55 protein-coding genes (2 of these 55 running past the window's edge) are annotated in these 55,226 nt (G+C 65.3%); 29 read left to right on the forward strand and 26 right to left on the reverse strand.

Features of this window, described 5'->3' with window-relative positions; all coding sequences use genetic code 11:
* On the reverse strand, positions 1-734 hold the 5' portion of the coding sequence (phaZ, locus tag I6N89_RS09285; RefSeq protein ID WP_207018079.1) for a polyhydroxyalkanoate depolymerase. The gene continues 529 nt to the left of window position 1, outside the view; the window shows 734 of its 1,263 coding nt (coding positions 1-734); it begins with the start codon at positions 732-734; its stop codon lies off the left edge, out of view.
* Between the two features lie 165 nt (positions 735-899).
* Here phaZ and I6N89_RS09290 point away from each other — a divergent pair, with 165 nt between their 5' ends.
* The 3 genes from I6N89_RS09290 to I6N89_RS09300 all read left to right on the forward strand — a co-directional run bounded on the left by I6N89_RS09290 (position 900) and on the right by I6N89_RS09300 (position 4,108).
* Positions 900-2,693 carry a PHA/PHB synthase family protein gene (locus I6N89_RS09290; protein ID WP_207018081.1) on the forward strand — a complete coding sequence of 598 codons (1,794 nt, stop codon included), beginning with the start codon at positions 900-902 and terminating at the stop codon, positions 2,691-2,693.
* A 131-nt stretch (positions 2,694-2,824) separates the two neighbouring features.
* A complete protein-coding gene (locus I6N89_RS09295) occupies positions 2,825-3,271 on the forward strand; it encodes a phasin family protein (RefSeq protein ID WP_207018083.1) in 447 nt (148 codons plus the stop codon).
* Positions 3,272-3,571: 300 nt separating this feature from the next.
* Positions 3,572-4,108 carry a phasin family protein gene (locus tag I6N89_RS09300; RefSeq protein ID WP_207018085.1) on the forward strand — a complete coding sequence of 179 codons (537 nt, stop codon included), beginning with the start codon at positions 3,572-3,574 and terminating at the stop codon, positions 4,106-4,108.
* A gap of 72 nt (positions 4,109-4,180) precedes the next feature.
* Here the strand turns inward: I6N89_RS09300 and I6N89_RS09305 are convergent, their stop codons facing one another.
* The 7 genes from I6N89_RS09305 to tldD all read right to left on the reverse strand — a co-directional run bounded on the left by I6N89_RS09305 (position 4,181) and on the right by tldD (position 12,361).
* Complete coding sequence (locus I6N89_RS09305) at positions 4,181-4,807, reverse strand: 3-oxoacid CoA-transferase subunit B (protein ID WP_207018087.1); 627 nt, start codon at positions 4,805-4,807, stop codon at positions 4,181-4,183.
* Positions 4,807-5,511: a CoA transferase subunit A gene (locus I6N89_RS09310; protein ID WP_207018089.1), complete on the reverse strand. Its 705-nt coding sequence runs from the start codon at positions 5,509-5,511 to the stop codon at positions 4,807-4,809. Before I6N89_RS09310 ends, I6N89_RS09305 begins: the two co-directional genes overlap by 1 nt.
* Positions 5,512-5,625: 114 nt before the next feature.
* Positions 5,626-6,135 (reverse strand): L,D-transpeptidase, encoded by a 510-nt coding sequence (locus I6N89_RS09315; RefSeq protein ID WP_236016524.1) that lies wholly within the window; start codon positions 6,133-6,135, stop codon positions 5,626-5,628.
* Positions 6,136-6,362: 227 nt separating this feature from the next.
* On the reverse strand, positions 6,363-9,056 hold the full coding sequence (topA, locus tag I6N89_RS09320) for a type I DNA topoisomerase (RefSeq protein ID WP_207018093.1): 2,694 nt from the start codon (positions 9,054-9,056) through the stop codon (positions 6,363-6,365).
* Between the two features lie 137 nt (positions 9,057-9,193).
* The gene (gene dprA, locus I6N89_RS09325) at positions 9,194-10,372 is read right to left on the reverse strand and encodes a DNA-processing protein DprA (protein WP_207018095.1); all 1,179 of its coding nucleotides are present in this window, start codon (positions 10,370-10,372) and stop codon (positions 9,194-9,196) included.
* 146 nt (positions 10,373-10,518) lie between these two features.
* Positions 10,519-10,959, reverse strand: coding sequence for a hypothetical protein (locus I6N89_RS09330; protein ID WP_207018097.1), 441 nt, complete (start codon positions 10,957-10,959; stop codon positions 10,519-10,521).
* Positions 10,940-12,361 carry a metalloprotease TldD gene (tldD, locus tag I6N89_RS09335; protein WP_207018099.1) on the reverse strand — a complete coding sequence of 474 codons (1,422 nt, stop codon included), beginning with the start codon at positions 12,359-12,361 and terminating at the stop codon, positions 10,940-10,942. The genes I6N89_RS09330 and tldD overlap by 20 nt, the downstream gene beginning before the upstream one ends.
* A 190-nt stretch (positions 12,362-12,551) precedes the next feature.
* Here tldD and coxB point away from each other — a divergent pair, with 190 nt between their 5' ends.
* The 5 genes from coxB (at position 12,552) to I6N89_RS09360 (ending at position 16,046) form a co-directional block, all read left to right on the forward strand.
* Positions 12,552-13,457: a cytochrome c oxidase subunit II gene (gene coxB, locus I6N89_RS09340; RefSeq protein ID WP_207018101.1), complete on the forward strand. Its 906-nt coding sequence runs from the start codon at positions 12,552-12,554 to the stop codon at positions 13,455-13,457.
* 65 nt (positions 13,458-13,522) lie between these two features.
* Positions 13,523-14,473: a heme o synthase gene (cyoE, locus tag I6N89_RS09345; RefSeq protein WP_207018103.1), complete on the forward strand. Its 951-nt coding sequence runs from the start codon at positions 13,523-13,525 to the stop codon at positions 14,471-14,473.
* Positions 14,470-14,646, forward strand: coding sequence for a hypothetical protein (locus I6N89_RS09350; protein ID WP_207018104.1), 177 nt, complete (start codon positions 14,470-14,472; stop codon positions 14,644-14,646). The genes cyoE and I6N89_RS09350 overlap by 4 nt, the downstream gene beginning before the upstream one ends.
* A complete protein-coding gene (locus I6N89_RS09355; protein WP_207018106.1) occupies positions 14,636-15,220 on the forward strand; it encodes a cytochrome c oxidase assembly protein in 585 nt (194 codons plus the stop codon). Before I6N89_RS09350 ends, I6N89_RS09355 begins: the two co-directional genes overlap by 11 nt.
* Positions 15,221-15,245: 25 nt before the next feature.
* The gene (locus tag I6N89_RS09360) at positions 15,246-16,046 is read left to right on the forward strand and encodes a cytochrome c oxidase subunit 3 (protein WP_207018108.1); all 801 of its coding nucleotides are present in this window, start codon (positions 15,246-15,248) and stop codon (positions 16,044-16,046) included.
* Positions 16,047-16,233: 187 nt separating this feature from the next.
* Here I6N89_RS09360 and I6N89_RS09365 read toward each other — a convergent pair whose 3' ends face one another.
* From I6N89_RS09365 to ubiA, 6 genes are all read right to left on the reverse strand, one after another.
* Positions 16,234-17,358 (reverse strand): saccharopine dehydrogenase C-terminal domain-containing protein, encoded by a 1,125-nt coding sequence (locus I6N89_RS09365; protein ID WP_207018109.1) that lies wholly within the window; start codon positions 17,356-17,358, stop codon positions 16,234-16,236.
* Positions 17,355-18,419: a saccharopine dehydrogenase gene (locus I6N89_RS09370; RefSeq protein ID WP_207018110.1), complete on the reverse strand. Its 1,065-nt coding sequence runs from the start codon at positions 18,417-18,419 to the stop codon at positions 17,355-17,357. The genes I6N89_RS09365 and I6N89_RS09370 overlap by 4 nt, the downstream gene beginning before the upstream one ends.
* A gap of 62 nt (positions 18,420-18,481) precedes the next feature.
* A complete protein-coding gene (locus I6N89_RS09375; RefSeq protein WP_207018112.1) occupies positions 18,482-19,135 on the reverse strand; it encodes a histidine phosphatase family protein in 654 nt (217 codons plus the stop codon).
* Between the two features lie 215 nt (positions 19,136-19,350).
* Positions 19,351-19,683 (reverse strand): hypothetical protein, encoded by a 333-nt coding sequence (locus tag I6N89_RS09380; RefSeq protein ID WP_076696187.1) that lies wholly within the window; start codon positions 19,681-19,683, stop codon positions 19,351-19,353.
* Positions 19,680-21,593 (reverse strand): OmpA family protein, encoded by a 1,914-nt coding sequence (locus I6N89_RS09385; protein ID WP_207018114.1) that lies wholly within the window; start codon positions 21,591-21,593, stop codon positions 19,680-19,682. The genes I6N89_RS09380 and I6N89_RS09385 overlap by 4 nt, the downstream gene beginning before the upstream one ends.
* Before the next feature lie 64 nt (positions 21,594-21,657).
* Positions 21,658-22,626, reverse strand: a complete 969-nt coding sequence (ubiA, locus tag I6N89_RS09390; RefSeq protein WP_207018116.1) for a 4-hydroxybenzoate octaprenyltransferase — start codon at positions 22,624-22,626, stop codon at positions 21,658-21,660.
* A gap of 12 nt (positions 22,627-22,638) precedes the next feature.
* Between ubiA and I6N89_RS09395 the strand changes: the two genes are divergently transcribed.
* The 3 genes from I6N89_RS09395 (at position 22,639) to I6N89_RS09405 (ending at position 25,325) form a co-directional block, all read left to right on the forward strand.
* On the forward strand, positions 22,639-23,361 hold the full coding sequence (locus I6N89_RS09395) for a 16S rRNA (uracil(1498)-N(3))-methyltransferase (RefSeq protein ID WP_207018118.1): 723 nt from the start codon (positions 22,639-22,641) through the stop codon (positions 23,359-23,361).
* Positions 23,358-23,888, forward strand: a complete 531-nt coding sequence (locus tag I6N89_RS09400) for a hypothetical protein (RefSeq protein WP_207018120.1) — start codon at positions 23,358-23,360, stop codon at positions 23,886-23,888. Before I6N89_RS09395 ends, I6N89_RS09400 begins: the two co-directional genes overlap by 4 nt.
* A 66-nt stretch (positions 23,889-23,954) precedes the next feature.
* Positions 23,955-25,325 (forward strand): glutamate--cysteine ligase, encoded by a 1,371-nt coding sequence (locus tag I6N89_RS09405; protein ID WP_207018123.1) that lies wholly within the window; start codon positions 23,955-23,957, stop codon positions 25,323-25,325.
* Between the two features lie 60 nt (positions 25,326-25,385).
* On the opposite strand, the gene I6N89_RS09410 is transcribed toward I6N89_RS09405, so the two are convergent.
* The 3 genes from I6N89_RS09410 to I6N89_RS09420 all read right to left on the reverse strand — a co-directional run bounded on the left by I6N89_RS09410 (position 25,386) and on the right by I6N89_RS09420 (position 27,386).
* Positions 25,386-25,982 (reverse strand): DUF805 domain-containing protein, encoded by a 597-nt coding sequence (locus tag I6N89_RS09410; protein ID WP_207018125.1) that lies wholly within the window; start codon positions 25,980-25,982, stop codon positions 25,386-25,388.
* Between the two features lie 561 nt (positions 25,983-26,543).
* Positions 26,544-27,020, reverse strand: a complete 477-nt coding sequence (locus I6N89_RS09415) for an ATP-binding protein (RefSeq protein ID WP_207018126.1) — start codon at positions 27,018-27,020, stop codon at positions 26,544-26,546.
* A gap of 27 nt (positions 27,021-27,047) precedes the next feature.
* A complete protein-coding gene (locus tag I6N89_RS09420) occupies positions 27,048-27,386 on the reverse strand; it encodes an STAS domain-containing protein (protein ID WP_076696200.1) in 339 nt (112 codons plus the stop codon).
* Between the two features lie 93 nt (positions 27,387-27,479).
* On the opposite strand from I6N89_RS09420, the gene I6N89_RS09425 reads away from it, so the two are divergent.
* The 4 genes from I6N89_RS09425 to I6N89_RS09440 all read left to right on the forward strand — a co-directional run bounded on the left by I6N89_RS09425 (position 27,480) and on the right by I6N89_RS09440 (position 30,492).
* On the forward strand, positions 27,480-28,652 hold the full coding sequence (locus I6N89_RS09425) for an acetyl-CoA C-acyltransferase (RefSeq protein ID WP_207018127.1): 1,173 nt from the start codon (positions 27,480-27,482) through the stop codon (positions 28,650-28,652).
* Between the two features lie 96 nt (positions 28,653-28,748).
* A complete protein-coding gene (locus I6N89_RS09430; RefSeq protein WP_207018128.1) occupies positions 28,749-29,198 on the forward strand; it encodes a GAF domain-containing protein in 450 nt (149 codons plus the stop codon).
* Complete coding sequence (locus I6N89_RS09435; protein WP_207018129.1) at positions 29,195-29,806, forward strand: LysE family translocator; 612 nt, start codon at positions 29,195-29,197, stop codon at positions 29,804-29,806. The genes I6N89_RS09430 and I6N89_RS09435 overlap by 4 nt, the downstream gene beginning before the upstream one ends.
* Before the next feature lie 38 nt (positions 29,807-29,844).
* Positions 29,845-30,492 (forward strand): RluA family pseudouridine synthase, encoded by a 648-nt coding sequence (locus I6N89_RS09440; RefSeq protein ID WP_207018130.1) that lies wholly within the window; start codon positions 29,845-29,847, stop codon positions 30,490-30,492.
* A gap of 152 nt (positions 30,493-30,644) precedes the next feature.
* Here I6N89_RS09440 and I6N89_RS09445 read toward each other — a convergent pair whose 3' ends face one another.
* Positions 30,645-32,084, reverse strand: a complete 1,440-nt coding sequence (locus tag I6N89_RS09445) for an aldehyde dehydrogenase family protein (protein WP_207018131.1) — start codon at positions 32,082-32,084, stop codon at positions 30,645-30,647.
* A 161-nt stretch (positions 32,085-32,245) separates the two neighbouring features.
* On the opposite strand from I6N89_RS09445, the gene I6N89_RS09450 reads away from it, so the two are divergent.
* The 3 genes from I6N89_RS09450 to I6N89_RS09460 all read left to right on the forward strand — a co-directional run bounded on the left by I6N89_RS09450 (position 32,246) and on the right by I6N89_RS09460 (position 34,295).
* Complete coding sequence (locus I6N89_RS09450; RefSeq protein WP_207018132.1) at positions 32,246-32,899, forward strand: peroxiredoxin; 654 nt, start codon at positions 32,246-32,248, stop codon at positions 32,897-32,899.
* Positions 32,900-33,032: 133 nt separating this feature from the next.
* On the forward strand, positions 33,033-33,905 hold the full coding sequence (locus I6N89_RS09455) for a sulfotransferase (RefSeq protein ID WP_207018134.1): 873 nt from the start codon (positions 33,033-33,035) through the stop codon (positions 33,903-33,905).
* A 123-nt stretch (positions 33,906-34,028) separates the two neighbouring features.
* Complete coding sequence (locus I6N89_RS09460) at positions 34,029-34,295, forward strand: hypothetical protein (protein WP_207018136.1); 267 nt, start codon at positions 34,029-34,031, stop codon at positions 34,293-34,295.
* Positions 34,296-34,350: 55 nt separating this feature from the next.
* Here the strand turns inward: I6N89_RS09460 and I6N89_RS09465 are convergent, their stop codons facing one another.
* A complete protein-coding gene (locus I6N89_RS09465; protein ID WP_207018137.1) occupies positions 34,351-35,973 on the reverse strand; it encodes an MFS transporter in 1,623 nt (540 codons plus the stop codon).
* Positions 35,974-36,255: 282 nt separating this feature from the next.
* Between I6N89_RS09465 and I6N89_RS09470 the strand changes: the two genes are divergently transcribed.
* Positions 36,256-38,136: a PhoX family protein gene (locus I6N89_RS09470; RefSeq protein WP_207018138.1), complete on the forward strand. Its 1,881-nt coding sequence runs from the start codon at positions 36,256-36,258 to the stop codon at positions 38,134-38,136.
* A gap of 356 nt (positions 38,137-38,492) precedes the next feature.
* Here the strand turns inward: I6N89_RS09470 and I6N89_RS09475 are convergent, their stop codons facing one another.
* Both I6N89_RS09475 and glyA read right to left on the reverse strand, forming a co-directional pair.
* Positions 38,493-39,194, reverse strand: a complete 702-nt coding sequence (locus I6N89_RS09475) for a hypothetical protein (protein ID WP_207018139.1) — start codon at positions 39,192-39,194, stop codon at positions 38,493-38,495.
* A gap of 584 nt (positions 39,195-39,778) precedes the next feature.
* Positions 39,779-41,074, reverse strand: coding sequence for a serine hydroxymethyltransferase (gene glyA, locus I6N89_RS09480; RefSeq protein WP_207018140.1), 1,296 nt, complete (start codon positions 41,072-41,074; stop codon positions 39,779-39,781).
* A 179-nt stretch (positions 41,075-41,253) separates the two neighbouring features.
* Between glyA and I6N89_RS09485 the strand changes: the two genes are divergently transcribed.
* The 5 genes from I6N89_RS09485 to I6N89_RS09505 all read left to right on the forward strand — a co-directional run bounded on the left by I6N89_RS09485 (position 41,254) and on the right by I6N89_RS09505 (position 44,499).
* Positions 41,254-42,015, forward strand: coding sequence for an NAD kinase (locus I6N89_RS09485; protein ID WP_207018141.1), 762 nt, complete (start codon positions 41,254-41,256; stop codon positions 42,013-42,015).
* 88 nt (positions 42,016-42,103) lie between these two features.
* Entirely contained in the window at positions 42,104-42,307 is a 204-nt protein-coding gene (locus I6N89_RS09490; protein ID WP_207018142.1) for a CsbD family protein, read from the forward strand.
* A 153-nt stretch (positions 42,308-42,460) separates the two neighbouring features.
* A complete protein-coding gene (locus tag I6N89_RS09495) occupies positions 42,461-42,847 on the forward strand; it encodes a VOC family protein (RefSeq protein ID WP_207018143.1) in 387 nt (128 codons plus the stop codon).
* 63 nt (positions 42,848-42,910) lie between these two features.
* Positions 42,911-43,759: a 2-keto-4-pentenoate hydratase gene (locus tag I6N89_RS09500; protein ID WP_207018146.1), complete on the forward strand. Its 849-nt coding sequence runs from the start codon at positions 42,911-42,913 to the stop codon at positions 43,757-43,759.
* A gap of 50 nt (positions 43,760-43,809) precedes the next feature.
* Positions 43,810-44,499: a DUF4396 domain-containing protein gene (locus tag I6N89_RS09505; RefSeq protein ID WP_207018148.1), complete on the forward strand. Its 690-nt coding sequence runs from the start codon at positions 43,810-43,812 to the stop codon at positions 44,497-44,499.
* Between the two features lie 86 nt (positions 44,500-44,585).
* On the opposite strand, the gene I6N89_RS09510 is transcribed toward I6N89_RS09505, so the two are convergent.
* From I6N89_RS09510 to I6N89_RS09520, 3 genes are all read right to left on the reverse strand, one after another.
* The gene (locus I6N89_RS09510) at positions 44,586-46,487 is read right to left on the reverse strand and encodes a propionyl-CoA synthetase (protein WP_207018149.1); all 1,902 of its coding nucleotides are present in this window, start codon (positions 46,485-46,487) and stop codon (positions 44,586-44,588) included.
* A 330-nt stretch (positions 46,488-46,817) separates the two neighbouring features.
* Positions 46,818-49,097: an NADP-dependent malic enzyme gene (locus I6N89_RS09515; protein WP_207018151.1), complete on the reverse strand. Its 2,280-nt coding sequence runs from the start codon at positions 49,095-49,097 to the stop codon at positions 46,818-46,820.
* Positions 49,098-49,262: 165 nt separating this feature from the next.
* Entirely contained in the window at positions 49,263-49,457 is a 195-nt protein-coding gene (locus tag I6N89_RS09520; RefSeq protein ID WP_207018152.1) for a DUF3072 domain-containing protein, read from the reverse strand.
* 173 nt (positions 49,458-49,630) lie between these two features.
* On the opposite strand from I6N89_RS09520, the gene I6N89_RS09525 reads away from it, so the two are divergent.
* The gene (locus tag I6N89_RS09525) at positions 49,631-50,551 is read left to right on the forward strand and encodes a manganese-dependent inorganic pyrophosphatase (protein WP_207018154.1); all 921 of its coding nucleotides are present in this window, start codon (positions 49,631-49,633) and stop codon (positions 50,549-50,551) included.
* A gap of 72 nt (positions 50,552-50,623) precedes the next feature.
* Here the strand turns inward: I6N89_RS09525 and I6N89_RS09530 are convergent, their stop codons facing one another.
* A complete protein-coding gene (locus I6N89_RS09530) occupies positions 50,624-50,980 on the reverse strand; it encodes an antibiotic biosynthesis monooxygenase family protein (RefSeq protein ID WP_207018157.1) in 357 nt (118 codons plus the stop codon).
* A gap of 137 nt (positions 50,981-51,117) precedes the next feature.
* Between I6N89_RS09530 and I6N89_RS09535 the strand changes: the two genes are divergently transcribed.
* The 4 genes from I6N89_RS09535 (at position 51,118) to I6N89_RS09550 (ending at position 54,943) form a co-directional block, all read left to right on the forward strand.
* Positions 51,118-52,380 (forward strand): SulP family inorganic anion transporter, encoded by a 1,263-nt coding sequence (locus I6N89_RS09535; RefSeq protein ID WP_207018158.1) that lies wholly within the window; start codon positions 51,118-51,120, stop codon positions 52,378-52,380.
* 166 nt (positions 52,381-52,546) lie between these two features.
* Entirely contained in the window at positions 52,547-53,419 is an 873-nt protein-coding gene (locus I6N89_RS09540; protein WP_207018159.1) for an aldose 1-epimerase family protein, read from the forward strand.
* A 67-nt stretch (positions 53,420-53,486) separates the two neighbouring features.
* Complete coding sequence (locus tag I6N89_RS09545; RefSeq protein WP_207018160.1) at positions 53,487-54,359, forward strand: TIGR01459 family HAD-type hydrolase; 873 nt, start codon at positions 53,487-53,489, stop codon at positions 54,357-54,359.
* A 140-nt stretch (positions 54,360-54,499) separates the two neighbouring features.
* Positions 54,500-54,943, forward strand: a complete 444-nt coding sequence (locus I6N89_RS09550) for a MaoC family dehydratase (protein WP_076706040.1) — start codon at positions 54,500-54,502, stop codon at positions 54,941-54,943.
* 137 nt (positions 54,944-55,080) lie between these two features.
* Here I6N89_RS09550 and I6N89_RS09555 read toward each other — a convergent pair whose 3' ends face one another.
* Positions 55,081-55,226, reverse strand: partial view of an NAD(P)/FAD-dependent oxidoreductase gene (locus I6N89_RS09555; protein WP_207018161.1) — the 3' portion only. The gene runs 895 nt beyond the window's last position; the window shows 146 of its 1,041 coding nt (coding positions 896-1,041); its start codon lies beyond the right edge, outside the window — the gene reads right to left on this strand; its stop codon occupies positions 55,081-55,083.

The following is a 55,226-nucleotide window of genomic DNA, read 5'->3' on the forward strand; positions in this document are numbered from 1 at the left end:
CCCTTGTACTTGAAGCCCACCCGCTGGATCATCGATTCCTCGAGCTGGCCCATGGTCACGCGGTTGCCGAAATCGGTCACTTCGGTGGGCGTGGCATCGGGGTCGATCGGGCCGCCGATCAGCGTCAGCGTGCGCGGCTGCGCGTCCGGATCGAGCTCTGCCAGATAGGCGGTGGCCGCCAGCGTCAGCGGCGCCGGCTGGCAGACCGCGATCACGTTGGTGTCGGGCCCCAGCGCGCGCATGAAATCCATCAGGTAGAGCGTGTAATCCTCGATATCGAACTTGCCGCAGCTCACCGGAATGTCGCGGGCGTTCTTCCAGTCGGTCACATAGACCTCTGCATCGGGGATGAGCGAGATCACCGTCGAGCGCAGCAGCGTCGCGTAGTGCCCCGACATCGGCGCCACCAGCAGCACCTTGCGCGGCTTCTCGTCGCGGCCCTGCACGTTGAAATGAATGAGATCGCCGAAATCCTTTTCGACCACCGTCTCGATCTGCACCAGGTGGTCCTTGCCATCGTCGCAGGTGATGCTGCGGACGCCCCAGCTGGGCTTGACTACCATGCGCTTGAAGCTGCGCTCGGTCACCTCGCCCCACGCCGCCATCCACGCAATGCCCGGATTGGGCAGCGCGGCGAGCGCAGGATAAGAGGCCATGGCCTTGGCTGTCGCGCCAAGCCACTGGTTGGTGTTGCGAAGGGATTCCATCAGGTCGTAGGTCGCCATGTAACGCATGTGCGATGTCTCCTGTATCACGTCAGACGCGGGCTCTCTTCAGCCATGGACTGCACCCCTCCGCTGCACCCAAGACCCGCCCGATGTCAAACCAATTCGCCGCTTTGACCGCGGCACCGGCATCGTTATTCTAAGTCTGGGAGAAGATAGGGGGGATTCGCGCTCATGACAACAAAAGCCGCCACCGTCAGCCCGGAACGCGAGAAACTGGAAGACAATCTCGCGAAAGTCGAGGAATTGACCCAGCGCCTGATGGATGCGCTGGCGCATCGCAAACCGATGCCCAGCGGCCTGAGTGGCCCCGAGCCCACGCTCTATGCCAAGGCCGCGCAGGCCTATTGGCAGGAATGGCTCAACAACCCCACCAAGGTGTTCGAGCAGCAGGTCGGGTTCTGGGGCAAGTCGCTGTCGCATTTCATCGAGGCGCAGAAGGCGCTGTCGGAGGGCAAGCTCGCCCCGCCCGAGGATCCCGGCCCGCGCGATCGCCGGTTCAAGAACCCGCTCTGGGACAGCCACCCCTATTTCAACTTCATCAAGCAGCAATATCTCATCAATGCAGACGCGATCCGCGGCGCGGTGGACGAGATCGAAGAGCTCGACGACACCGAAAAACGCCGGCTGCGTTACTTCGCGCAGCAGATCACCGACATGATGGCGCCGACCAATTTCTTCGCCACCAACCCCGATGCGCTGCAAAAGGCGCTGGAGACCGAGGGCGCGAGCCTGGTGAAGGGGCTGGAAAACCTCGTCGCCGATCTAGAAGCCAATCGCGGCGAACTGGTGGTGCGGCTGGCGGATGAAGACGCGTTCTCGATCGGCGAGAACATCGCCACCGCCGAGGGCAAGGTGGTCTGGCGCAACCGCATGATGGAGCTGATCCAGTACTCTCCCACCACCGATCAGGTGCGCGAGACGCCGCTGCTGCTCTTCCCGCCCTGGATCAACAAGTTCTACATTCTCGATCTGAAGCCCGAGAACAGCCTGATCCGCTGGATCGTCGATCAGGGCTATACGCTCTTTGTGGTGAGCTGGATCAATGCCGACGAGAGCTATCGCGACGTCGGCATGGAGGATTACATCGAGGACGGGTTCCTCACCGCCATGCGGCTGGTGCGCGAGATCTGCGGCGTCGAGCGCATCAATGTGGTGGGCTACTGCATCGCCGGCACCACGCTGGCGCTCACCCTGTCGCTGCTGAAGAAACGCGGCGACAAGCAGATAAAATCCGCCACCTTCTTTACCGCGCTCACCGATTTCAGCGATCAGGGCGAGTTCACCCCTTTCCTCCAGAACGATTTCATCGACGCCATCGAGGAGGAGGTGAAGGCGAGCGGCATCCTCAAGAGCTTCATCATGGCGCGGACCTTCTCGTTCCTGCGCTCCAACGATCTCATCTACACACCGGCGATCCGCTCATACATGATGGGCGAGACGCCGCCGGCCTTCGATCTGCTCTACTGGAACGGCGACGGCGCCAACCTGCCCGGTCGCATGGCGATGCAGTATCTGCGCGGGCTCTGCCAGGACAACCAGTTCTCCGAGGGCCGTTTCGAGCTGATGGGCGAGACGCTCGACATTCACGACGTGGATGTACCGCTGATTTCGATCACCGCCGAGACCGACCATATCGCCGCCTGGAAAGACTGCTATCGCGGCGTGCAGAAGATGGGCTCGCGCTCGAAGACCTTCATCCTGTCGGAATCCGGCCATATCGCCGGCATCGTCAATCCGCCCAGCAAAAAGAAATACGGCCACTACCTGAACCCCGACCTCAAGCTCGATGCCGAGGCCTGGCAGAAGGCGGCGGAGTATCATCAGGGCAGCTGGTGGCCGGAATGGGAAGCCTGGCTGCGCAAGCGTTCGGGCAAGCTGGTGCCGGCGCGTCAGCCCGGTGATTCGGAGCATCCCGCACTTGAGCCGGCCCCGGGAACTTACGTGCGCGTAAAGGCCAATCAGTAAAATCAACCAGTTGCACAATTGTGCTGCATCGCAGAAGTTTCCCTTGAAATGCTGCGGTGCAGCATTCATATTCTAAGGAGCTGATGAATTCGCGGGGTGGGCCCGCGAGGCAGACAGACAGGAATATGACAATGGCCGCTAAGACCCAAGACTTCACCACCGTTATGAAAGACATGATGGGCGCATTCCCCGTGGACACCAAAGCCATGGACGAAGCCTTCAAGACCACCGCGACGCTGAACGAGAAGCTCTCCGCCGTGGCTCTGGAAGCCGCCGAAAAATCCACCGAGATTTCCGCCAAATGGACCAAGGACACGCTGTCCAAGCTGACCGACATGTCCAAAGTCAAGAAAGAGCCGGCCGATTACGCCAAGGCGATGTCCGACTTCACGTCGGCCCAGGCCGAAGTTGCCGCCGAGAACATGGCCGCCTTCGCCGAGATCGCCAAAAAGGTCCAGATGGACACCGTGGAACTGATGATGGCGGCCGGCAAGGACTTCACCGAAGACGCCACCGCCGCCGTCAAGAAAGCCACCGACGACATGACCTCGGCCGCCAAGAAAGCGACCGCGAAGTAATCGGTTTCCGGGTCTCCCCTCCCGGGGCCCGGACTAGAAATTGCGCCCCTCTCCTCCCAATCCGGCGCAATGACGTGGGGGCGGGTTCACATTGCGAGCTCGCCCCTTTTTTCTTTTTTTACAAAAGCTTGCGGGGATGCAGCGCTATCCTTCACCGGTGACGGCGGAGTCCCGCGCATTTCGTGACGCTTTTCTGAAATCGCGGCTGGCAGCCTTGCGTTGCCGCGCCGCAGAATGCCACACTCAAGGCAGCGTAAGCCTAGGCGGGGTATCCGCCGCAATTCCGCAAGGAGAGACACAATGGCACTGACGCAAGATTTCACGAAACCTTTCAAGGATATGATGGGCAACTGGCCGATGGATTCCGACGCGATGGAGGGCGCCTGGGCGACCTCCGCGGGATTCGGCGAGAAGCTGTCGAACATCGCGTTCGGCGCGGCTGGTAAGACCACCGATATCTCGATGCAGTGGACGATGGAGACGCTCGGCCGCATGGGCGATATGACCAAGGCCAAATCCGACCCGGCGGATTACGCCAAGGCGATGAGCGATTTCGCCACAGCCCAGATGGAAAGCGCCACTAGCCACATGACCGCGCTCGGCGAAGTCGCCAAGCAGATGCAGAGCGAGACGCTCGAGCTGATGATGTCGACCGGCAAGGACATGGCAGAGGACGCATCGGCAGCCGCAGCGACCACCGCCAAGGCCACCGAAGACGCGGCCGAAAAGGCGACCGCCGCGGCCAAGACCGCCGCCCCGGCGGCCCCGGCCAAGCGCACCACCTCGACCTCGACCACACGCAAGACCGGCACGACTGCGGCAAGCGGCACGAGCTGAGCGCGCAGTCAGCGCTGTAACGCAAAACGCGGCCCTTCTGGGCCGCGTTTTTTTCCCGCTAAGGGTCCGCGATCAGTTGACGATGGTCGCCTCGGTCGCGGCGCGCAGCTCGTCCTCGGTCACGCCATCGGCCAGCTCGACGATCTTCAGTCCGCCCTCGACCACATCCAGGACGCCCAGATTGGTGATGATGCGGTCGACCACCCCGGTGCCGGTCAGCGGCAGCGTGCAGGCCTTCAGCACCTTGCTTTCACCGTGCTTGTTGGTGTGATCCATCACCACCACCACGCGGCCCACGCCGGCGACAAGATCCATGGCGCCGCCCATGCCCTTGACCAGCTTGCCCGGGATCATCCAGTTCGCCAGATCGCCGTTCTCGGCCACTTCCATGGCGCCCAGGATCGCCGCCGCGATCTTGCCGCCCCGGATCATGCCGAAAGACATGGCGCTGTCGAAATAGGCCGTCTTGGGCAGCTCTGTGATGGTCTGCTTGCCGGCATTGATCAGGTCGGGATCCTCCTCCCCCTCATAGGGGAAGGGGCCCATGCCCAGCATGCCGTTTTCCGATTGCAGCGTGATCTCCTTGTCGCCCACATAGTTGGCGACCAGCGTCGGGATACCGATGCCGAGATTCACATACATGCCGTCTTCGAGTTCCTCGGCCGCCCGTGCGGCCATCTGATTGCGATCCCAGGGCATCAAGCTTCCTCCCGGCTGCGCGTGGTGACTTTCTCGATCCGCTTCTCGTGCTCGCCCTTGATGATGCGGTGCACAAAAATGCCGGGCAGGTGAATGTGATCGGGATCCAGTTCGCCGGGCTCGACGATCTCCTCGACCTCCATCACGCAGATCTTGCCGCACATCGCCGCCGGCGGGTTGAAGTTCCGCGCGGTCTTGCGGAAGACGCAGTTGCCGGTGGTGTCGGCCTTCCACGCCTTGACGATGGAGAGATCGGCAAAGATCCCCTCTTCGAGAATATAGTCCTCGCCGCCGAACTGCTTGACCTCCTTGCCCTCGGCGATCTGCGTGCCGACGCCGGTCTTGGTGTAAAAGCCCGGGATGCCGCAGCCGCCGGCGCGCATGCGTTCGGCCAGCGTGCCCTGCGGGTTGAACTCCAGCTCCAGCTCGCCGCTCAGGTACTGGCGCATGAACTCCGCATTCTCACCCACATAGGAGGACATCATCTTCTTGATCTGCTTGGTATCGAGCAGCTTGCCGAGGCCGAACCCGTCCACACCGCAATTGTTCGAGGCGATGGTCAGATCCTTGACGCCGCTCTCGACGATGGCGTCGATCAGCAATTCGGGAATGCCGCAGAGGCCGAAACCGCCGGCGGCGATCAGCATCTTGTCCTCGAGCAGGCCGTCCAGCGCTTCTGCTGCCGAGCCATAGACCTTCTTCATGGAAATCTCCCCTCCTGAAGCTATCGGGGCAGTTTGTGCCGTGCGGCAGGTCCAGAGTCAACGAAGGCGGCGCCATTGCGGCACCGCCCTTGCGTTCCCGTCCTCACCGGCGCCTCAGATCACCCGCACCTGCGTGCCGATGGGGCAGAGCTGATACAGCTCGGCGATTTTCTCGTTGTAAAGCCCGATGCATCCGTCGGAGCTCCGGCGCCCGATCTTGCGGGTGTCGTGCGTGCCGTGGATGATATAGGCGGGCCAGCCCAGATACATTGCATGAGTGCCCAGCGGGTTGTCCGGTCCGGGTGGGATCGGCTTCCAGTCGGGAAAGCGTTCGAGCTGCGACGCCGTCGGCGTCCAGGACGGCCCGACCACCTTGCGCACGATTTCCGTATAGCCGCGCTTGGTCAGCTCGTCGGTCTTGGGCACCGAAGTGGGATAGACCCGGTAGTCGGTGCCGGTGCCATTCCAGAAATGCAGCGCGCGCGAATTGGTGTCGGCCACGATGCTGGCGACGCCCAGCGTCTCAAAATGGTCACGCCAATCCTGCATGGTGAAGCTGGAGATATTGTGGCGCACAAGCCCCTTCGCCTGGGCCGGAACCGGCAGCGCCGGGGCCAGAGCCATTGCACCTGCTGCGCCAAGCAGCGTGCGGCGTGAGTATCTTCGAGCGGACATCACGTTGCCCTTTTTGACTATCGTTTGTTGGTACTGCCCTTCAACTGGGGCAAACGTATAACATTTTCCAAACACATTATCTTGCAAATTGTTCCACAGAACGACCAGCAAACCGCCCGGACAGCGCGGCGCCGGGCGGTCTTTCGGTCCAGAACGCCCCGAACGGGGCGCGCCGGTCAGTCTTTTTTCGCGGTTTTCTTGGCAGGGCTTTTCTTGGCAGCGGTTTTCTTAGCCGGCGCCTTTTTCTTGCCGCCTTTCTTGGCCTGCTTCTCGGCCAGAAGCTCCAGCGCCTTCTCCAGGCTCACATCGCCGGGCTCCAGATCCTTCGGCAGGGTCGCGTTGACCTTTTCCCACTTCACATACGGCCCGTAACGCCCTTCGTAGACAGCGATTTTTCCGCCATCCGGGTGGTCGCCCAGCTCCTTCAGCGCCTTGGCCGCAGAGCCCCGCCCGCGCCCGGGATTGGCACGCTTCTCGGCCAGAAGCTCGACCGCGTGGTTCATGCCGATCTCAAAGACCTCCTGGAACTCCTTGAGGTTCACATAGACCGGCTTCTCCTCGTCGGGGGCCTGATGCATGATATAGGGGCCGAAGCGGCCCAGGTTCGCCTTGATCACGCCGCCATCGGGATGCATGCCCACCTCACGAGGAAGTGTCAGCAGCGTCACCGCTTTTTCCAGATTAACGTCATCCGGCGACCAGCCCGGCAGGAACGCCCCGCCCTTTTTCGGCAGCGAGGCGCGCGGCGGTTTCTTGTTCTCGGGCGTCGGCTCGCCGCGCTGCACATAAGGCCCGAAGCGGCCCGCCTTCAGCCAGATCTCGTCCTCCTGGTCGATGCCCAGAAGACGCTCCTCGCCATCGGCCCCCTCGCCCGCGATGGGGCGGGTATAGGTGCATTCGGGGTAGTTGCCGCAGCCGACGAAACCGCCGGTGCGCGAGGTCTTGAGATGCAGCCGCCCCTGCCCGCATTTCGGACAGATGCGCGGATCCGAGCCGTCTTCGCGCGGCGGGTAGAGCTGCGGCGCCAGCGCGTCGTCGAGCACATCCAGCACCTCGGCGATGCGCAGCTCGGAGGTCTCGGCAATGGCTGCCGAGAAATCGCGCCAGAACTTGGCCAGCAGCTGCTTGTAATCGAGATCGCCCGCCGAGACCTCATCGAGCTCGTTTTCCAGCTCGGCGGTGAACTCATAGCCCACATAGGTGCGGAAGAAGTTCAGCAGGAAGATCGTGACGATCCGGCCCTTGTCCTCGGGGATCAGGCGGTTCTGTTCCTTGCGGACATATTCGCGGTCCTGGATCGTGCCGATGACGCTGGCATAGGTCGAGGGGCGGCCGATGCCCAGCTCTTCCATCTTCTTGACCAGCGTCGCCTCGGTGTAGCGCGGCGGCGGCTGGGTGTGGCTCTGCGTGGCCAGCACCGCGCCATTCTCCGACAGCACCGCGGCGCCGTTGCTCTGCATGCCGGGGGCGCTGTCGTCGATCACCGCGTCGGCCTTCTCGCCCGCCTTGTCGAACTGAGCCTGAAGGCTGCTCTTGGCAAAGGCCGCCGGCTCGCCCTGCATGATCTGCGGCAGGCGCTTGTCGTCATCGTCGGCCACATCGTCGCGGCCTTCCTCATAGATCTTCAGGAAGCCGTCGAAGAGCACCACCTGCCCGGTGGCGCGCAGACCGACCTGACCGTCCTCAGAGGCGATCTCGACCGTTGTACGCTCCAGCCGCGCCGCCTCCATCTGGCAGGCAAGCGTGCGCTTCCAGATCAGATCGTAGAGCTTGCGCTGATCGTCCTCGCGCAGCTTCAGGCTCGCCGCATCCTTGGTCATGTCGGTGGGGCGAATACATTCATGCGCTTCCTGCGCGTTCTTCGCCTTGTTCTTGTAGATGCGCGGGCTGCCGGGCACGTAATCCTTGCCGAACCGGTCGGCGATGGCGTCACGGCAGGCGCTGACCGCCTCGGGCGCCATGTCGATCCCGTCGGTCCGCATATAGGTGATGTGGCCGGCCTCATAGAGCCGCTGCGCCGCGCTCATGCAGGCGCGCGCGCCCATGCCGAACTTGCGGCTCGCCTCCTGCTGGAGCGTCGATGTCATGAAGGGGGCGGCGGGGTTGCGGGTGGAGGGCTTGGCCTCTACCCCGGCGATCTTGAGTGCGCGCGACGTGATCGCCTGCACCGCCAGTTCGGCCTGTGTGGAATTCTCGATATCGAAACGGTCGAGCTTCTTGCCGCCCAGCACGGTGAGCCGCGCCTCGTATTCCTGCCCGCGCGGCGTGGTGAGCAGCGCCTTGACCTGCCAGTATTCACGCGGCTTGAAGGCCTCGATTTCCATCTCGCGCTCGACGATGAGCCGCAGACAGACCGATTGCACCCGCCCCGCCGAGCGCGCGCCCGGCAGCTTGCGCCAGAGCACCGGGCTCAGGTTGAACCCCACGAGGTAATCCAGCGCGCGGCGGGCCAGATAGGCCTCGACCAGCGGCGCGTCGATCTCGCGCGGGTTTGCCATGGCCTCGGTGACCGCCGCCTTGGTGATCGCGTTGAATGTCACCCGGCTGACCGGCGTATCCTTCTTGATAGAGCGGCGCTTGGTCAGCGCCTCTTTCAGGTGCCAGGAAATCGCCTCGCCTTCGCGATCGGGGTCGGTCGCGAGGATCAGGGCGTTGTCGGATTTCAGCGCCTCGGCGATGGCGGCGACATGTTTGCGCGAGTCGTTGGCGATTTCCCAGGTCATGGCGAAATCATGCTCGGTATCGACGGATCCGTCCTTCGGAGGCAGGTCGCGGACATGGCCGTAGGAGGCGAGAACGGTGTAGTCGGATCCCAGATACTTGTTGATTGTCTTGGCCTTGGCCGGGGACTCGACGACGACGACTGGCATGAAATGACCACCTTTCCTGGAAATACGACCGCAGGCTGAGCGCGGGGCGCATATGGCGGCGCAACATGTGGGGCGCAAGGGGGAAATGTCAATGTGGGGCCAGATGCCGCTACATGCGTGGCGCCCCTGCCCGCTTTTCAGGCGCGGCTTGCCAGCGACAGCAGCCCGCCCGGCTGACGGCGGATGCGTCCTTCGAGTTCGAGATCGGTAAGCGCCGGCGACACGCGGTCGGAGGGCGCGGCGAGATCGCGGATAAGCTGGTCTTCGGCAAGAGGGGCGGGGCCGAGCCGCGCCAGGATCTCGCTGTGCAGCGCGGCGGTCTCGCGCAGGCTGCGGCGTTCCGGGGCGGCCTGCGGGACGGTGGGGGCACCTTCCGCCAGCGGCAGCTCAGGCTGCGGCGCGGCGGCGGCTGCCAGCGGGCCCAGCGCCTCGATCACATCTTCGGCATGGCGGACAAGCTGCGCGCCGTCGCGGATCAGGATGTTGCAGCCCCCGGCCCGCGCGTCGAGCGGATGGCCCGGCACCGCCAGCACCTCACGCCCCTGTTCGAGCGCGCAGCGCGCGGTGATCAGCGAGCCGGATTTCGCTGCCGCCTCGACCACCACACTGGCCCGCGCCATGCCCGAGACGATGCGGTTGCGCGCCGGGAAGTGCCGCGCCTGCGGCTGCATCCCCATCGGCATTTCCGAGACCAGCGCGCCGCCCTGCGCGCGGATCTGCTCTGCCAGCCGGGTGTTCTCCGAGGGGTAGAGCACATCGACGCCCCCCGCCAGCACCGCCACCGTACCGCTGTCGAGCGCGGCGAGATGCGCCGCCGCGTCGATGCCGCGCGCCAGCCCGGAGACCACGGTAAAGCCCGCCTGCCCCAGCCCCTGCGCCAGGGCGCGCGCCATGCGGGTGCCGAGCGACGAGGCATTGCGCGCGCCGACCAGCGCCACCATGGGTCGCGTCAGCGCCGCCGGGTCGCCCGTGACCCAAAGGAGCGGCGGCGGATCTGAGATATCGGAGAGCAGCGCGGGATAATCGGGCATGCCGCGAAAGACCGGCTGCGCGCCATGGGCGCGGGCGGCCTTGAGCTCGGCCAGAACCACGCCTTCGGAGCAGATCCGGTAGTCGTCGACCCCGGCGGCGGCGGCAACGCCGGGCAGCGCCTCGAGCGCCGCCTGTGCCATGCCGTGTTCGGACAAAAGCCGCCAGAACGTCGTGACCCCGACCCGACGAGAGCGCAAGAGACGGAGCCAGGACAGCCGATCGTCTTCCGTGGTGGGTGGGAGTGGGGGGTGAGTGGAAGAATAGCTGTTGCTGTCCTCGGTCATCCCTGAGCCCCATCTGCTTGCAGGGATATCTCTAGCCCGAGTTTCCTTAATCAGTGGTAAACCAACTCGGAAAATCCCCGGCCTGGGCCAAAAAACACTGCCCTCTTTAAAAAAGACCGCAAGCCCTCGGAACCGCGATCCGCGCGTCAATCCGCTGTTCGCCCAGCCAGAGGCCGGCGCAGGGCGGCGCCGTGTATCAAAGCCAGTATCGGCCCGATCAGCGCCACGGACCACAGATCCAGCACCTCCGCCCAGAATGCGCCGATCGCCAGGCCGGCCAGCGCCACACTGAGCCAGCCGGCCATACCGCATCGCATCATCACGTTGAGCAGGACAGCAAGCGGCAGATGACCCAGCCAGCTCATCAGGAACGACATGCCAAACAGCACGCCGAAGCTGCTCAGGACCATGCCCATATCAGGCGAGAGTAACGCGAGGGCCTCCCCCGCGCCGATCAGAATCATCCCCGCGAATGCAGCCGCAATCACTGTCAGCGCGAAAGCGCCAAGATGCCGCGACAGCCGGGCCCCGGGGCCCGGAACCGAACGCAGCGGATGCCAGCGGCGTTCAGGCCTGCGCACCGCCAACGGTCAGGCCCCCGATCATCACCGTCGGCTGGCCCACGCCCACCGGCACCCATTGCCCCTGCTTGCCGCAATTGCCCATGCCCGGATCGAGCACCATGTCGTTGCCGAGCGCGCGGATCTGTTGCAGCGCCGTGGCGCCGTCGCCGATCAGCGTGGCGCCCTTGACCGGGGCGCCGACCTTGCCGTTCTTCACCCGGTAGGCCTCGGTGCAGGAGAACACGAACTTGCCGTTGGTGATATCCACCTGACCGCCGCCGAAACCGACCGCCCAGATGCCGTCTTCAAGATCCGCGACGATATCGCCCGGATCGGTGTCGCCGCCCAGCATGTAAGTATTGGTCATGCGCGGCATCGGCGCATGGGCATAGCTTTCGCGGCGCCCGTTGCCGGTGGGCGTCACCCCCATCAGACGGGCGTTCTGCCGGTCCTGCATGTAGCCCACGAGCACGCCGTCCTCGATCAGCACGTTCTTTCCCGAAGGCGTGCCCTCGTCATCCACGGTGATCGAACCGCGCCGGTCGGGGATGGTGCCGTCGTCGAGAACCGTGACACCCGGCGCCGCGATGCGCTGCCCCATCAGCCCGGCAAAGGCCGAAGAGCCCTTGCGGTTGAAATCGCCCTCGAGCCCGTGGCCGATGGCCTCGTGCAGCAGGATGCCCGGCCAGCCCGGGCCAAGCACGATATCCATCACCCCCGCCGGCGCCGGCTCGGCACTCAGGTTGACCAGCGCGATGCGCAAAGCCTCGCGCGCCTTGCCCTGCCAGTCGGAAGGCTCAAGCAGCCCATCGAGCAGAAACCTCCCGCCGCCGGAGGCGCTGCCGGCCTCGCGGCGACCGTTCTCCTCGACGATCACGCTCACCGTGACGCGGGTCATCGGGCGCGTATCGGTGACCAGCGTGCCTTCGGGGCGCAGGATCGCCACCTCCTGACAGCTCGCGGCGATGGTGGCGGTGACCTGCACCACGCGCTTGTCGAGCCCGCGCGCATAGGCGTCGATCTCGCGCAGCGTGTCGATCTTGACCGGAAAGGTCTGCCCGGCGATGGGGTCGGCATCGGTATAGAGGGTGCGGTTGGTGCCCGCGGGCGGCGGCGCCAGCACACCGCCGCCATCGCCCACCGCCAGCCGCGCGGTTTCCGAGGCGCGCGCAATGGCGCGTTCCGACAGCTCGGTCGCATGCGCATAACCGGCGACCTCACCTTTCACCGCGCGCAGGCCGAATCCCTCGGATGCGTCGTAGCTCGCGGTCTTGATTCGCCCGTCATCGAGCACCAGCGCCTCGGCGCGGCGGCGTTCCAGGAACAGCTCTCCGTCCTCGGCGCCGTCCAGCGCCGTGCGCAGCTGCGCCAGCGTCCGGTCGCGATCCAGCGCTGTTTCAAAGGGGCGAAAGGGGGCTTCGGCCATGAGATACCTCGATTTATTTGATCCAGATCAAAAAAAGCGCCTTTTTGCCGCGCCAGACCTGCTTTATTTGATGCACGGATTGTGCTTTTTAAAGAGCGGAACTCAGAGGGGAGGAGGTCTCGCCCAGGCGCACCGCGCTGGATGTATCCTCCTGCGAACGAACAAGAACGACAACCGGATCAGGTGACACATGCGTAAGATTTCGATGCTGACGGGGCTTATGGCCAGCCTTCTGGCCGCGCCCGCCATCGCCCAGGACCTGGAAGTGGTGGGACGCCCGCATCAAGGTGGCCTGGGCTTCCAGCCCGCCGCGACAGAGCTGGCCCGCGACCTCCAATGGCTCGACGGCATGCTGCTCATCATCATCACGGCAATCACCCTGCTGGTGGTGGCACTGATGATCTTTGCCTTCATCCGCTTCAACCGCCGCGCCAACCCGACGCCGGCCAGCTTCACCCACAACACGCCGATCGAGGTGGCCTGGACCATCGGGCCGATCATCATCCTGGTGGTCATCGGCGCCTTCTCCCTGCCGGTGCTGTTCAAGCAGCAGGAGATCCCCGAGGGCGACGTGATCATCAAGGTGACGGGCTACCAGTGGTACTGGGGCTATGAATATGTCGGTCAGGAGCTGGCCTATGACAGCTACATGATCGGCCAGCCCTACACGCTGGAAGCCGAGGACGAAGAGGCCGGCGCCCAGGCCTATGTCTTCAGCCCGGCGATGGAAGCCAAACTCGAGCGCGCCGGCTATTCCAAGGACGACTGGCTGCTGGCCACCGACACCTCGGTCGTCGTGCCCGTGGGCGCCACCGTGGTGATGCAGGTCACCGGCGCCGACGTGATCCACTCCTGGACCATCCCCGCCTTCGGCGTGAAGCAAGACGCCGTGCCGGGCCGGATCGCCGAGCTGTGGTTCAATGCCGAGCGCGAGGGCGTCTATTTCGGCCAGTGTTCCGAGCTCTGCGGCATCTCGCACGCCTATATGCCGATCACCGTGAAGGTGGTCAGCCAGGAGGCCTATGACGCCTGGCTCGCCGCCTCGCAGGAAGACGGCGGCTATGTCGACGTCCGCCAGTTCCTGGCCAATTCCTGAACCTTCCCGGCGCGTCCCGCCCCGGGGCGCGCCACTGACGACCTGAAAGAGCCAAAGATCTTCGCATGACCGATCTCAGCACCAACACCACCGTCACCGCATCCCAGCCCGGCGAGGCACAGTTCGGCGACTATTTCGCCCTTCTGAAGCCCCGGGTGATGACGCTGGTGGTGTTCACGGCGCTGGTCGGTCTGCTGGCCGCGCCCACCCCCGTCCACCCGTTCATCGGCTTCTGCGCGATCCTGTTCATCGCCGTGGGCGGCGGCGCCTCGGGCGCGCTCAACATGTGGTGGGACGCCGATATCGACGCGGTGATGAAACGCACCGTCAAGCGCCCGATCCCCGCCGGCAGGGTACAGCCGCAGGAGGCGCTGGCCTTCGGTCTGGCGCTGTCGGTCTTCTCCTGCGTCTTCCTCGGCCTTGCCACCAACTGGCTGGCCGGTGGGCTGCTGGCCTTTACCATCTTCTTCTATGTCGTGATCTACACCATGTGGCTGAAGCGCTCGACGCCGCAGAACATCGTGATCGGCGGCGCCGCGGGCGCCTTCCCTCCGATGATCGGCTGGGCCGCGGCCACCGGCTCGGTGAGCGTCGAGGCGGTGCTGATGTTCTGCCTGACCTTCATGTGGACGCCGCCGCATTTCTGGGCGCTGGCGCTCTTCATGCGCTCCGATTACGACGATGCGGGCGTGCCGATGCTGACCGTGACCCACGGCCGCCGCGCCACCCGCGTGCATATCCTCGTCTATACCGTGCTGCTGGCGGCACTCGCCATCGGCACCGGCTTCACCGCCATCGGCGGGCCGGTCTATCTGGCCGTGGCGCTGGTGCTGAACGCGCTCTTCCTCAAGGGCGCCTGGGAGATCTTCCGCCGCGACGAAGCGGATTCGGAAGCGGACAATTTCAAAACCGAGAAACGCTTCTTCAAGCTCTCGCTGCTCTACCTCTTCGCGCATTTCGGCGCGATTCTGGCAGAGGCCGGGCTGGCGCAATTCGGGCTGGGAGGCTGGGCATGAGCATCGCCAAGCAACACGAGCTGCACAAACGCCGCTTTGGCCGCAATGTCGGGCTGGGGCTGGTGCTGGCGGCCTTCATCGTCATCGTTTTCGGCATGACCGTGGTGAAGGTGACCAACGGCAATTTCTCGGCGGCGCTTCAGGGCAACGCACAGGTGCAGAATGGCAACTGACGGCAAGAACAAGACGCTGCTCCAGCTGATCGGCGTGGTGGTCTTCATGGGCGCCATGGCCTGGGCGGCGGTGCCCTTCTATAACTGGTTCTGCCGGGTGACCGGCTTTGGCGGCACCACCAACGTGGCCGAGGGCCCTGCGGGCAAAATCCTCGACCGCACCATCAAGGTCCGCTTCGACGCCTCCAAGGCGCGCGGCTTCCCCTGGGAGTTCAAGCCGGCGCAGACAGAAATGACCCTGCGTATCGGCGAAGAGGGCCTGGCCTTTTACGAGGCTTACAACCCCACCGACCACCCGGTCGCCGGTCAGGCTGCCTACAATGTCTACCCCTATGAAGCCGGCGCCTTTTTCGACAAGATCGAATGCTTCTGCTTTACCGAGCAGGTGCTGATGCCGGGTGAGCGCGTGATGATGCCGGTGAGCTTTTTCGTCGATCCCGAGATCGTCGAGGACCGCGATGCGAAATACACCAAGCATATCACGCTGAGCTACACTTTCTACGAGATCGACCTGCCCGAAGAGGCGCAGGCCGCGCTCGATACCAAGACCGCGGACGAGAATTCCGTGAACTGAACGCCGATCCAACGAGGGAAACGAGATGGCGCACGCTAAAAACCACGATTACCACATTCTGAACCCCTCCATCTGGCCGTTCATGGCCGCGGTGGCGGCGTTCGTCATGCTGTTCGGCACCGTGCTCTGGTTCCATGGCAGCGGCCCCTGGATCTTCCTCGCGGGCTTTGTCGGCGTGCTCTACGTGATGTTCGGCTGGTGGTCCGACGTGATCGCCGAAAGCCGCGTCGGCGATCACACCCCGGTGGTGCAGATCGGCCTGAAATACGGCTTTATCCTGTTCATCATGTCCGAGGTGATGTTCTTCTTCGCCTGGTTCTGGTCGTTCTTCAAACACGCGCTCTATCCGATGGGCCCGAACTCGCCGGCGGTCGACGGCGTCTGGCCGCCCGCCGGGATCGAGACTTTCGACCCCTGGCACCTGCCGCTGATCAACACCATGATCCTGCTCTGCTCGGGCTGCGCAGCGACCTGGGCGCACCACGCGCTGGTGCATGAGAACAACCGCGAAGACATGAAATGGGGCCTGATCATCGCCATCGTTCTGGGCGCGATCTTCTCGGTCTTCCAGGCCTATGAGTACAGCCATGCGGCCTTTGGCTTCTCCGGCAACATCTATGGCGCCAACTTCTTCATGGCGACGGGTTTCCACGGCGCACATGTCATCATCGGCACGATCTTCCTCTTCGTCTGCCTGCTGCGGCTGATGAAGGGCGATTTCACGCCGACCAAGCATATCGGTTTCGAGGCTGCCGCCTGGTACTGGCACTTCGTCGATGTGGTGTGGCTCTTCCTCTTCGCCGCCGTCTATGTCTGGGGCGGCTGAGCTTCCTCGCGACAAGCGCAAAATAGAAAAGCGGGCCTTCATGGCCCGCTTTTTTGTTGGATCGAGGCTCCGGTGTGGTGGGCAGATTGCCCACCCTACGACGTTTTCACGATGTCTTTGAGAGGCTTCCGCCCGATCGGTGCGTGTAGGGTGGGCAATCTGCCCACCGCCCCCCGGACCGAACCTCTCAGAGCTGATCCACCAGCATCAATCGCTGCGCCAGCACCTGCACCTCGTCGAGCCAGCGCGTCACGAGTTTCGGATCCGACGGCGCCGCAGACACGCCCGGCGCGATCTCGCGGTTCAGCACCGCCTCGACCGCCAGCGATACCGGCACCGAGACCAGCCGCCCCATGGCATTGCCGCGCGCATCTCCCCAGGCATCCATCACCCAGGTCTTGTGCCAGACCGGCACACCGTCCTTCTCCGCCTTCAGCGAGACGCAGAGCACCACCCGGTCGGGTTCCCCCTCCTCATAGGCGTTGGCCTCCAGCAGCTCGCCCGCCAGCTTCGCCAGCGCCGCGTCATCCGCCGTCTCGACCGTCTCGAAGACATCCTTCCACGCCTCCGCCCAGCCATTCAGCCGCAGCGTGCCGCGCACGAATTCCTTCACCTTCCAGCCCGGCTCGAACCCATATTGCGCCATGAAGGGCAGCGAGTCGCGGTTGGGATAGACCTCGAAACTCTCCGGCGGGTCGAGCGGCGCGTCGTAGCGCCCCAGCGCCTCCCAGGGGCGCGACACCTCCAGCTCCGAGAACTGCCGGATCGAGCGCGACGGCGAACGCAGTGCCTTCAGCACCCCCACCGGCGCCCAGGAGAACTTGTAGCGAAACGCGTTGGCCTCTTTCGGCACGCCGCCGCAATAACTCACGAAGCTCAGCGCGTTCTCCGCGTCGAAAGCCTCCGACTCGCGATAGGCGCGCACCAGATCGTGGGCCATCAGGTGGTCGATCCCCGGGTCGAGACCGACCTCGTTGACCAGCGCCACGCCCGCCGCCCTGGCCTTGTCCTCCAGCGCCCGCATCTCCGGCGCGATATAGCTCGACGAGACGAAATGCGCGCCCTTGGCGATGGCAATCTCCGCCAGCGGCACATGCCAGTCGGCGGGCAGCATCGAAACCACCACATCGCCGGGCTGCACCGCCGCCTCGACCGCCTCGGGCGCAAAGGCGAGGATCCGGTTGGTCAGATCGCCCACCGCCTCGCGCGCCTTGGTCTCGGTGCGGTTCCACACCATGACATCGTGCCCGGCCTCGATCAGGCGTCGCAGCCCCGGGATCGAAGAAAGCCCCGTTCCGCACCAGTGAATCATGTCCCTGCCTCCGGTTTATGTTGTTCGAATGTCTCTCGGGCGCGGCCCCAGACGCCGTCCTCCAGCGCCTCCAGCCGCGTCAGCCAGGGCAGCAGCTGCCCGGCGAAATCCTCGCTGCTCTCCAGCGGCAGCAGCGAGGGCAGATTGTCGATCGCCATCACGTCGAGCGGCGGCTCCTCATGCACCCGCAGCACAGGCGCCTCCCAGCTCGTGGCGCGGTCATAGACCTTGACGGGCGAGAAATCGCTGTCGGGATCGCAGGCGATATCGCCGATCACGCTCAGCCGTCGCGCATCGCCCGGCGCCGAGGCCGGCACAAAGACCGGCGTGCCCGGCCGCGCCAGGATGCAGTTGAGAAAGAGCTCATGCTCCAGCACCTCCGGAAACGGCCCGCCATGGGCGGTCTCGGCCATGTCCCATTGCGTCACCCGCACGCCCATCTTCTCGCAGAGATCGCTGGCGCCGCTGCCGACGCGCCCCAGCGCACCGATCACCAGCGCCCGCGGCCGCTCGGCCCCCGCCGCCGCGTCGAGCGCGGCGCGCAGATCGGCCTCCATCTCCGGTGAGTTCGGCCAGACCGAGACCGGCGCGCAGATCCCGCCGGCGCGCTGCGCCGCCCAGGCAAAGAGCGACACCGCCGCCCCCGCATAGCCCGCCCAGTAGCCGAAGGCCGCCACCCGGCGGCCCTCGACATCCACCAGATATTCCAGATCGTAGAGCGCGCCGCCACCGGCGGCAAAGCGCCTGAGCAGCACCTGCCCCGCCGGCTGGCCCTTATAGGCATGGCCGAACATGATGTGCCGGTGCACCAGCGGCGTGCCGTCCTCCGGCAGCTCCTTCAGCCCGAAGATCAGCGCCTCGCGCGGCGCCTGCGGCCAGCTGCCCTCGGGCGCGATCTCCGCCCCGGCGTCGCGATAGGCACCAATGCCGATCACCCGGCTGCGGCTCTCCTCCACCGTCACGCGCATGCCCTGCGCCACCAGCTCGGCAACGCCCCGGGGCGTGATGCCCACGCGATCCTCGTTCGGGCGCTGTTCGGCGCGCACCCACAGATGTGTCATGCTGTCTCCCGCTCTGTCCGGCGCCACGCTACCCCAGCGCGCCCGGGGGTGAAACCCAGGGCTCAGAGATGGGAGCGGGCTGCGGCCCTTTCGGCCCCTTCCAGATGCGGCACCGCGTTGAAAAGCGTCAGCGCCAGCCCGGTGGCCAGCGGCTGGAACCGGTGCAGCGAGCTGTTCTCGACCGACAGGCAGGCATGCGCCAGCGCCCCCATCCCGAGCCCCATGGTGGCGCGCATGGCAAAACCGATAACCCCGCCGGAGGTCACCACCACCGCGCGCCCCTCGCCGGCGGCGATCTCGTGCAGCGCATCCGAAACCCGCGCCTCGAAATCGGCAAAGCTCTCGGGTGCGCCCTCCAGCCCGCCCTCGCGCCAGACGGTGAAAAGCCGCGGCATGTGCAGGATGAACCCGGCGCGATCCACCGGGATCGCGACCCCGTGCTGCTCGGCAAAGAGCTGCGCCATGGTGAAATATTCCAGCTCGTTGAAGCGCGCATCGCGCGACACGTCGAGCCCAAGATCCATTTCCTCGGCGGTCTGGCGATGCCGGGTCAGCGTGCCGCTATAGGCCCGGGCAAAACGCTCGCCGGTGCCGCGCAGATGCGCCCCCAGCCAGCGCGCCTGCTGCCGCCCCAGATCGCTCAGCCTGTCATATGAGATCTCGTCGCGCGCGCCGGTATTGGCCTGACCGTGGCGCACCAGAGTGACATGGGACATCCACCACCTTCCTTTCCACCGCCTCTTACGAAGCGCGGGCGGAAATGAAAAGTGCCACGCAGCCCTTTCATCTTTCCGGCAAATACTCCCACGCCGCCCCCGCCACGGGCCGAACGCATATACGGCGCAGCAGACACCGCCACGAGCGCCTGCCGCCGCCTGACGCCGGAGGCGTCGGGCGGCTTGCCCTGTGCCGCGTCAGCGGCGCCGCCAGATCAGGCCGCGCCGCCCTGCTGGCGCTCGATCCAGGCGCGCATCTCCTCGGCCTCGTGGCGCGCCTCGCGCAGCCCCTCCATCGCCGCAGACAGCTCCGCCTCGGTCTGTGCCAGCTGGTTGGTCAGCTCCGCCTCGCGCTGTTGCAGGTAGGTGATCGCCTGATCGCGGGTCTCCTCGGCCTCGTGCAGCTCCTGGCTCATGCGCTCCAGCTGATCCACATCCGCCTGGCTGATCCGCTTGAAACGATGCACCAGCCAGTTGGCGAACCAGCCCATGCAGAAGGCCACAAAGAGAATGATCGCCGTGGCGATCACGAATTCCGTCCTGTTCATTCCCCTGCCCCTTCTTCTTCCACGCCGTCGGCCTCCGTATCGCCTTCCCCGGCGGCCTCTTCAAGCTCTTCCAGCGTGGTCTGCACCTCCGGCACCGGCTCGGGTCGGATGAGCTTGAACTCGATACGGCGATTGGCCTCGCGTCCCGCCTCGGTGCCATTGTCGGCGATGGGCAGCTCCTCGCCGTAACCGGTCACGCGATAGGAGGCGGTCAGCACCCTGCGGTTACGCAGCGCATCCAGCACCGCCTGCGCACGATCCTGGCTGAGCGCCTGGTTCATCGACTCGCGGCCCTGGCTGTCGGTATGGCCCTGAATCTCCAGCGGGATGTCGCCGCAAAGTTTCAACAGCTCGGCGATGTCGTCCATCACATCCTTGGCGGAGGCATCGAGATTGGCCGAGCCCGGCTCGAAGGTGATCTTGCGGTCGCCGATGATCTCGACGATCTGCGCCTCGCATTCCTCGGGCGTCGGGATGCCCAGCGTCGGGTCGAGTTTCTCCTGATAGGTGACGTCGATCTCGACCTCCGCCGCTTCACCCAGCTTGTCCGAGAGCAGACCCGCGATCTCGTCGGCCGCGTCGGCATTGCCGGTATTGCCCGCCACCGACACCAGATCCGGCGTCACCCGCACCACACCGTTCGACAGCTCACCCAGCGCCTCCAGCCCCGCCAGCACCCGCGCCGACCAGCCCGAGGGCAGCGTGTCGTCGACCCGCGCGGCGGTATAGACCGACTCAGAGGTGAAGAGCGCACGGGCGAAACTGTCGGCGGTCTGACGCGAAATCTCAGACTGCACCCGCCCACGCAGCTGCACCGAGCCCTCGGGGCTCAGCGTCGCGGTGAATTCCGGCGGGCCCTGATCGCTTTCTTCGGGAATTTCCGGAAGCACGGCCTTCAGCGCGAAAACCTCCGGAAGCCCGCTTTCCAGCTCGCCCACGACGCGGTCGAAGAGACCCGGATCGGTGCCCTCGGGCGCCAGCAGCGCCACATCGGCATTGGAGATTGTGACCGCGCCGCCGCCCAGATCCTGCACCGCGCCGATGGCCAGTACCGCCGCGTCGCCCCAGCGCCGCGTCGGCACCCCCAGCCCCAGCCGGCAGTTTGCGCCATCCGCAACACCGGCCTCCTCCGCCGCCGCAAGGATGCGGGTGCGGGCCTCTTCGGTATCGGCGGAACAGGCGTCGAAGCGCCCCCCCTCCTCGTCGATGAGAAAGCGCAGGATGAACGGGGTGATCACCGGGCGCGGCGCCGAGAGATCGAGCGCCAGCTCCACCCCGTCGGGCACCCGGCGTTCGAGATCGGCAAGCAGCCGGCGGCGCGCTTCCTCGCTGTCGGTCATCGCCTTGATCGCAACCGCGCCGGCACCGACCGACACCTTGGAGCGCGGCAGGTCGCGCAGTACTCGGGAGCCGAAGCGCATGGCCTCAGACCAGCCCTCGGGTGCGGGAAAATCCGCCACTTCCAGCAGGTCGGACACCTCGCCCTCGTCGCCGGCGAGATCGGCGAAGCTCTCGATCAGGGTCTCGCGGTCCATAGCGGCGGGGATCAGCCCGATCACCGAGATGCCTTCGTCATTGCGCAGGATCTCGACGGAAAAGCGCGGCGGCTTGATGTCGTCGGCATCGGCGACGAGCATCTGGTCGATCACCCGTGCCGAATCCACCACGGTGCCGGCAACGGTCACCGCCTGGAAGCGCGCCGCCTCGTCCGGAGCCTCGCCGATCAGGAAGACCTGAAGCCCGTTCACATCGACCTCGGCCCAGTCGAGCTCTGCCAGATCCAGCGCCGTCTCGACCCCGGCGCGCGAGCTGTCTTCCACGAGGCGTAACGCAAACACGGCGGCGAGAAGACAGAGACAGGCGGCAGCCAGAAGGGTCGCGGCGGGGATGGCGAGTTTGGACAGGCGCATCGGCCTCGGCTTCCTTTTTGTTGTTGTTGCGGGGTCTGATACGCGCCGCAACGGCATCGCGCAATCAGGCGAGCAACGCAGCGGCGAAAAACAGCACAGGCAAAAGCCCCGCATCGCGGTTGGCGCGGAACAGCATCAGCAGGCGGTCATTGTCGTTCACGTCGAGCCGGCGCAGCTGCCAGAGCATGTGCCAGCCCATGGCCCAGGGCCCACCGATAAGGATCACCAGTTGCAGGATCTCGCCACGCGGGGCGGCGGCGATGATCGCCAGCCCCATGAGCGCGATACTGACCACCAGGAACCGGGCGAGCCACTTCGGCGTGGCATCATCGCCAAAGAGCCGCGCGGTGGATTTGACGCCGATCAGCGCGTCGTCCTCCTTGTCCTGATGGGCGTAGATCGTGTCGTAGAACAGCGTCCAAGCCATGCCGGAGAGATAGAGCAGCACCGCCGGCAGGCCGAGCGAGCCGCTATGGGCCGTCCAGGCCAGCAGCGCGCCCCAGTTGAAGGCGATGCCGAGAAAGACCTGCGGCCACCAGGTGAAACGCTTGGCGAAGGGATAGATCGCCACCGGCAGCAGCGACAGCACGCCGAGCGCGATGGCCATGGGCGGGAAAGTCAGCAGGATCGCGAAGGACACCAGCGCCTGCGCCGCCGTCCAGGCCAGCGCCTGTTTCGCCGAGACCCGCCCCGAGGGAATCGGCCGCGAGGCGGTGCGCGCCACCGATCCGTCGATATGCCGGTCTGTGATGTCGTTCCAGGTACAGCCTGCGCCGCGCATCAGAAAGGCGCCGATGCCGCAGCCAGCAAAGATCCACAGATCGAACCAGGAGGCGCGCCCGTCATGCACCATCGACAGTAAGAGCCCCCACCAGCAGGGCAGCAGCAGCAGCCATGTGCCGATGGGCCGGTCGGCGCGGGAAAGCCGCAGATAGGGGCGGAACCAGGCCGGTGCCCAGTGATCGACCCAATTGCCGCGGACGGCGTCCGCGACCTGGCCCTCTGCCTCTGGCGTTGTTCCGTGCTGGCTCATATGGTGCGCCTCATGACTGCGAAGGTTCGCCTGTTTGTAGATCACCCGCTGGGCGCGGGACAACCTGTCCCGCTGACGCGGGAGCAGGCACATTATCTCTTTTCCGTGATGCGGCTGGGCGCCGGGGCCGCAATCCTGCTCTTCAACGGGCAGGACGGCGAGTGGCGCGCGGAGATTTCCGAGGCCGGCAAGCGCGGCGGCGCGGCTGTCTGCGCGGAACGGACGCGGGCGCAGGAGATGCCGCCGGATCTGTGGCTGCTGTTTGCGCCGATCAAGAAGGCGCGCACCGATTTCATCGTGGAAAAGGCGGTGGAGCTGGGGGTGCGGCGGATCCTGCCGGTGCAGACTCAGTTTACCAATTCCGAGCGCATCCGGCAGGATCGGTTGCAGGCGCATGCGGTTGAGGCGGCGGAACAATGCGGCGCCTGTTTCGTGCCCGAGGTGACCGAGCTCGCGCGACTTGACCGGCTGCTGACGGAGTGGCCGGCGGAGCGGGCGCTGCTCTTTTGCGACGAGGCCGAGGCGGGCAGCCGCTCCTCCGCCCTTGCGGGCGTCCTCGCCCCGGCGGCGGTGCTGATCGGGCCGGAGGGCGGGTTCTCCGAGCCCGAGCGCGCCCGGCTCGGGGCGATGGACCAGACCCGGGTGATCGCGCTCGGGCCGCGCATCCTGCGCGCCGACACGGCGGCGGTGGCGGCGCTGACGCTGTGGCAGGCCACGAACGGGGACTGGGCATGAGCCTCGTGCGGCCCGAAGTCCGGTCAGCGCTATCACAATGGCGCGAGGCGCTATACGGCGCGGGCGTGCTGGCGCTGGGGCTCTACTGGGCGTTTTTCACCGGCGGCGGGCTGTTGCACTGGGTGGGCTATGTGGTCGCCGCCGCCGGCGCGCTGCTGCTGATCGCCGGGCTCCAGCGCGGGCGCTTCCGCATGGGCGGCGGCGGGCCCGGCATTGTGCAGGTGATCGAGGGCCGCATCAGCTATTTCGGCCCGCTGACCGGCGGCGCCGCCGATCTCGACACGCTCACCGCCCTCACCCTCGACCGTCGCGGCAAACCGGCGCATTGGCTGCTGCACCGGCCCGACGAGCCGCCGCTCGCCATCCCGCTCAACGCCGAAGGGGCGGATGCGCTCTTCGATGCGTTTGCCACCCTGCCCGGCCTGCCGACCGAACGCATGCTCACCGAGATGCACCGTGCGTCGCGGCACTCGGTGACCATCTGGGAGGCGCCTTTGCGCGAGTCCACACACCTCCGTCTGCATTGACAAGGCAGACCATTCCGCCCATGCCTGACCTTCAAAGCGACAGGCCAAGACAATCGGAGCGCCCTCATGTCCATCCCTCAATCCGGCGGCGGCCCGATCGAAAGCCACGCGCAGCTCGCGGACTACCTGGCCGCCGGCTGCAAGCCGAAAGCCGACTGGCGCATCGGCACCGAGCACGAGAAATTCGGCTATCTCACCGACACCCACGCGCCGCTGCCCTATGACGGGCCGCGCTCGATCCGCGCGGTTCTGGAAGGGCTGCGCGACCGCTACGGCTGGGAGCCGGTCAGCGAGGGCGGGCATATCATCGGGCTCGAAAAGGACGGCGCCAATGTCTCGCTGGAGCCCGGCGGTGCGCTGGAGCTTTCGGGCGCGCCGCTCGAGACCATCCACCAGACCTGCGACGAGGTGAACGAGCATCTGCGCGAAGTGAAATGCGTCGCCGACGAGATCGGCGTGGGCTTTATCGGGCTCGGCGCCGCGCCGGACTGGATGCATGACGAGATGCCGCTGATGCCCAAGGGGCGCTACAAGCTGATGGATGCCTATATGGGCACGGTCGGCACCACCGGCACGACGATGATGCGGCGCACCTGCACCGTGCAGGTGAATCTCGATTTCGGCTCCGAGGCCGATATGGTGAAAAAGATGCGCGTGGCGCTGGCGCTGCAACCGGTGGCGACCGCGCTTTTTGCCAACTCGCCGTTTTTCGAGGGCAAGCCCAACGGCATGAAGAGCTACCGCTCTTATGTCTGGCGCAATCTCGACGCGGCGCGCACCGGCATGCTGCCCTTTGTCTTCGACGAGGGGTTCGGCTTTGAGGCCTACGCGGAATACGCGCTCGATGTGCCGATGTATTTCGTCTATCGCGACGGCAAGTATATCGACGCGCTGGGGATGTCCTTCCGCGATTTCCTCAAGGGCGAGTTGCCCGCGCTGCCCGGCGAGAAACCGACCCTGTCGGACTGGGCCGACCATCTCACGACGATCTTCCCCGAGGCGCGGCTGAAGAAATTCATCGAGATGCGCGGTGCCGATGGCGGGCCGTGGCGGCGGCTTTGCGCGCTGCCGGCCTTCTGGGTCGGGCTGACCTACGATCAGGGCGCACTGGATGCGGCCTGGGATCTGGTCAAGGACTGGGACGCGGAGACCCGCGAGGGGCTGCGCGTGGCGGCCTCGGAACAGGCGCTTCAGGCGGAGGTGAACGGCATCGGCATGCACGATCTCGCGCGGCAGACGCTGGAGATCGCCGAGGCCGGGCTCAAGGCGCGCGCCTGCCCCGGCGCTGGCGGGCTTCTGCCCGACGAGACGCATTTCCTCAACGCGCTCAAGGAGAGCGTGGAGACCGGCAAGGTCGCCGCCGACGAGCTGCTGGAGCATTATCACGGCGACTGGAACGGCGACCTGAGCCGGATCTACAGCCAGTACAGCTACTGAGCGCAGCCTATCTGCGTCGTCCGGGCCAGCCCTGCGGCCCGGAGCAGCTTTCTGCCGTGCTCAGGCGGAGGCGCGGCGCGAAACGTTGCGCTTGAAATACTCATGCACTTCCTGCTTGCGGCGGGCGATCTCTTCCGGCGATGGCTCGGCTTCGGCCTGAAGCAGCACCGCATAGGAATCGAGTGCGCTCGGCCGATGTCCCCGCGTCCGGCGCGCGGAAGCGGCGTCGCCGCGCTCCGCATCGTCGCGGGCACGCGGCTTCATCCGGCCACGCGGCTGACCCCAGGCGTTTTCTCGCGGCTCGGAGGGCAGAGACAGCAGCAGGATGTAGATCAGCCCGCCAACCATCGGCGCCAGCATCACGAGCGCCCAGAACCCGGAGCGTCCGGTATCGTGCAGGCGGCGGATGCCCACGGAGATATTCGGCACAAGCGTCAGCAGCGACAACAGCGGCGTCCAGTAGGAGAACGGGTTCAGCGGCGGAAGCCCACCCGCCTCGCTCACTCGCATCACCGTCATCGCATCGGCAACCCCTGCCGCGATCATCGCCAGCCCGATGACGAGGGCCGGCCACCAGTATTCCGAGCGCGTCGCCCGGGCGTTCAATGTCAGTGCGTTGAAAAGATAGGATTCGAAGGCGGAGATGGGGCCGTACATGACGATGTCTCTATGTGGATGGCAAAGCGGTTGCGCAGAAGGCTCGCGCGGTGCGAAGGCCGAAATGCGGCGCAAGCAGGACCTTTTCGCGGGCGGGCATTGTTTTGCGTCTCATGCAGCGCGACGCCGAGACAGGCCAGCGATTGCAGCGCTGCGGTCCTCTGCGAGTACGACGGTATTGGGGGGAGTTAAGTACCTCGGCGCCACGCACTGGGTGGGGGCTGAAACGGCGTGACGCCGAGGGAAGCCATATGCAGCTACCCTCTCTGTATCGCCCTGCATTCGGGCGGAATTGTGATCTGTTGGTGTTCATCCTACGGCAATCGCACAGCGCCGCCGGTGCGTGGAAAAACGCACAAAACCCGCGCGGGGCGGGTGACGGGGAAGCGGTGGATTTGGGGGGAAGTACCTCGGCGCCACACACTGGGTGGGGGCTGAAATGGCGTGGCGCCGAGGGAAGCTATATGCAGCTACCCTCTCTGTATCGCCCTGCAATCGGGCGGCAATGAGATGGGAATGCGGCGGTTTCGGGGAATTCCAGTCAATCATGCCAGAGAGACATTATCCAGTGCCGCCGCCGGCGTGATCGGCGCGGCGCATGTGAATCTCCAGCCGGTTGCAACCCTCTGTCCGGCGATAGGAGAGATGGCTTGCCAGACGCCGGATAAGATACCAGCCGAAGCCGCCTTCCGGCAGATCCCCGCAGACATCCGGATCGACAGGGGCGCCGGCGGGCAGCCGGTGCCCCGGCATGGCGCCGCCGCTGTCGCGGATCACCAGATCGGCACGGCCCGCCGTCGCGTCGAGCGCGAGTTGAATGCGCCCGTCCGGCGCACCGCCATAGGCATGCTCGACAATATTGTTCAGCGCTTCCGCCAGGACGAGCTCCACCGTGCCGCGGGTCTCCGCATCCCAGCCGATGCCGTCCAGCGCCCGCGCCACGCGCTCGAGCGCGCCGCGCACCTCCACCGGCGTGCTGGCGAAGTCGAACGCGAGCGCGAGCGCGAGTGTCGGGCCCTGGTCTGGCATGTCGGGCATCGCACCTGGTCCTCTTGCGGCGCCTCCTCAGCTGCCGCCGCTTCCGCAAGCGGCCTCTACGCTGTCATGAATGACAAAGATCGTGTCCATACGGGTCATGCGGAACACCTTGTCGACCATCGGGCGCAGCGCCGCGAGATCGAGCCGCTGGCCCTGCGCCATGCCCTTCATCGCGGCGACAATGGCGCCGAGCCCGCTCGAATCGATGAACTCCACCTGCCCCAGATCGAGCACCACCCGCGCCGCATCCGCCGAGACGGCGCTGCGCACCGCGTCCTTGAACTGGATCGCCACGGCGGAATCGATCCGCCCCTCCTCGACCCGGATGATCTGGGGATCGCCTGTCCCGAGAATGGTAAGATGCATCTGCCGGCCCCTGCACTGCTTTCCTGAACGGCAGGCTAGACGGCATTCCTTACCATTCGGTATGCAGGACCAAAGCTCTAGGGAGGAGACGGCATGACAGATGTGGTGATCACCGGCGCGGCGCGCAGCGCCATGGGCGGGTTTCAGGGCATGTTCACGGATCTGACCGCCGCCGATCTCGGCGGCGCGGCGATCCGCGCGGCGCGGGCGGAGGCCGGCGGCCCGGCAGTGGACGAGCTGCTGATGGGCTGCGTGCTGCCCGCCGGTCAGGGCCAGGCGCCGGCGCGGCAGGCGGGGTTCAAGGCGGGCCTGGGCGAAGAGGTGCCCGCCACGACGCTCAACAAGATGTGCGGCTCCGGCATGAAGGCGGCGATGACGGGGTTCGACCAGATCGCGCTCGGCCATGCCACCACGGTGATCGCCGGCGGCATGGAGAGCATGACCAACGCGCCCTACCTGCTGCCCAAGATGCGCGGCGGCGCCCGTATCGGCCACGGTCAGGTCATCGACCACATGTTCCTCGACGGGCTGGAAGACGCCTATGACAAGGGCCGTCTCATGGGCACCTTTGCCGAGGATTGCGCCGAGGCGTTCCAGTTCACCCGCGAGGCGCAGGATCAATACGCCATCGCCTCGCTCGACAATGCGCTGGATGCGGAGCGCTCCGGCGCCTTCGCGCGCGAGATCACGCCGGTCACCATCCACGCCCGCACCGGCGAGGAGGTGATCACCCGCGACGAACAGCCCGGCCGCGCCCGGCCCGAGAAGATCCCGCATCTGAAACCGGCCTTCCGCAAGGACGGCACGGTAACGGCGGCGAATTCCTCCTCGATCTCCGACGGCGCGGCGGCGCTGGTGCTGACCACGCTCGACAACGCGGCGGCCACGGGCGCGACGCCGCGCGCCCGCATCCTCGGCCATGCCAGCCACGCGCAGGCGCCGAGCCTCTTCCCCACCGCCCCGATCCCGGCGGCGCAGAAACTGCTCGACCGCATCGGCTGGAAGAAAACCGATGTCGATCTCTGGGAGGTGAACGAAGCCTTTGCGGTGGTGCCCATGGCCTTCATGAAGGAGATGGGCCTGCCGCGCGACGTGGTGAACGTGCATGGCGGCGCCTGCGCGCTCGGCCATCCGATCGGTGCCAGCGGCGCGCGCATCATCGTCACGCTGCTGAACGCGCTGGAAACGCGCGGGCTGAAGCGTGGGGTCGCGGCGATCTGCATCGGCGGCGGCGAAGGCACGGCCATCGCCATCGAGCGGATTTGAGCGCATCGCCCGCCGCCCGATCCCGGGGGGAGCCGCCCCGTGGGCGGGGGGCTCTGCCCCCCTCTCCCCCCGTTCCGTTCCGCGAAAGGCACCGTCATGACCGACTATCCCAGCCTCGCCCGCACCGTCGCCGCGCTCACCGAGAATGAGGACGACCCGGTGGCCCTGATGGCCACGCTCGCCTGCGAGATCCACCATGCGGACGAGCGGTTCGACTGGACGGGTTTCTACCGGGTCACCGCGCCCGAACTGCTGAAGATCGGCCCCTATCAAGGCGGCCATGGCTGTCTGACCATCCCGTTCGCGCGCGGCGTCTGCGGCGCCTGCGCCCGCACCGGGACGGCGCAGCTGGTGCCCGATGTGGAGGCCTTCCCCGGCCATATCGCCTGCGCCAGCTCGACCCGTTCGGAGCTGGTGCTGCCGGTGCGCGATGCCTCCGGCGCGCTGATCGCGGTGCTGGATATCGACAGCGACCGGCCCGACGCCTTTACCGAAGAGGATGCCGGGGCACTCCAGGCGATCCTCGACAGCGTCTTTGCCCGGTGAGCTGGGAGGGCTGGAGCGTCTTCGCGCTGTTCTGGGTGGTCTTTGTGACCTCGCCCGGACCGAACGCGGTGAACTGCATCCAGACCGGCATGAGCGCCGGCTTTGCCCGCGCGCTCTGGGGCGTGCTCGGCATCCTGACGCAGGCGCTGCTCTTCCTGACGCTCTCGGCTGTGGGGGTGACGGCGCTGCTGATCCATTCACCAACGGGCTTTCTGATCGCCAAGATCCTCGGCGCGGGCTTCCTGCTCTGGCTCGGCATCCGCAACTGGCGCGCGGCGTCCAGACCGCTGGCCATGGCGCATGCGGCCTCGGGCTCGATCTATACCCGCGCCTTCCTGATCGCCACGATCAACCCGAAATCGGTGGCGGGCTATCTCGCCGCCTTTTCGCAATTCGTCATGCCGGACGTGCCGATCTGGTCGCAGATGCGGGTGATCGTGCCCACCGCGCTCTGCATCACCGCCGCGAGCTATGTCACCTACACGGCACTCGGCGCGCTGCTCGGACGCGCCGCGCTTGGGGCGGTGGCGAATCTCTGGGTGCGGCGGGTGCTGGCGATCTGCTTTCTGGTCTATGGCGTGGCGCTGGGGGCCACCGCCCTGCCCTGAGGCTTGCGGCTGGGGCCGGGCTTTGCCACATGGGGCGGATGAGCGACGATTACGCACCGCCTTCGGGCGAGATCCCCGTCCTGCACGAAGATCACGAGCTCCTCGTGGTCGACAAACCCGCAGGCCTCCTGTCGGTGCCCGGCAAGGGCGCGCATCTGGCCGATTGCCTGATCGCACGGCTGGAGCGGGCGTTTCCGACAGTGCGGCTGGTGCACCGGCTCGACCGCGACACCTCCGGGGTGATGGTCTTTGCGCTGACCGCGCATGCGCAGCGCCATCTCGGCCAGCAGTTCGAAGCGCGGAAGACCAGGAAGACCTATATCGCCCGCGTTGCGGGGCGGTTGGAGCCGAAGACCGGCACGGTCGATCTGCCGCTGATCGTCGACTGGCCCAACCGCCCGTTGCAGAAGGTCGATCACGATGCGGGCAAGCCGGCGCTGACCGAATACAAGGTGACCAAGGCCAGCGATGCCGAGAGCCGGGTGCGGCTGCACCCGGTGACCGGGCGCAGCCATCAGCTGCGGGTGCATATGCTGGCGCTGGGGCATCCGATCCTCGGCGATCCGCTTTACGCGCCGGAGACGGCAGGGGACTTTCAGCGCATGATGCTGCACGCCGAAGAGCTGCGGCTGCACCATCCGGAGAGCGGGATCGGGGTAAAATTCCGCTCGAAAGCGCCGTTCTAAAGAGATTTCAGGCAGACTCGCGACCATATTTGACGCGAGAAATGTCCGGAGGCCGCGCCGGCCTTACCGGAGCGCCGTGAGTATTTGCCGGAAAGATGAAAGGCCTGCGCGGCGCGGGGAGGCGATGAGGTGCACCGCCTCCCCGATAGCGGTCACTCGGCGGCCCAGCCGCTCACCGCCTTGATCTCGAGGAAGTCGTGGATGCCGTGGATCCCGCCCTCACGGCCATTGCCGGACTGTTTCATGCCGCCGAAGGGCGCGCCGGGAGCGCGGCTCTTGCCGTTCATCTCGACCATACCCGAGCGCAGCTGGCGCGCCAGCCGGTGGCGGCGCTCCGCGTCCTGCGATTGTACGTAGTTGGTGAGCCCGTAGGGCGTGTCATTGGCGACCGCGACCGCCTCTTCCTCGCTCTCGAACTTCATGATCGACAGCACCGGGCCGAAGATCTCTTCGCGGGCAATGGTCATGTCGGGCGTCACATCGGCAAAGACCGTGGGGCGCACATAGAAGCCCTTGTTGAACCCTTCCGGACGGCCCGGACCACCGGCGACGAGCCTGGCGCCTTCCTTGATGCCGGTCTCGATCAGGCCCTGGATCTTTTCGTATTGCGTGGCATTCACCACCGGGCCGATATGCTTGCCATCCTCGGAAGGCGCGCCGACCTTCACCGTGGCGGCGACCTCGGCGGCGCGCTCGACGACGCTGTCATAGATCGGCGCCTCGACCATCATGCGCGAGGGCGCGTTGCAGCTTTGCCCGCTGTTCTGCATCATGTGCAGCACGCCGCGCTTCACCGCCGTCTCGTCCGCATCGGCGAAGATCAGGTTGGCGCCCTTGCCGCCCAGCTCCAGATGCACGCGCTTCAGCGTGTCGGCGGCAGCCTTGGAGATCGCCCGGCCGGCACGGGTCGAGCCGGTGAAGCTCACCATGTCGATATCCTCATGCGAGGAAAGCTGCGTGCCGACGCCGGCGCCATCGCCATTCACCAGGTTGAACACCCCCTTGGGGAAGCCCGCCGCATCCATGCATTCGGCGAAGAGCATCGCCGAGAGCGGGCTTTCCTCGGAGGGTTTCAGCACCATGGTGCAGCCGGCAATGGCCGCCGCGCCCACCTTGAGCGTGACCTGGTTCATCGGCCAGTTCCACGGCGTGATCAGCGCGCAGACGCCGACCGCCTCCTCGATCATATGGGTGTCGGGGAAGGCTTCGGAGAACGGCTTTTCAAACTCGTAGCGCTTGGCCGCCTCGATGAAGTTCTTCAGGTGAAAGGCCCCGGCCCCCACCTGATTGGCCCGTGCCAGCGAAATGGGCGCGCCCATCTCGGTGGAGATCGCCTGCGCCATCTCCTCGCCGCGCTCGGAATAGATCTCCAGCAGCTTCTCCACCAGCGCAATGCGCTCGGCCACCGGCGTGGCCATCCAGCCCGGCAGCGCGCGCTTGGCGGCGGCGACCGCCGCATCGGTATCGGCCTGTCCGCCCAGGGCGATCATCGCGCAGGGGTCTTCGGTGGCCGGGTCGATCACCGCGTGGTCACGCCCCTCCAGCGCATCCACCCAGACCCCGTCGATATAGAACTGACGCTTCTCAATCATGGTGTCTCTCCATCAGACTCAATTTGATCAAATCCTCCGCCGAGCGACACACTGTCACCCTGCACACCGAGCCGCAAGCCAGGGTCTTTACTTCATCGGTTTAGAAAGTATCTAAAGAACAAGATCAAAACCGAGTGATTTGGACAGGAAAGGACACCACCATGGCTCTTCGTATCAACGACACCATTCCCAACCTCCACGTCGTCACCGACCTGGGCGAGTACGACCTGCATGACTGGATCGGCGACAGCTGGGCGATCCTGTTCTCGCACCCCAAGGATTTCACCCCGGTCTGCACCACCGAGTTCGGCGCCGTGGCACAGCTTTCAGACGAATGGGCCAAGCGCGGCACCAAGGTGATGGGCATCTCGGTCGACGGTGTCGACGAGCACAAGCAGTGGAAGGGCGACATCGAAAAGACCGCCGGTGCCAACGCCGGCTTCCCGATCATCGCCGATGAGGATCTGGCCGTGGCCAAGGCGCTCGACATGCTGCCCGCCGATGCCTACCTGCCCGATGGCCGCACCCCTGCCGACAGCGCCACCGTGCGCTCGGTCTTCATCGTGGCGCCGAACAAGAAGGTGCAGCTGATGATGACCTACCCGATGTCGGTGGGCCGGAACTTTGCCGAGGTGCTGCGCGCGCTGGACGGCCTGCAACGCACCTATGAGCAGCCGCTCGCGACGCCGGCCAACTGGGAAACCGGCCAGGACGTGATCGTCGCCCTGTCTCTGGACGACGCCGCCGCCACCGAGAAATTCGGCGAGCTGGATATCAAGCTGCCCTATCTGCGCTACGCCAAGAACCCGGCCTGATCCGGGATCTGAGGACGACAGGAAAGGCCCGCCTGCCGTGGCGGGCCTTTTGCTTGCGGGCCCATTCCCGCGCATTGAGCCGGAGCCGGCCCTGTGCCACGCTGGTGCGGCCAGAGGATCGGAGGGCCGGGCCATGTCATCGCTGCTGCGCTATCCGGTGCTGGACGGCAAGACCTTCCTTGTCTGCGTCGGCGCCGCGAAATGCGCAACGAGCTGGCTGCACGGCTATCTGCACAGCCTGCAAGGCGCCACTGTGTCGCCTCTGAAGGAGCTGCATTTCTTCAACGCCAAATATCCGCAGAACGCGCTTGGCGATATGGAGGGGCTGGCGCTGGCCCGGCTGAAATTCCACCTGAACCAGCCGGACGACCCGGCCCGGGCGCTGCGCGAGCGGCCGAATTTCCGTGCCAGCATCGACCGCGCGCAGATGGTCTATGACGACAACGCCTATTTCGGCCATTTCGCCCGGCTCTGCGGCCCCGAAACCCGCGCCTTCTGCGACATCACCCCGGCCTACGCCGCCATCGGCGCCGAGGGGTTCGCCTGCCTACGCGACTTTGCCGCATCGCAGAACGCGGCGCCCAAGCTGCTCTTCATCCTGCGTGACCCTGTGGCGCGGTTCTGGTCGCAGCTGCGCCAGCTGGAACAGATGAATCCGGAAAATGCAGCGCTACGCAAATGGCCCGAGGCGCTGGAGGCGGGCCCGCTGATGGCCCGCGCCGATTACCGCGCCACGATCGAGGCGCTAGAGGCGGTGTTTCCCGCAAGCGACCTGCTCTACCTCTTCTACGAAGACCTGCTGAGCGAGGACAGCCTGCGCCGGCTCTGCACCTTTGCCGGGCTGGACTACTGCCCGCCCGCCTCCCGGACGCCGCAGAACGAAACGCAGATCCGTACCCGCTTGCCCGACGCCGCCCGCACCGCCCTTCGCGCAAGGCTCGACGCCCAATACGCCTTTTGCCGCGCGCGCTTCGGCGCGGCTCTGCCCGACGCGTGGGAGCGCTGAGCGGTGGCCTCCGGTATTCCTGACTGAGGCGCGCGCCCCGGACGTGCTATGATCTTCCGTGTTCAGAGTAGTTCTTTTCAAACCCACCGCTCTTTCGAGCGCATTGCATATTAGGAGTTGATCATGGCTGAAGACGGACTTGGGTTTCTGTTTTGGGAAACCGCAGAGGGAAAGACGATTGCCGATGACCACGCGGTTCGCAACGCGAGCGACGCGCTAAGCTGGCCGAATGGCAGCTTTCCCGCCGGCGATCACTACAAGGCGTTCGAGAATTTCGGCAACGCAAAGGAAACGATCCAGGAGAATATTGGCGGCCAGCGCGGCTCCGAGCCGGCCTGGGAGGACAATGTACCGCCCGATCTGATCGACGGGTTCGATTTCCTGCTCTAATCCAGAAGCCAAGACCGGCCCGGATATGCCGTTCCGGGCCGCTGACGCCGCGCCCTCAGATATCGAAGTAATAGGCCCCACCGCGCCCGCGCGCGATGGCGTGGCGCTCGATCATCCGGCGGGTATGTGGCCGCTCGGGGCCGCGATGCAGCGCCAGAAGACGCTCATAGGTGCCGTGATCGGCCTTTGTCCGGCGCGTGTTGTGGCGGATATATTCCACCCAGGTCGGGACGTGATAGGTCTCTTCCCAGATCCTCGGGTTCTCCAGATCGCGCATCAGCACCCAGTTCTGCGCCCCGTCGCGGATGCGAATGCGTCGGCGCTCGGCCATGACCTCAAGAAATTCCGCCTCGTCCCGGTGGTCGATCTCGAACCGGGTCACCGCAAAGATCGGCCCGCTGCGCGGCTGCACGTCGAGTTGCAGCATCGGCTCGCGGAAGAGATCCAGCGGCGACATGTCGAGATTGCCGTATTCCGGCAGCGGCTGGCGCAGTCCGACCGCCGCCGCCAGCGCCAGGGTCAGCGCCGCGCCCAGCAGCGCCAGCGTCAGCCCCTGCGCGTCCGAGGCGGCGCCCCAGATCCAGCTGCCAAGCGCCATGCCGCCGAAAGAGGCGCTCTGATAGAGCGCAATTGCACGGCCCACCACCCAGCGCGGCGTCGAAAGCTGTACTGTCACGTTGAAAAGCGATAGCGCCACCACCCAGCAGGCGCCGCTCACGAGCAGCGCCGGCAGGCAGAGCCAGATCACCGGTGCAAAAGCCAGAAGTATTGTCGAGCCGGTGCCCGCCAGCGCGGCGAAACGGATGATATGTTCGTTGTCGAAACGCTCGCGCAGCCGCGCGTTGGAAAATGCGCCGCCGATCGCGCCGACCCCGAAAGAGCCGAGCAGGATCCCGTAGGTGGTGGCGTCTCCGTTCAACCGCTCATGCGCGACGACCGGCAGCAGCGACAGCACCGCGACCGAGCCGAGCCCGAATAGAAAAGCCCGTCCCAGCACGTTCATCAGGTTGGGCGACATGGCGACATAGCGCAGACCCGAGCCGATCGCGAGGCGCAGCGGCTCGCGCGGGAGGCTGTTGTCTGGCAGCGGCGCCTTCCATAGCCACAGCGCAACGATCATCGCCACATAGCTCACCGCGTTCAGCGCGAACGCGGCGGCGGCCCCTGCGGCGGCCACGATGATACCCCCCACGGCAGGGCCGACCGAGCGCATGGCATTGAACGCCATGGAGTTCAGCGCCACTGCCGAGGGCAGATCGCTGCGCGGCACGATATCGCCCATCGAGGCCTGCCAGGACGGGTTGAAGAAGGTCGAGCCGGTGCCGATCAAAAAGGTCAGCAGCACCAAAAGCCAGGGCGTCATCAGCCCGGCCCAGGCCAGCACCGTCAGCAGCGATGCCGCCGCCATCATAAAGAACTGCGCCCCGATCATCACGCGGCGCCGGTCGTGGCTGTCGGCCAGGGTGCCGGCGAAGACCGCGAACAGCATCGTGGGCACCGTCACCGCCGCCTGCACCAGCCCCACCATGGCGTCGCTGTCGCTGATCTGGGTCATCATCCAGCCCGCGCCCACCGACTGCACCAGCGTGCCCAGATGCGAGACCAGCGAGGCCGCCCAGCGATTGCGGAAGGCGGGGATGCGCAGGACGGTGAGCGGAGAAGCGGAACGTGGCGGCATAAGGCCCCTTGAGCGGTTGCTGGGGAACCGGCGGTCGGGCCAGACGTCGCGTCCCTCCCCCGGCGCCGCGCCACGGGCGCAGACCCCGAAATATCTCCCCTACTCCGGCCCCGAGGTCAAGCCACCGGTGCCGTCGCGGCAGCGTCACGGAGCGACATGAAAGCTTCATGAATCCTTCACTTTCCGGAAACAGCGCTCTGGCACCCAGCGGCAAGATCCCTGTCGCCCGGCTGCCGGGCCGGCATATCCGTTTCCTCAAGCTTTCAGCCAAAGGGTATCCCAATGGACATCAAGAAAACCGTCGACCTCTCCTGGGACGCGTTCGACGAGCTGCGCGACCCGCGCCCCGACGCCAACGGTTTCGACGCGGTCGTCGAGCGCGCGATCTCGCGCCGCGGCTTCCTGGGCGGCGCGCTGGCCTTCGGCTCCGGCGCTGCCGTCTTCGGCACCGGCGTTCTGAGCTCGGCCACATCCGCCCGCGCGCAGGCCTCCGCCTTCGGCTTCGAGCCCATCGGCATCGCCACCGATTTCGACATCCACGTTCCCGCCGGCTATCAGTGGAAGCCGCTGGTGCGCTGGGGCGACGCGCTATTCTCGGACGCCGAGGGTGCCTATTCGCCGGAAACCGGCGTCTCGGTCGAGATGTCCGACAAGGTCTTTGGCGAGAACACCGACGGCATGGAGACCTTCACCCATGACGGCCACACCCTGCTGGCGATCAACTCGGAATACGTGAACCCCAAGATCAACCTGCCCGCCGCCTCCGAAGGCGTGCCGCAGAGCGCCGACGAAGTCGTGATGCTCAAGAACATGCAGGGCGTGACGGTTCTGGAAATCGCCGAGGGCGATGATGGCTATGCGGTTGTCGTTGACAGCCCCTATAACCGCCGCATCACCCACGAGACCCAGATGACCATGGACGGCCCCGCCGCCGGCGCCGATCTGGTCAAGACCAATGCCGACCCCGAGGGCATGAGCCCCAAGGGCACCATGAACAACTGCGGCTCGGGCAAGACGCTCTGGGGCACCTATCTGACCTGTGAAGAAAACTTCAACAGCTACTTCGGCGCCACCGGCGACTACGAGGAGACCGACGGCGTCACCCGCTACGGCATCGGCGGCGAAGGCCGTTATGCCTATGAAAAGTTCGACACCCGCTACGACCTGAGCGCCGAGCCGAACGAGCCGAACCGCCACGGCTGGGTGACCGAGATCGACCCGAAAGATCCGCAAAGCACCCCGGTCAAACACACCGCTCTCGGCCGCTTCAAGCACGAGAACGCCGAGATGGTGCAGGCCGCCGACGGCCGCATCGTGGTCTATATGGGCGACGACGAGCGCGGCGAATTCATGTATAAATTCGTCTCCAACGGCACCTGGGCCGAGGGCCAGCCCACCGACGGGCTGCTGTCGGACGGCACGCTCTATGTCGCCAGGTTCAACGACGACATGAGCGGCGAGTGGCTGGCGCTGACGCCGGAGACCACCGGCATGCCGCTGGAAGAGATCCTGGTGTTCTCGCGCCTCGCGGGCTCCAAGGTCGGCGCCACCACCATGGACCGTCCGGAATGGATCGCCGCGAACCCGCTGCGCGCCGAGGCCTATTGCGCGCTCACCAACAACAAGAACCGCGGCGTGAAGCCGAATGCCGGCGGCGACGAGACCCCGGTGGGCGGCCCGAACCCGCGCGAGACCAACAATTTCGGCCAGATCGTGCGCTGGCGCCCAGAGGGCGAAGACCACGGCGCCGAGACCTTCACCTGGGATCTCTATGTGATGGCGGGCAACCCGGCGGTCTATGACAACAGCTATGCCGGGTCCGAGAATGTCACCGAGGGCAATATGTTCAACTCGCCCGACGGCATGGCCTTCTCGTCCGACGGGATGCTGTGGATCCAGACCGATGGCGACGACAGCAACGAGGGCGAGTTCGCCGGTCAGGGCAACAACCAGATGCTGGTCGGCAACCCCGAAACCGGCGAGATCGCCCGTTTCCTCACCGCGCCGAACGGCGCCGAGGTGACCGGCCTGACCTGGTCGCCGGACGGCACGGTGGCCTTTGTCGGCATCCAGCACCCGGGCGGCTCCTGGCCCGACGGCGCCGGCAAGCCGCGCTCCTCGGTCATCGCCGTGTGGCGCGAAGACGGCGCGGTCTTCGGCTGACCTTTCGGTCTTGGATTATCGGAAAGGGCCGGTGCGGATGCGCCGGCCCTTTTTGCGTGTCGCCGGTTGTCATCCACGCGCCCGAGCCATTCGAAGGCAATGGCTGCTCCGAGCCCAATCCCAAGGCTTCTATGAGGTGCACGCATGTCCGATGTTCAAACGGCGGCCAAAAACTTCACAAAGCCAAACCGAGTGTCGCCAAGGGTTTGTGCACAAGGTTTTCCAATAATGTTGGCGGAAGAGCCCCGGCGACAAAAACGACTGTTTTCGGCATAGGGGCTTGGGCATGGGGTTTTGTCTGGTTCGCGGCAAGCGTTTGGACGGAGAAAGTATCGGAGAGCTGGATTGTCAGCCAATCATTGCCCTCTCAGCTTTTGCAAGTAACGATGGATTGGCGCCCGCTTTGGTTCGGTCGCTACGCCATTGTCCTCCTCCGCCAATAACTGCTTAACCCATTGGGTTTGGTCCTTGTCCAAAACTTCGTCCAAAATAAAAGGTTTGTGTGGATCCTTAAGGTCTTGTCTGTGCAGATTCTGGCAATGAAGGACTCTGGGCGCACCCTGCACCTTTCTCCAAGCGTACAAGTATTCTAAGTTGATAACATTGTATTCCTGCGGCAAAGACTGGAAGCGTGCCCAGCCTTCATAGAGCATCTGGCGGAAGGCTGGCTGGTCATATTTGGCGTTTGTCGAGATGACTCGCTTTTTCCATTCATCTGCAAAACTTCTGATCGCATCCCCTTTAGTGAACACCAAAAGGCCACAGTTTATCAGCGGAAAGGATCTTGGAATTTCATTCGAGTCGCCCATCATTTTTTTCTCGCGATTAATGCCCTGTGCGCCCGCTATGTCACAGAAATCAAGTATTTCGAAAACATCCTCAATGCTTTTTAAGACAAATAAGTCAGAGTCTAATAAGAGGGTCTGGTCGAAGCGAGATTTCTGCATTGCCTCCAACTTTGGACGAAAAAAACCACCCAATTCTAGAGGCCAAACACGATCAAAGACATCATCTGTAACCGCTTGATCCGTAAACAGGTCAATCGGAAGGTCAGGCATGACGCATTTCACAGTTCGCGCGGATCTTCGAGCGACATTCGTGTAAAGCTCACCAGTTGTGGCATAGACAATTCCGCGGCGCAATTTTTTCCAATCCTCATCTGACAAAGCTCCCCAGACCAAGGAATTGCCTCCGTTCCGCACTAGTAGCGCTACGAGCGTTCGTCGTGATCACTTGACGATCAAAGACGACGGGCCTTTGATCATCTGTCTTTAGCGCTTCCGGAGCTGGCCGGTCTATCTGTTGGGGGTGGTATTCTCGTTCGTTGGGTGAAGCGTGCTCTTTTTAAGATCTCAACTCTTGGGGCAATGATGTCAATTCATATCACTGCCATGGATCGATATACATGTGGCGTGGCGCCTGTTTCGACTTGGCCATCATACCGAGTTAGCCTTGCACACGAAAGCATTCGGGGACTCACAAATTACTGTTCTTACCCACTCAAAGCGGCCATCGGTGCGAGGCAGCGAAAGCTCACTTTGTCCCGCGAGCACGCCATCCGAAAGGACAACGCCCCCGCAGATATCTGCGAGGGCGTCGCGCCTTGATCTCCAAGGCTGAATAGAGCGTTCTCGGACCCAGCTCAGAGCTTCGGATAAAGCGGGAACTGTTTGCAGAGCGCTTCCACCTCGCTCCGCACCTTGGCCTCGACCTCGCCATTGCCCTCGTCGCCATTGGCGGCCAGCCCGTCGACCACCTCGACGATCCAGTCGGCGATCTGGCGGAACTCGGCCTCACCAAAACCGCGCGTGGTGCCGGCGGGCGAGCCGAGACGGATGCCGCTGGTCACGAAGGGTTTCTCCGGATCGAAGGGCACGCCGTTCTTGTTGCAGGTGATATGCGCGCGCCCCAGTGCCGCCTCGGCGGCCTTGCCGGTCACGCCCTTGGGCCGCAGGTCGGCGAGGCAGAGGTGGTTGTCGGTGCCACCCGACACGATGTCGATCCCGCCCTTCATGAGCTGGTCGGCCATCGCCTGAGCGTTCTTCACCACCTGCGCCGCGTACTCCTTGAAATCCGGGCGCAACGCCTCGCCGAAGGCCACCGCCTTGGCGGCGATCACATGCATCAGCGGGCCGCCCTGAAGGCCGGGGAACACGGCCGAGTTCACCTTCTTGGCGATATCGGCATCGTTGGTCAGGATCATGCCGCCTCGCGGGCCGCGCAGGGATTTGTGGGTGGTCGTCGTCACCACATGCGCATGCGGCAGCGGCGAGGGATGCGCGCCGCCGGCCACGAGCCCCGCGATATGCGCCATGTCGACCATCAGATAGGCGCCCACCTCATCGGCGATCTCGCGGAAGGCGGCCCAGTCCCAGACGCGGGAATAGGCGGTGCCGCCGGCGACGATCAGCTTGGGCTTGTGCTCGCGGGCGCTCTCGCGGATCGCCTCCATGTCGAGCAGCTCGTCCTGCTGGCGCACGCCGTAGGAGACCACGTTGAACCATTTGCCCGACATGTTGACCGGCGAGCCGTGGGTCAGGTGGCCGCCCGAGTTGAGGTCGAGCCCCATGAAGGTGTCGCCCGGTTTCAGCAGCGCCAGGAACACCGCCTGGTTCATCTGGCTGCCGGAGTTCGGCTGGACGTTGGCGAATTCGCAGTTGAACAGCGCCTTGGCGCGCTCGATGGCCAGGGTCTCGGCCACGTCGACATACTGGCAGCCGCCGTAATAGCGCTTGCCCGGATAGCCTTCGGCGTATTTGTTCGTCATCACCGAGCCCTGCGCCTGCATCACGGCGTAGCTCACGATGTTTTCCGAGGCGATGAGCTCGATCTCTTCGCGCTGGCGGCCCAGCTCGCTGGTGATCGAGCCGAAGACTTCGGGATCGCGGGAGGAGAGTTCTTCGGTGAAGAAGCCGTTATCGCGGTGCGGGGCGTTCATGAGGCGGGTCTCCGGTTTCATGGATTCGTCATGTGGCGCCTACGTAAAGGAAAGCGGCCCCTACGCAAAGGCGTCAAAGCGGCATATCGGAATTATCGACCGGCATGGCTGGCGGCGCCAGAAACTTTGTGCTTGTTTCGGAACCGTGGGACGACCCGAGGAAACCCCAAAGGACAGTCATGTCGCTGAAAATCGCCTTCTGTGCCTCGAACGCGCCCATCGCGCAATCCGCACTGGCCGGGCTGACCCGACGCTACGGCAACCATGCCGAGGAGGGCTCGGACGTGATCGTTGCGCTCGGCGGCGACGGGTTCATGCTGCACACGATGCACCGCACCCAGGAGCTGGAAGTGCCGGTCTACGGCATGAACCGCGGCACGGTCGGCTTTCTGATGAACGAATATTCCGAGCACGGGCTGGAAGAGCGCCTCGCCGCCGCCGAGGAGGCGGTGATCAACCCGCTCTCGATGCGCGCCCATCGCAGCGACGGCTCGCTGCACGAGGAACTGGCGATCAACGAGGTTTCTCTGCTGCGCGCCGGGCCACAGGCGGCGCGGTTGGCGATCCATGTGGACGGCAAGCTGCGCATGCCCGAGCTGGTCTGCGACGGCGCGCTGCTGGCCACCCCTGCCGGCTCGACCGCCTATAACTACTCCGCGCATGGGCCGATCCTGCCCATCGGCGCCGATGTGCTGGCGCTGACCGCCGTCGCCGCCTTCCGCCCCCGCCGCTGGCGCGGGGCGCTGCTGCCCAAGACCGCCGAAGTCACCTTCGAGGTGCTGGAGCACGAAAAGCGCCCGGTCATGGCCGAGGCCGACAGCCAGTCTGTGCGCGACGTGCTGCGTGTGGATATCCGCTCCGAGCCCTCGGTCGCCCACCGGGTGCTGTTCGACCCGGGCCACGGGCTCGAAGAGCGGCTGATCCGCGAACAGTTCGTCTGAGCCCGACGGAACCTTTTGCCACCCGGCATCGTTTCCTGACTGAAGCCCCGCGAGTAGGCGGGAGAACCCTAACAAGGGAGTGAAAACGATGAACTGGGATATTATTCAAGGCAAGTGGAAGCAACTGAAGGGCTCGGTACAGGAGAACTGGGGCGAGCTCACCGATGACGATCTCGACAAGGCCGCGGGCAGCCGCGAGCAGCTCGTGGGCCTGATCCAGGAGCGCTACGGCCTCGCCAAGGCCGACGCCGAACGTCAGGTCGACGAGTTCTTTGCCGATAAAGCTGCCTGACAGAACTTTGACGACAGATTCAAAGGCCCCGGCGCCACGCCGGGGCCTTTGCCGTTTGTGGTCGCGTGGTCCGCGGGGTCTGGTCCCCGGCAGAGCGGCGTCATAGCCTGTGGACACGCCGCGCCCTCGCCGGCGCTCGGTAAGGACAACGCTATGCAACTCAAGGCCATTCACCATGTCGCGCTGATCTGCGGCGACTACGCTCGCAGCCGGGCATTCTATGTCGATCTGCTGGGGCTTCGGGTGATCGCCGAAACCCTGCGCGAAGATCGGCAGAGCTGGAAGCTCGACCTGGCGCTCCCGGATGGTGGCCAGCTGGAACTTTTCAGCTTCCCCTCCCCGCCCGACCGACCCTCGCGCCCCGAGGCCAAAGGCTTGCGCCACCTTGCCTTTACCGTCGATGATGTGATCGAGACAAAGGACTGGCTGGAGGCGCGGGGCGTCGCGGTGGAGCCGGTGCGTACCGACGAACTGACCGGCAGGCGCTTTACCTTCTTCGCCGACCCCGACGGGTTGCCACTGGAGCTCTACGAACGCTAAGCGCGATTGCCAAATCCGCAACCGGCTGGCAGTCTTCTCTCGTAATACGGGAGAGCAACCATCATGTTTCGCGCAACCCTCGCCGCACTGGCCATCATTCCGCTTGGCGGGGCCGCGTTTGCCGACTGCGCCAGCGATGCGGACATCGCGGCCTTCGCGCAGAGCTACCTGTCCAGGACCCCGGCAACGGCGCTCGGAACCGGCGGCGACATAGCCGACGCGCTCTGCACCCAGGTCAAGCTGGCCGAGCTGCTGGCGCAGAATCTCGGGCCGGTGGTCGGCTACAAGGCCGGGCTGACCAGCAAACCGGCGCAGGAGCGCTTCGGCGTGACCGCACCGGTGCGCGGTGTACTCTACCGCGACATGCTGCTTGAAGACGGCGCCACGGTCGCCAGCGATTTCGGCGCCGTGCCGATGCTCGAGGCGGATCTTCTGATGATCGTCGGCGACGACAGAATCGCCGAAGCGACAACGCCCGAAGAGGTGATGCGCCACGTATCGGCGCTGCGGCCCTTCATCGAGCTGCCGGATCTCACCCTCGCAAAGGGCGAGCCGCTGACCGGAGAAACCCTGACCGCCATGGGCGTCGGCCCGCGCCTCGGCGTGATGGGCCCCGAGATTGCCGTCACCGACCCCGAGGCGATGACGCAGGCGCTCGCGACGATGGCCGTCACGCTGACCGACGCCGATGGCACGGTGATGTCAGAGGCCCCCGGCGCGGCGGTGCTCGGCCATCCGGCTAATGCGCTGCTATGGCTGATGCAGGACGGCGTAAAGCTGAAGGCGGGTGACATTGTCAGCGTCGGCTCCTTCGGCCCGCTTTTCCCGATCGCCAAGGCGGGCGGCGGCGCGACGCTGCACTATGCCGGTCTGCCGGACGATCCGGAGATATCGGTGCGCTTTTCCGACTGATCCGGGAACCGCCCCGGCGGATATGGGTTGGCCCCGTGAAGGGAGCCGACATGTCCGTGATAGACCCCATTCTTTCGTCGCCCTGGTTCCTCGTCGCCTGGGCGGCGCTGATGATCCCCTCCGAGTTCGTCCTTCTCAGAGATCTGAAAACGAAGAACAGCCACCTGATGAGCCTGATGAAGCTCGTCTGGGCGCTCACCGTACTTTATTCCGGCCCGCTCGGCCTGCTGATTTACTGGACCTGCGGGCGCAAGGAGATCCCCGAAGACAACCTGGCGCGTCGCGCGTTCCGCTCCGTGGCGCATTGCTATTCCGGCTGCGGGCTCGGCGAGATCATCGGCGTTGTCCTTGCGGTGGGACTCCTGCGGCTCGGCACCGGGGCGACAGCGGCGATCACCTTCGCCTTCGCCTATGCGGTGGGCTTTGCGCTCACCTTCGGCCCGCTGATACAGGACGGCGTCTCGAAACGTCGTGCGCTCAAAGACACCTTCATGGCTGAGACCCCCTCGATCCTCGTGATGGAGATCGTGGCCATCGCGGTCGACCTGACACTCGCCGGCAATGCCGGGATGGGCGATATCCGGTTCTGGGCCTCGCTGATCGTCTCGCTGACCTGCGGCCTTGTCGCAGCCTACCCGGTGAATGTGCTGCTGCTGCATTTCGGTGTGAAGGAAGGCATGATGGATCCGCGCATGACCGATCACGGGTCGCACGACCACCACGAGGCCCAAGCGCACTGAGGACCGCCCCGCTCCGGAAATAACAAATAACAGACGCCCGCTGTGGAACAGCGGGCGTCTTTGTCTTTCGGCACGGCGCGCTGGCGTCAGGCGGGCACTTTCTTGGCGTAGCCCAGCCCTTGCAGCGCGGTGCGGATCTCATCGAGGATCGCCGGATCGTCGATGGTCGCCGGCATCTTGAACTCTTCGCCATCGGCGATCTTGACCATGGTGGCGCGCAGGATCTTACCCGAGCGCGTCTTGGGCAAACGGTCGACCACGGCGCAGAGCTTGAAGGCGGCGACCGGGCCGATCTGGTCACGCACCAGCTTGACGCATTCCTTGCAGACCTCGGCCTCGTCACGATCCACGCCTGAGCTCAGGCAGATGAAACCCAGCGGCATCTGCCCCTTGAGCTCGTCGCCGACCCCGATCACCGCGCATTCGGCGACATCCGGGTGCGAGGCCAGCACCTCCTCCATCGCGCCAGTGGACAGGCGGTGACCGGCGACGTTGATCACGTCATCGGTGCGCGACATGATGTAGAGATAGCCGTCCTCGTCCTTCATGCCCGCATCGCCGGTCTCGTAATAGCCGGGGAACTGGGTGAGGTAGCTTTTCTTGTAGCGCGCCTCGGCGTTCCACAGGGTTTGCAGCGTGCCCGGCGGCAGCGGCAGCTTGATCGCGATGGCGCCCAGAGTGTTCGGCGCGACCTCGTGCCCGCCCTCGTCGAGAATGCGCACATCGTAGCCCGGCATCGGTACGGATGGCGAGCCCAGCTTGATCGGCAGCTCCTCGATCCCGATCGGGTTCGCGGCGATGCCCCAGCCGGTCTCGGTCTGCCACCAGTGGTCGATCACCGGCACGCCGAGGTGTTTTTGCGCCCATTCGATGGTCGAAGGGTCGGCGCGCTCGCCCGCGAGGAACAGCGCCTGGAGATCGTGCAGCTTGTAGCGCTTGATCCATTCGCCGTCCGGATCGGCGCGGCGAATTGCGCGCAGCGCGGTCGGCGCGGTGAAGAAGGACTTGATCCGGTGGTTCTGGATGATCCGCCAGAACACGCCCGCATGCGGGGTGCCAATGGGCTTGCCCTCGAACACCACGGTCTGGGCGCCGGTGATGAGCGGGCCGTAGCAGATATAGGAGTGCCCCACGACCCAGCCCACATCCGAGGCCGCCCAGAACCGGTCTCCTGCTTCGATATTGTAGATGTTCTTCATCGTCCATTGCAGGGCGACGAGATGCCCGGCGGTGGAGCGCACCACCCCCTTGGGCTGGCCGGTGGTGCCGGAAGTATAGAGGATATAGGCCGGGTGGTTGCCCTCGACCGGCACGCATTCGGCGGGCTTCACACCGTACTGGAAGCCGTGCCAGGAGAAATCCCTGCCCTCGATCAGCTTGGCCACCTCCTGCTCGCGCTGGAAGATCACGCAGAATTCCGGCTTGTGCTCGGCCTGTTCGATGGCCTCGTCGAGCAGCGGCTTGTAATGCACCACGCGGCCCGGTTCGAGCCCGCAGCTCGACGCGATGATCGCCTTGGGCGTGCAGTCGTCGATGCGCACCGCGAGCTCGTGCGCGGCAAAGCCGCCGAACACCACCGAATGCACCGCGCCGAGCCTGGCGCAGGCCAGCATCGCCTCCAGCGCCTCGGGGATCATCGGCATGTAGATGATGACCCGGTCGCCCTTTTCCACGCCGCGCATCTTGAGCGCGCCGGCGAGCGACGCAACACGCGCCTGCAACTCGCGATAGGTGATGCCCTTGGTGGAATGCGTGATCGGACTCTCGTGCATGATGGCGATCTCGTCGCCCCGGCCGGCCTCGACATGACGGTCGACCGCGTTCCAGCAGGTGTTCACCAGCCCGTCCGAGAACCACTCATACATGTCCTCGCCCTTGTCGAAGAGCGCCTTGGAGGGCTCCTTGACCCAGTCGATCGCCCGCGCGGCCTCCATCCAGAACCCTTCGGGATCGGATTTCCACGCCTCGTATACGTCCTTGTAGCCCATGGGGAAGCTCCTCCTCTCGCATTTGGGTAAGTTGATTAGGCAACGGCCCTTACCCGAGCAAGTATGTTACCGGTAAGCAGGACAGAAAACCGCACCGATTTGCCATTGCAGGCAAATTGTGGACCTCAAATCTTTGCAAAGAAAGGAGTTTATTAACTGAATTTTGCGAATAAGACGGTATTCTGCAAATTTGCAAAGCAGTCAATTGCAAAACCAGGCCGAATCCCGGCGTGGCAATCGGATTCAATGCCCATCTGCGCCGCACTCAGGGGCGTATCGAGGAATTTCCGGGCGTCGGCCGGCCCTGTGTCGGCCCGGCCTCGCCTCTGCTCAACCGTAGCTCGCCACCGGCGTGCCGGCGATGGCGGCCATGTTCAGCAACCCGCGCGAGGTGATCGAGGGCGTCACGATATGCGCACGGTTGCCCAGCCCCATCAGGATCGGCCCGACCTCCAGCCCACCGGCCTTGAGCCGCAGGATGTTGCGCACGCCGCTGGCCGCATCGGCCTGGGCGAAGATCAGCACATTCGCCGCGCCCTGCATGCGGTTCTCGGGCATCAGCCGTTCGCGCAGCTCCGGGTCGAGCGCGCTGTCCACATGCATCTCGCCCTCGTAGATGAAATCGCGCGGCTGGCTGTCGAGGATCTCCAGCGCGGCGCGGATGCGCGGCCCGGAGCCGTCGGCCTGATTGCCGAATTGCGAGCGCGAACACAGCGCGATCTTGGGCGTGAGACCGAAACGGCGCACATGGCGCGCGGCGCCGATGACCGTCTTGGCGATCTGCTCGGGCGTCGGCTCCGTCCAGACCTGGGTGTCGGCAAGAAACAGGGGCCCGTCTTCGAGGATCATCATCGACAGCGCGCCCTGCGCCTCGTGGCCATCGTTGCCCAGCACCTGGGTGATGTAGTTGAGATGCCAGCGGTACTCGCCGAAGGTGCCGCAGATCATACTGTCGGCCTCGCCGCGATAGACCATGATCGCGGCAATCGCGGTGAGGTTGGTGCGCAGGATCGCGCGCGCCAGATCCGGCGTCACGCCGCGCCGCGCCATCAGCTTGTGATAGGTTTCCCAGTAATCGCGATACCGCGGGTCGTCCTGCGGGTCGACGATGTGGAAATCGCGGCCCGGGCGGATTTCCAGCCCCATGCGCTCGCAGCGGCTGGCCATCACATCCGGCCGACCGATGAGGATCGGCTGCTCGGTGGTTTCCTCCAGGATCGCCTGCGCGGCGCGCAGCACCCGCTCGTCCTCGCCCTCGGCAAAGACGATTTTGCGCGACGCCGAGCGCGCCGCCTCGAAGACCGGGCGCATGAGCAGCGCCGACTTGAACACCGAGGCGTTGAGTCGGTCCTTGTAGGCTTGCAGATCGTCGAGCGGGCGCGTCGCCACGCCGGAATCCATCGCCGCCTGCGCCACCGCCGAGGACACCACGGCGGAGAGACGCGGATCGAAGGGCTTGGGAATAAGGTAGTCGCGGCCAAAGGTCAGCTGCTCGCCGTGATAGGCCGCCGCCGCCTCGGCCGAGGTGGTGGCACGGGCCAGCGCCGCAATGCCCTCGACGCAGGCCACCGACATGGCGTCGTTGATCTCGGTCGCGCCGACATCCAGCGCACCGCGGAAGATGAAGGGGAAACACAGGACGTTGTTGACCTGGTTGGGAAAATCGCTGCGCCCGGTGGCGATGATCGCATCGGGTGCGACCGCACGCACCGCGTCGGGCATGATTTCGGGCGTGGGATTGGCGAGCGCGAAGACGATGGGCGTCTCGCTCATGCGCGCGACCTGCTCCGGCTTGAGCACGCCGGGGCCGGAGAGGCCGAGGAACAGATCCGCCCCAGCGATCACCTCGTCGAGGGTGCGCAGGTCGGAATTTTGCGCAAACGCCGCCTTCTGCGGCGTCATATCCTCTTCGCGGCCCTCATAGACCAGCCCGTGAATGTCGCAGAGCCAGACATTCTCGCGCTTCACCCCGAGCTTCAGCAGCATGTTCAGGCAGGCGATGCCCGCAGCGCCGCCGCCGGTGGAGACGACCTTGATATCCTCAAAAGACTTGCCGGCCACATATAGCGCATTGGTGGCTGCCGCGCCGACGACGATGGCGGTGCCGTGCTGGTCGTCGTGAAAGACCGGGATGTTCATCCGCTCGCGGCAGATCTTTTCCACGATGAAACAATCGGGCGCCTTGATGTCCTCAAGATTGATCGCGCCAAAGGTCGGCTCCAGCGCGCAAACGATCTCGGCCAGCTTTTCCGGGTCGGGCTCGTTCAGCTCCAGATCGAAACAGTCGATATTGGCGAATTTCTTGAAGAGGACCGCCTTGCCCTCCATCACCGGCTTGGAGGCGAGCGGGCCGATATTGCCCAAGCCCAGCACCGCCGTGCCGTTCGACACCACCGCCACGAGATTGCCGCGCGCGGTGTAGCGGGCGGCGGTCTGCGGATCGGCCTTGATTTCGAGACAGGCCTCGGCGACGCCGGGCGAATAGGCGCGGCTGAGGTCGCGACCATTGGCCAGCGGCTTGGTCGCGCGGACCTCAAGCTTCCCGGGCTTGGGATTTTCGTGGTAGAACAGCGCCGCCTGGCGCAGGCTTTCCTGAGCGGTATCGGTCATGCCGGCCGGGCTCCCGAATTAGTTCAACATTGAACAATCCGCGAAACGCGGATGGTTGCCCAATAGCAGGAGTCCGGTAAGGCGTAAATGGCTAAGCCGCGGATCCCACTTTCAGCGGATCGCGGCCCGAGCCGATTTGTCGGGAAAACAGCCCGCCCCGGGGCCTCAATAGGCCACGTCTTCGAGCAGCTCGATCCTGCGCTCTGCCTCGCGGCGGGTCAGGTCGGGATCGAAGCTCTCACCGCTGCGCTCGCTCAGCAATCGCAGCCGCGCCTCCTGTTCCTCGGTCATCGGCTCTTGCGGCGGCGGCGGCACATCCAGCGCGGCGTCGACATCTTCGGCTCGGGGTATTGAATTCATCGGTTGGAACCTCCTTAACGCCCTCAAACGCAACACCCCTGCGCCAAGTTCCATCGGATATCGCAACCGTTTGCGCTCACGCTCGTGGCGCTCCGATTTCCGTGGGTGACAAGGCCGCGCCCCGCTCCTATAAGGCGCGCGAAAATCCGATATCCACCCAAGGAGCTTTTCCCATGTCCACCCTGGTTTTCGGCCACAAGTCTCCCGACACCGACAGCACCGGCAGCCCCATCGTCTGGGCCTGGTACATGAACGAGGTCAAGGGCGAGGCCGCCAAGCCCGCGCTGCTGGGCGAGCCCAACACCGAGGCCGCCTTCATGCTCCAGCATTGGGGTCTGGAAAAGCCCGAGATCATCGGCGACGTGGCCGAAGACGCACCGGTCGTCATCGTCGACACCAACAACCCCGCCGAGCTGCCGGCCTCGATCAACTCCGCTGATATCAAAGCGATCATCGACCACCACAAGCTGGTCGGCGGTCTGGAAACAAAGGGCCCGATCGACATCACCGTGCGCCCGCTCGCCTGCACCGCCACCATCATGTATGACCTGATGGGCGACGATGCCGCCAAGATGCCCGAGGCGATCAAGGGCGCGGCGCTGACCTGCATCCTCTCCGACACGCTGGAATTCCGCTCGCCCACCACCACCGAGCACGACAAGGCCGTCGCCGAAAAGCTGGCCGCCGATCTCGGCCTCGACATCACCGAATTCGCCGCCAAGATGTTTGCCGCGAAGTCCGACGTTTCGGCCTTCTCCGACGCGGAGCTTATCCGCATGGATTCCAAGGAATACGAGGTCGACGGCACCAAGTTCCGCGTTTCGGTTCTGGAAACCACCGCGCCCGAAATCCCGCTGGGCCGCAAAGATAGCCTGATGGAGACCTTCAAGACCGTCGCCACCGAAGATGGCGTCGATCAGGTGCTGCTTTTCGTCGTGGACATCCTCAAGGAAGAAGCGACGCTCCTGGTGCCGAACGATCTGGTGAAGACCGTGGCCGAAAAGAGCTTTGGCGCCAGCGTTTCCGGCGACACCGTGGTCCTGCCCGGTGTGATGAGCCGCAAAAAGCAGATCATTCCGAACCTCAAGGTCTGAACGGCTCCAGATCTTTCGGATCGTCTCGACACCGGCCGCCTCGTGCGGCCGGTGTTTTCATTTGCGCGGCCTTCACTCGGCGCGCACCACCTCATAAAGCGCCGCATTGGGCACCACGCCTTCGACCGGCGGGAAGGCCCCCGCCGCGCGCATCGCAGCGATAGCATCCGCGAAATGCGCCGGGCTCTCCCAGTGCGCGATATTGATCAGGGAAAACCGCGCCTGCGGGTCGAGCGACCCATGCAGCGCCGTCGAGATATAGCCGGGCTGCTCCTGAAGGAAATCGCGCGCCGTTTCCCAGGCGGCGACGGCCGCGTCCCGCTGACCCGGCGGCACCTCGAACACGTTGATCAGCGTCACCTCGGCCATGGCCGCACTGCCGCTTAGCAATAGCACCGCCAGCGGCGCCAGGATTTTTGGGAAGGTCATGAGTCGCTCTCCTGATTTTCAATAGCATGCTATTTATATACACATAGTATGCTATTCAATGGCAATCGCCACACGCCTCGTGGAAAATGCAAGAAGCCGCTTGCCCGCCCCCACCCCGCGGGAGTAGCGATAGCGCCATGACACCCAAAATCCTGACGACTCTGCGCGATTACAGCGTCGAGAGCTTCCGTGCCGACCTCTGGGCCGGTGTCACCGTAGCCATGGTCGCGATGCCGCTCAGTCTGGCGATTGCCATCGCCTCCGGCGCCGGCCCCGAGACCGGGCTGGTCACCGCAATTGTCGCGGGGTTCCTGATATCGGCGCTCGGCGGCAGCCGGGTGCAGATCGGCGGGCCCACCGGCGCCTTTATCGTGGTGGTGGCGGGGGTCATCCACACGCACGGGTTTTCCGGCCTGGTCACCGCCACCTTCATGGCCGGGCTCATCCTGCTGGCTGCGGGGGCCTTGCGCGCCGGGCGGCTGATCCGCTTTGTTCCAGAACCGGTGATCAACGGGTTCACCATCGGAATCGCCGTGATTATCGCGCTGAGCCAGCTCCGCGATGTGTTCGGCATGACCGCGCCGATGCCCGCAGAAGCGCTGGAAAAGCTCGCGGCACTGTGGGAGGCGCGCGGCGAAATCGCACTCTGGCCGCTGGCGATCGGCCTCGCCACCATGGTGCTGATCACGCTCTTCCGTCGGCTCGCGCCGTCCTGGCCGGGGCTGATCGTGGCGGTTGCGCTGACCTCCGGGGCGGTCGCGCTATTCGGCCTGCCGGTCGAGACGCTGGGCGACCGCTTCGGCACCCTGCCCCGGGGCCTGCCGATGCCCGAGCTGCCCGACCTGTCGCCCGCCAAGCTGCGCGAGCTGCTGCCCTCGGCGCTGATCATCGCCTTTCTGGCCGGGGTGGAATCGCTGCTCTCGGCCATGGTCGCGGACCGCATGACCGGTTTTCGGCACCGCTCCGGCGCCGAGCTTCTGGCGCAGGGCGCCGCCAATCTGGGCTCCTCGCTCTTTGGCGGGCTGCCCGCGACCGGCGCCATCGCGCGCACCGCGACGAATATCCGCGCCGGCGGGCGCACGCCCGTGGCCGGGCTGGTGCACGCGCTGACCATCCTTCTGGCGATGCTGGTGGCGGCACCGCTGGCCTCCGGCCTCGCCATGCCGGCGCTGGCTGGGCTGCTGCTGCTCACCGCCTGGAACATGAGCGAGCCGCAGCACTGGCGGGCGCATTTCCTCGAAGGCCGCCGCAGCGACCGGGTTTTGCTGATCATGACCTGCCTGCTAACAATCTTCGCCGATCTCACCGTGGCCATCGGGCTCGGCGTGGCGGCGGGGCTCGCCCTGCGTCTGCAACGCCGCGAAGTGCCGCCTGCGGACTGGACTCCGCCGGACAGGTGACCGCGTCGGCGTGAGGGGGGGGCAGCATTGCCCACCCCACACGGTCTCCCTCCCGGCAAAGTCGTCCACATATTGCCCCTTTCTCTGCCAACCGGCCCCTTGCTCTGGCCTTCCCCGTCGCGCTGCGGCAAGGTGGCCCGCAAAAGACAAGGCGCAGGAGTCACGCATGGAAACGGACCTCATCCGCATCGAGAGCGCCACCCTGACCGCCATCGTCTCGCCGCTCGGCGCCGAGATGCAGAGCCTGCGCACCGCCAGCGGCGCCGATCTGCTCTGGCACGGAGATCCGGACTGGTGGAGCGGACGCGCGCCGATCCTCTTTCCCATCGTCGGCAAGGCGCCCGGCGACCGTATCGCGGTGGGCGATCACGAGGCCCAGATGCGCCAGCACGGCTTTGCCCGCCGATCTCTTTTCGAACTGGTCGCGCACGACTCCGACAGCTGTCGCCATGTGCTGCGCGACAGCGCCGAGACGCGCGCGCTCTATCCGTTCGCCTTCGAACTGGCCGTCAGCCATGCGCTCGCCGACGACACGCTCAGCGTCAGCGCCGAGATCGCCAACCGGGACAATCGGCCGATGCCGTTCGGCTTCGGCTTTCACCCGGCCTTCGCCTGGCCTCTGCCCGGCGCGGAGGGTATGCCGCACGAGATCCGCCTCGACAACGGCGCGGAACCGCAACTGGCCCGGCTGCGAGACGGGCTGCTGCCGCCCGACCGTCATCCCTCACCCTTCTCCGCGGGCCGGCTGATACTGGCGCCGGAGCAGTTCGAGGCCGATGCGATGATCTTTCCCGAAGGCGCCGGCAGCGGGCTGCGCTATGGCGTGCCCGGCGGACCGGAGCTCGCTTTCAGCTTCGAGAACCTGCCCAACCTGGCGCTCTGGACGATCCCCGGTGCGCCCTATCTGTGTGTCGAGCCCTGGCACGGCATGGCCGCCCAGACCGGTGCCTCGCCACAGATCGCCGAGCGGCCCTTCAGCCTTTCCCTCGCCGCCGGAGACAGCGTGCGGTTCGCCTGGCGGGTGACTGCGCATCTCTGACCCCGCAGGGCTGGCAAAGCCGGCAGCGCCCGCCTATCAAGGAGCCAAATTTCCGCCAGAGGCTCTCATGACCCAGATTATCAAAACCCTTTCCGAAATTTCAGGCCAGTATGACGCGATGTTCGTCGACCTCTGGGGCTGCGTCCATAATGGCGTCACCGCCTTTCCCGAAGCGGTCGAAGCGCTACGCGCCTATCGTGCAGATGGCGGTGTCGTGGTGCTGGTCACCAATTCGCCACGCGCCCGTGCCGAGGTTTACAAGCAGCTCAAGGGCTTTGGCGTGCCCGACGACAGCTGGGACAATGTCGCCAGCTCCGGCGATTCCGCCCGCGCGGCAATGTTCACCGGGGCGGTGGGCAACAAGGTCTGGTTCGTCGGCTCCGAGGCGGAAACGCCGTTCTTCGAACCGCTGAAGCTGATCGAAAACCCGGCGCCGATCGAGCGCGTGGCGCTGGAAGAGGCCGAGGGCATTGTCTGCACCGGACCGTTCGACGCCCAGGCCGATCCGGCAACGCTGCGCCCGCAATTCCTCTATGCCAAACAGATGGGGCTGAAGCTGCTTTGCGCCAACCCCGATATCGTCGTGGACCGGGGAGACAAACGGGAATGGTGCGCCGGGGCGCTTGCGGCGCTCTACACCGAGATGGGCGGCGAGAGCCTCTATTTCGGCAAGCCGCACCCGCCGATCTACGATCTCGCCCGCCGCCGGCTCTTCGAGGTGGCGCCGGATCTGGCCGATCCATCGATCCTGGCCATCGGCGACGGGGTCAAGACCGACATTCTCGGCGCCCAGGGCGAGGATATCGATTCGCTCTTCATCACCGGCGGGCTCGCGGCGGAGGAGACCCGCACAGACGAGCACCCGCATGAGGAAGCGCTGCTGGCCTTCCTCGGTCGCGAGGGCATCACGCCGACCTATTCCATCGGCTTCCTGCGCTGATCCGCGCTCGCCCGCCGCGCGACTTTCGTAGCGTGGCGGGCGAATTCCCTTGATTTTCTGCGGCCGCGAAGTAATAAAGTTACCCGAAACCGGCATTACGCCGATTATTTATTACCGGGCCAAGAATCATGGGGGCTGAGATGTTCGATAATTTCCCACGCGGGACGATCTGCATCGAGGATATCGAGATGGGGATGACCCGCCATCTGCGCAAACATGTGACGGATCGCGATATCGAGCTGTTCGCCGAGGTCTCGACCGACCGCAACCCGGTGCATCTGGACGACGATTACGCCCATGACACGATCTTCGAGGGCCGCATTGCGCACGGTATGCTGACCGCCGGGCTGATCTCGGCGGTGATCGGCGAGCAGCTTCCGGGGCACGGCACGATCTATATGGGCCAGACGCTGAAATTCCTCGGCCCGGTGCGCCCGGGCGATACCGTCTATGCCGAGGTGAAGGTGACCGGCATCGACCACGCCAAGCGCCATGTGACGCTGGATTGCCTCTGCACGGTGGACGGCAAGAAGGTGCTGGTGGGCGAGGCCAAGGTGCTGGCGCCGTCGCGCAAGTTCGATTGACGCGGGCGGTGGGTTGGAACCCCACCCTACGCCGGGGGGCGGCGCTCTTTCGGAACGACCCTCGTAGCATCGCGTGTCCGTAGGGTGGGCAATCTGCCCACCGGTCCGTCTCGCCCACGCGCGGGAAACCAGACGATCTAGAGCGAGTCCTCCACACGGAATCCCGCCGGGATCTCGTCGCGGCCTTCCAGCACCAGCGCGGTCATGACCTGCGCCACCTTGGGCGCCACGCCGAAACCGATCTTGAAACCGCCATTGGCGATGTAGTGCCCGTCGCGGCCCG

It is taken from the genome of Salipiger abyssi (genome assembly GCF_017311415.1).
Taxonomy (GTDB): Bacteria; Pseudomonadota; Alphaproteobacteria; order Rhodobacterales; family Rhodobacteraceae; genus Salipiger; species Salipiger abyssi_A.

Excerpts from the sequence above, each read along its gene's own strand:
- I6N89_RS09290 (WP_207018081.1), top strand. The coding sequence starts at position 900 with ATGACAACAAAAGCCGCCACCGTCAGCCCGGAACGCGAGAAACTGGAA.
- I6N89_RS09295 (WP_207018083.1), top strand. The coding sequence starts at position 2,825 with ATGGCCGCTAAGACCCAAGACTTCACCACCGTTATGAAAGACATGATG.
- I6N89_RS09300 (WP_207018085.1), top strand. The coding sequence starts at position 3,572 with ATGGCACTGACGCAAGATTTCACGAAACCTTTCAAGGATATGATGGGC.
- I6N89_RS09305 (WP_207018087.1), bottom strand. The coding sequence starts at position 4,807 with ATGCCCTGGGATCGCAATCAGATGGCCGCACGGGCGGCCGAGGAACTC.
- I6N89_RS09310 (WP_207018089.1), bottom strand. The coding sequence starts at position 5,511 with ATGAAGAAGGTCTATGGCTCGGCAGCAGAAGCGCTGGACGGCCTGCTC.
- I6N89_RS09315 (WP_236016524.1), bottom strand. The coding sequence starts at position 6,135 with ATGGCTCTGGCCCCGGCGCTGCCGGTTCCGGCCCAGGCGAAGGGGCTT.
- topA (WP_207018093.1), bottom strand. The coding sequence starts at position 9,056 with ATGCCAGTCGTCGTCGTCGAGTCCCCGGCCAAGGCCAAGACAATCAAC.
- dprA (WP_207018095.1), bottom strand. The coding sequence starts at position 10,372 with ATGACCGAGGACAGCAACAGCTATTCTTCCACTCACCCCCCACTCCCA.
- tldD (WP_207018099.1), bottom strand. The coding sequence starts at position 12,361 with ATGGCCGAAGCCCCCTTTCGCCCCTTTGAAACAGCGCTGGATCGCGAC.
- coxB (WP_207018101.1), top strand. The coding sequence starts at position 12,552 with ATGCGTAAGATTTCGATGCTGACGGGGCTTATGGCCAGCCTTCTGGCC.
- cyoE (WP_207018103.1), top strand. The coding sequence starts at position 13,523 with ATGACCGATCTCAGCACCAACACCACCGTCACCGCATCCCAGCCCGGC.
- I6N89_RS09350 (WP_207018104.1), top strand. The coding sequence starts at position 14,470 with ATGAGCATCGCCAAGCAACACGAGCTGCACAAACGCCGCTTTGGCCGC.
- I6N89_RS09355 (WP_207018106.1), top strand. The coding sequence starts at position 14,636 with ATGGCAACTGACGGCAAGAACAAGACGCTGCTCCAGCTGATCGGCGTG.
- I6N89_RS09360 (WP_207018108.1), top strand. The coding sequence starts at position 15,246 with ATGGCGCACGCTAAAAACCACGATTACCACATTCTGAACCCCTCCATC.
- I6N89_RS09365 (WP_207018109.1), bottom strand. The coding sequence starts at position 17,358 with ATGATTCACTGGTGCGGAACGGGGCTTTCTTCGATCCCGGGGCTGCGA.
- I6N89_RS09370 (WP_207018110.1), bottom strand. The coding sequence starts at position 18,419 with ATGACACATCTGTGGGTGCGCGCCGAACAGCGCCCGAACGAGGATCGC.
- I6N89_RS09375 (WP_207018112.1), bottom strand. The coding sequence starts at position 19,135 with ATGTCCCATGTCACTCTGGTGCGCCACGGTCAGGCCAATACCGGCGCG.
- I6N89_RS09380 (WP_076696187.1), bottom strand. The coding sequence starts at position 19,683 with ATGAACAGGACGGAATTCGTGATCGCCACGGCGATCATTCTCTTTGTG.
- I6N89_RS09385 (WP_207018114.1), bottom strand. The coding sequence starts at position 21,593 with ATGCGCCTGTCCAAACTCGCCATCCCCGCCGCGACCCTTCTGGCTGCC.
- ubiA (WP_207018116.1), bottom strand. The coding sequence starts at position 22,626 with ATGAGCCAGCACGGAACAACGCCAGAGGCAGAGGGCCAGGTCGCGGAC.
- I6N89_RS09395 (WP_207018118.1), top strand. The coding sequence starts at position 22,639 with ATGACTGCGAAGGTTCGCCTGTTTGTAGATCACCCGCTGGGCGCGGGA.
- I6N89_RS09400 (WP_207018120.1), top strand. The coding sequence starts at position 23,358 with ATGAGCCTCGTGCGGCCCGAAGTCCGGTCAGCGCTATCACAATGGCGC.
- I6N89_RS09405 (WP_207018123.1), top strand. The coding sequence starts at position 23,955 with ATGTCCATCCCTCAATCCGGCGGCGGCCCGATCGAAAGCCACGCGCAG.
- I6N89_RS09410 (WP_207018125.1), bottom strand. The coding sequence starts at position 25,982 with ATGTACGGCCCCATCTCCGCCTTCGAATCCTATCTTTTCAACGCACTG.
- I6N89_RS09415 (WP_207018126.1), bottom strand. The coding sequence starts at position 27,020 with ATGCCCGACATGCCAGACCAGGGCCCGACACTCGCGCTCGCGCTCGCG.
- I6N89_RS09420 (WP_076696200.1), bottom strand. The coding sequence starts at position 27,386 with ATGCATCTTACCATTCTCGGGACAGGCGATCCCCAGATCATCCGGGTC.
- I6N89_RS09425 (WP_207018127.1), top strand. The coding sequence starts at position 27,480 with ATGACAGATGTGGTGATCACCGGCGCGGCGCGCAGCGCCATGGGCGGG.
- I6N89_RS09430 (WP_207018128.1), top strand. The coding sequence starts at position 28,749 with ATGACCGACTATCCCAGCCTCGCCCGCACCGTCGCCGCGCTCACCGAG.
- I6N89_RS09440 (WP_207018130.1), top strand. The coding sequence starts at position 29,845 with ATGAGCGACGATTACGCACCGCCTTCGGGCGAGATCCCCGTCCTGCAC.
- I6N89_RS09445 (WP_207018131.1), bottom strand. The coding sequence starts at position 32,084 with ATGATTGAGAAGCGTCAGTTCTATATCGACGGGGTCTGGGTGGATGCG.
- I6N89_RS09450 (WP_207018132.1), top strand. The coding sequence starts at position 32,246 with ATGGCTCTTCGTATCAACGACACCATTCCCAACCTCCACGTCGTCACC.
- I6N89_RS09455 (WP_207018134.1), top strand. The coding sequence starts at position 33,033 with ATGTCATCGCTGCTGCGCTATCCGGTGCTGGACGGCAAGACCTTCCTT.
- I6N89_RS09460 (WP_207018136.1), top strand. The coding sequence starts at position 34,029 with ATGGCTGAAGACGGACTTGGGTTTCTGTTTTGGGAAACCGCAGAGGGA.
- I6N89_RS09465 (WP_207018137.1), bottom strand. The coding sequence starts at position 35,973 with ATGCCGCCACGTTCCGCTTCTCCGCTCACCGTCCTGCGCATCCCCGCC.
- I6N89_RS09470 (WP_207018138.1), top strand. The coding sequence starts at position 36,256 with ATGGACATCAAGAAAACCGTCGACCTCTCCTGGGACGCGTTCGACGAG.
- I6N89_RS09475 (WP_207018139.1), bottom strand. The coding sequence starts at position 39,194 with ATGCCTGACCTTCCGATTGACCTGTTTACGGATCAAGCGGTTACAGAT.
- glyA (WP_207018140.1), bottom strand. The coding sequence starts at position 41,074 with ATGAACGCCCCGCACCGCGATAACGGCTTCTTCACCGAAGAACTCTCC.
- I6N89_RS09485 (WP_207018141.1), top strand. The coding sequence starts at position 41,254 with ATGTCGCTGAAAATCGCCTTCTGTGCCTCGAACGCGCCCATCGCGCAA.
- I6N89_RS09490 (WP_207018142.1), top strand. The coding sequence starts at position 42,104 with ATGAACTGGGATATTATTCAAGGCAAGTGGAAGCAACTGAAGGGCTCG.
- I6N89_RS09495 (WP_207018143.1), top strand. The coding sequence starts at position 42,461 with ATGCAACTCAAGGCCATTCACCATGTCGCGCTGATCTGCGGCGACTAC.
- I6N89_RS09500 (WP_207018146.1), top strand. The coding sequence starts at position 42,911 with ATGTTTCGCGCAACCCTCGCCGCACTGGCCATCATTCCGCTTGGCGGG.
- I6N89_RS09505 (WP_207018148.1), top strand. The coding sequence starts at position 43,810 with ATGTCCGTGATAGACCCCATTCTTTCGTCGCCCTGGTTCCTCGTCGCC.
- I6N89_RS09510 (WP_207018149.1), bottom strand. The coding sequence starts at position 46,487 with ATGGGCTACAAGGACGTATACGAGGCGTGGAAATCCGATCCCGAAGGG.
- I6N89_RS09515 (WP_207018151.1), bottom strand. The coding sequence starts at position 49,097 with ATGACCGATACCGCTCAGGAAAGCCTGCGCCAGGCGGCGCTGTTCTAC.
- I6N89_RS09520 (WP_207018152.1), bottom strand. The coding sequence starts at position 49,457 with ATGAATTCAATACCCCGAGCCGAAGATGTCGACGCCGCGCTGGATGTG.
- I6N89_RS09525 (WP_207018154.1), top strand. The coding sequence starts at position 49,631 with ATGTCCACCCTGGTTTTCGGCCACAAGTCTCCCGACACCGACAGCACC.
- I6N89_RS09530 (WP_207018157.1), bottom strand. The coding sequence starts at position 50,980 with ATGACCTTCCCAAAAATCCTGGCGCCGCTGGCGGTGCTATTGCTAAGC.
- I6N89_RS09535 (WP_207018158.1), top strand. The coding sequence starts at position 51,118 with ATGACACCCAAAATCCTGACGACTCTGCGCGATTACAGCGTCGAGAGC.
- I6N89_RS09540 (WP_207018159.1), top strand. The coding sequence starts at position 52,547 with ATGGAAACGGACCTCATCCGCATCGAGAGCGCCACCCTGACCGCCATC.
- I6N89_RS09545 (WP_207018160.1), top strand. The coding sequence starts at position 53,487 with ATGACCCAGATTATCAAAACCCTTTCCGAAATTTCAGGCCAGTATGAC.
- I6N89_RS09550 (WP_076706040.1), top strand. The coding sequence starts at position 54,500 with ATGTTCGATAATTTCCCACGCGGGACGATCTGCATCGAGGATATCGAG.